Origin of the sequence: Klebsiella sp. HMSC16A12 (genome assembly GCF_001808265.1) — a bacterium.
Classification (GTDB): Bacteria; Pseudomonadota; Gammaproteobacteria; order Enterobacterales; family Enterobacteriaceae; genus Klebsiella; species Klebsiella pneumoniae.
This window is the reverse complement of record NZ_KV792611.1, coordinates 138,121-194,711: the sequence shown is the minus strand read 5'-3', so window position 1 is coordinate 194,711 and position 56,591 is coordinate 138,121. Positions and strand designations below refer to the sequence as shown.

Below are 56,591 nucleotides of genomic sequence, written 5' to 3'. Positions count from 1 at the left end.
CGGTGATCCCGGTCCCAATGGAGCCCCGTCCGTATGATGGTCGCGACCGCAACGCCCCGGCGGTGAAACCGCTGGAGATAACCGAACCGGAAGGCAAAAACTACACCATTACCGGCGATACCATTCACTGGCAGAACTGGGATTTTCATCTGCGCCTGAACTCGCGCGTCGGGCCAATCCTCTCAACGGTGACTTACAACGATAACGGCACAAAACGCCAGGTGATGTATGAAGGTTCCCTGGGCGGGATGATCGTCCCCTACGGCGACCCGGACGTCGGCTGGTATTTCAAAGCCTATCTGGACTCCGGCGATTACGGCATGGGCACCCTGACCTCGCCGATTGTACGCGGTAAAGATGCGCCGTCAAATGCGGTACTGCTGGACGAAACTATCGCCGATTACACCGGCAAACCAACCACTATTCCAGGTGCGGTGGCCATATTCGAACGCTATGCCGGGCCTGAGTATAAGCACCTGGAAATGGGCAAACCCAACGTCAGCACCGAACGCCGGGAACTGGTGGTACGCTGGATCAGCACCGTCGGCAACTACGACTATATCTTTGACTGGGTGTTCCACGACAACGGCACCATCGGTATCGATGCCGGCGCCACCGGGATTGAAGCGGTGAAAGGCGTGCTGGCGAAGACCATGCATGATCCCAGCGCCAAAGAGGATACCCGCTACGGAACGCTGATCGACCATAATATTGTCGGCACCACTCACCAGCACATCTATAACTTCCGCCTCGACCTCGATGTGGACGGCGAGAACAACACCCTGGTGGCGATGGATCCTGAAGTGAAGCCAAACACCGCCGGCGGCCCGCGCACCAGCACCATGCAGGTGAATCAGTACACAATCGATAGCGAGCAGAAAGCGGCGCAGAAATTCGACCCTGGCACCATTCGCCTGCTGAGCAACACCAGCAAAGAGAACCGCATGGGCAACCCGGTCTCATACCAGATTATCCCTTACGCCGGCGGCACGCACCCGGCGGCGACCGGTGCCAAATTCGCCCCGGACGAGTGGATATATCATCGCCTGAGCTTTATGGATAAACAGCTGTGGGTGACGCGCTACCACCCGACAGAGCGATATCCGGAAGGGAAATACCCGAACCGTTCCGCCCACGATACCGGCCTGGGCCAGTACGCGAAGGATGATGAGTCGCTGACTAACCACGATGACGTCGTGTGGATCACCACCGGCACCACCCACGTGGCGCGCGCCGAAGAGTGGCCGATCATGCCGACCGAGTGGGCGCACGCGCTGCTCAAGCCGTGGAACTTCTTTGACGAAACCCCTACTCTGGGCGAAAAGAAAAAGTAATCTTAACCAGCGGTGAAATCCAGCAGGATCTTACCGCCTCTTCCCGGCTGGCCGGCGGCGGCAATCGCCGCCCGCCAGTCGTTCAACGCTATACGCTGGGCCGGCGGCTGGGAGGTCGTCGGCAGGCGCTGCCAGATTTCGTCGAACGCTGCCCGCCACGCCGCCACGCTGAGTGTCGGCAGCGCCTCCCGCAGATGAAACTTGCGCACCGTCGCGCTACCGCGCGTCTGGGTCAGCGGCCGCCCGGATAACAGCCCATAGGAGATCAGGGTCGACGACCCGGGCAGCACCGACAGCAGCGTATTCGCCAGTTCGCCGCCCACCGCGTCAAACACCAGATCGCTGTGCTGGCTGACCTTCTCCATCAGCGCCCGGTCGGTATCGAGGATCGGATAGATCCCGGCCTGTTCCAGGCGCGCCCGATGCTGCGGCGAGCGAATAATCCCGCTCACCGAGCGGGCGCCCATCGCCAGCGCCCACTGTCCCAGCAGACTGGCGCAGGAGGACGATGCCGCGGTCAGCACGAGGTGTTTTCCGGCAACCGGCCAGCGCTTGAGCATCAGCATAGCCGTCAGCGGATTGATATACCCGCGGGCGGCCAGCAGATCGTCAACTGCCGGCGGCACCGGCACCAGCCAGGTCTCATCCAGATCGATAAACCGCTGCCAGGTGCCGCCTCCGCGCAGGGGTAGCACCCGCTGGCCCACGCACAGCCGGCTGCCGTATGGCGCGGCGTGGCGCGCAACCAGACAGAGGCATCGGCATCGCGCTGCGCCGGGAACCAGACCACCGACGGCAGCACCGTCGCGCCGCCGGTCAAGGGGGCAAACTGCTGGCGCTGCTCAACGCCGTTTTGCAGCACGCACACCACGGTGTCAGGGGAACACAGGGCCGTCAGCCAGGGGGCGATGGCCTCCGTCTGGGTGGTTTTCACCGCGACAAAGACCAGGTCGAAGGGGGCGGCTATCGCCATCGGGTCGGTGTGCACCGGGCCGGGCACCACGATCTCACCCTCGTCAGTGCGCAGCACCAGCGCCGAATGGGCGGTACGCCCGCAGACCATCGGCGCCCTCCCCCTCTCAAACAGGGCGGCGGCAATCGTGGTGCCGATGGCGCCGGGACCAATTAGCGCAACCTTAGGAAATGCTGTCATGCCGAAGACCTCCTGATGATTCACCGCCCAGATTAGGCAAAGATTGCCCTCCACAGTAGCGAGAAAGACCGGAAGTCGGCAAGGGGCGCGTCGGGAAAAGCCTTTCGCCTTCCCCGACGGAGGGCTAGTAGCGCACGCAGACGGATTTGGTTTCGCACCAGCCGTCGAGCCAGTCAGGGCCGAAATCGCGGCCGGTTCCAGACTGCTTCATGCCGCCGAAAGGCAGGTTGGCGTCAATCAGGGTATGGCTGTTGACCCATACCGTTCCCGCCTGCAGACGGTCGGTGTAGTTCAGGGCCTGGGTCAGATCGCGGGTCCAGACGCTGGCGGTCAGACCAAAATCGCTGTCGTTGGCCAGGCGCAGCGCCTCCTCGCCATCGGCCACTCGCACCAGGTTCACCACCGGGCCAAAAACCTCCTCACGGCTGAGACGCAGTCCGGCGTCGGGGTTTACCACCAGCGTTGGCGGAATATAGTACCCTCCCGCGTCTGGTCCGGCGCTGCCGCTGATAAGCTCTGCCTTCTGCTGGCGAGCCTCTTCGAGGTAGGCCGCCACCTTGTCGCAGTGGGCCCGGGAGACCACCGGGTTGATCTGCGCCGTCTCCTGCATCCCCGGCCCCACCTGCAGCGATTTCACCGCCTGCTCGAAGCCGCTGACCAGGGTGTCAAACAGCGGCGCTTCGATGTAGATCCGCGAGCTGGCGGCGCAGACCTGCCCCTGATTGAGGAAGCTTCCGGTCATCAGCCCCTCAATAACCCACTGGGGGTCGGCGTCTTTGAGCACAATCGCCGGATTCTTGCCACCCAGCTCCAGCGTCACGCGGGTCAGGCGGTCGGCAGCCACGCGGGCAATCTGTTTCCCGGTCGCCGTCGAGCCGGTAAAGCTAACCTTCGCCACCTGCGGATGGGCGGTCAGCGCCGCGCCGCAGCCGGCGCCGCTGCCGGTGACCACGTTGAACACCCCGTCAGGAATGCCCGCCTGGGTCGCCAGCTCCGCCACCCGCAGCAGGGTCAGCGGGGTGGTTTCCGAGGGTTTAATGACGATCGAACAGCCCGCCGCCAGGGCCGGCATGACCTTCCACATGCCGATCATCAGCGGGAAATTCCACGGGACAATGCCCGCCACCACCCCGACCGGCTCTTTTTTGGTCCACGCCTGGTAACGCGCCCCTTGCGGGAACGGGATCGAAACGTCCAGCGTCCGGCCGCTGATCTTGGTGGTCAGCCCCGCGGTGTAGCGCATCCAGTTCAGGGTGCAGCCGACCTCAAAGGCGCGGGAGATGGCAATGGATTTCCCCTGCTCGAGGGTTTCCAGTTGCGCCAGCTCCTCGCCGTGCTGCTCCACCAGATCGGCAAAACGCAGCAGGATGCGTTCACGGTCAGCCGGGGTGCGCCCGGCCCAGCGGCGATCGACAAAAGCGCGCCAGGCGGACATCACCGCCCGGTCGACATCCGCCGGGCTGGCGTCGGCGGTGGTGGCAATCGCCTGCCCGGTGGCCGGATCCCAGACGGTTAACCGGTTATCGCTCTGCGCGGCGCAGGGGGCGCCGTCGATGTACAGGCCATGCTGACGGTCTAAAAACTGCTGGACGCTGGCAAGCAGCGCTATCTGTGAGGTGGACATACCCTTTCCTTATTCTTCGCGGATAGTGCTTTCAGTCTATGTCTGGTTGGCGGTTGGCGCTTTTTTCTCTGTGACATTCGTTTGCGCCGCTGTGACAGTCGCCGCAATTCCGTCGTCTGCCCTCGCAGAAATGTGCCGCGGGTAATAGTTCTTTCATATACCCGCCATCGCGCCCTTGCCTGAGGCGACACAAATGCAACAATGCAGAAACATTATTATTACAGGAGAAGGGCGAATGATGACCACGGCAGAGGGGGGGCTGGCGTACCAGCGCTGGCTGGCGACGATCAATCAGGTCTGCGGCCATTTCGCCGCCCGGCCGCTGGAGGGGCGCTTCCACGGCGAGATTGACACCCGCTACGCCGGTAACCTCAAGGTCAGCACGGTCACCGCCGCCGGCGTTAATCTCTACCGCACACACAATGAGATAAAACGCGATAACGACGCCTGGTTCTATACCGTGTTTCAGCTCGCCGGCGAAGCCATCATCGAACAGGACGATCGCCAGGTGACGCTGGCGGCAGGCGATATCACGTTAATCGACGCCGCCCGCCCCTGCTCGATTGTCTGGCAGCAGACCTCGCGTCAGGCCTCGCTGCTGCTGCCGCGCCAGCGGGTGGCGCCCACAGGGGACATCACTACCGCCTGCCGGCTGGACAAATCTCTGCCAATGGTCCAGCTCAGCCAGCGACTGCTGCTGGAAAGCATGGGCGGCACGACGCTCTCCGCCAGCGAGAGCGAAGCCGCGCTGGAGGCGATCGCCTGCCTGTTGCGCCCGGTGCTGCATCAGCGCGATCCTGCCCCTTCCCGGCGGGAAAAGCAGTTTCAGAAGATTATTGCGTTAATCGATGCGTCCATTCAGTCGGAGCATCTGCGTCCGGAGTGGCTGGCCAGCGAGACGGGCATGTCGGTACGCAGCCTGTACCGGCTGTTTGCCGACCAGGGGCTGGTGGTGGCGCAGTATATTAAGAACCGGCGGTTGGATCTGTGTGCCCAGGCGTTACAGAATGTCCATGACGATGAAAAGCTGGCGGGGATCGGCTACCGCTGGGGCTTCAGCGACCACAGCCATTTCTCCACCGCCTTTAAGCAGCGCTTTGGCGTCACCCCGGGGGAATACCGCAAGCGCTGTCGCTAATTATTTGCGCAGCCACTGGCCGTTCAATCCCTGGACGTACTCCCCGGGCTGCGCGCGGGCCACCAGCTTCTGCCCAGCCATTTTCGCCACTTCATCCACCGGCAGATTGTTGTCATCCGCCAGCTGCTGGTAGCTTTCGCTGCGCGCGGCGTTAATCTGCTTTACCAGCGCCAGCGTCTCTTTATCCTGACGCAGCGGCGCGAGATAGCCGTTCAGCGTCTCCCCCACTCGTCCCTGCTGGCGCGCTTCGCTCAGGGTCAACGCCAGCGCGGGCGCGCTGAGTAAAGCCAGCGTCAGCGCCGCGGTTAACAGTCGTTTTCTCATCGTCGCCTCAGAACAAATCGCTGCGGGATTTGAGCAGGTTTTCCACATCCTTATCGACCTTGATATGGATCTCATGCTCAATTTTGACATTCATATTGATGGTGATGGGCTCTTTCGACGCCGCGATTTCGATGCGCGGCGTACAGCCGGCGAGCAGCATCGACGCCACCATGGCCAGTAACAGCTTCTTCATTTAGGTTCCTTACATGTCTTACCGTCCGTACAGCGCCGTACGGGCAGCGTAGCATTCTGCTCGAGCCACGCCTGTAAATTGTCGCCGAAGCGCAAACTGCGCCACAGGTCGAAAATATTCTCTTCATGAGCGTAGTTTAAATGCACGGTACTGCTTTTCCCTTCCACCCGGCTGGTGCCGTTGATGCTGGCCTTAAGCGTCAACACGCCCAGATTATCGAGGTTAATCTGCGTCCACGAGCGGGAGATTTCCATATAGCGCAGCCAGTTAATCGCCGCCCCGGCGGAGACGTTATCCGCCACCAGCGCATCGGCGGTGTCTTTATCCAGCCGCAGGGTCATCGGTCCGTCATTGCGCAGCCAGCCGTCGTGGATGATCCATTGATTATTCTCCAGCCACAGCGGCAGCGCGCCGCTCACCGCGCCGGACATGGCGAACTGTTTCACCTTGACGGCGCTGGTCAGTTCGCTGCTGGAGATATGCTGCAGGCGGATCAACGCCGGGTCGCGCTGCGGCATACGCAGCTGCAGCAGCGTCAGTTTCCCGCCTAACAGATCGACGCTGACGTCGCTGAGCTGCAGCGGATTGGCCTCGCTCCACGGCCAGGTGCCCTGCAGGTCCGCCGTCAGATTACGCGCGGTGACCTGGTTGACGATTTCGCCAATGCGCAGGGAGACCGGGCGGCGGATGCCCAGCTGCCAGTGACCGTCGCTGAAGCGGAACGGCAGGACGAAATCGACGCCGTTGATCTGGTTATCCGGCATCCAGGCGCTGCCGCCCTTCAGGACGCCATGGCCGCCCGCCTCAAATCCCTGCCCGGCTGCCGCCGAGAAGGCCACCTGCGCGTAGAGACTGCCTTCGCGCAGGTTCATCTTCCAGTCCGGCGGCACCAGCGGCTGGAACACCGTTAGCGACTGTTTTGGCCACCACGCCTGGCCGCGCAGCCGTTCGCCATCCCAGCGCCCGGACAGACGCACCGGACCGATAGCCTCGGCATGCAGGGCGCCGGTGAACTGGAACCACGTCGGGTCCCGACCGTCGAGAGCGAATTTCAGCGTTGAGGCCGGGAGATAGCTGCCGCCGGAGAAGGTGGTTTTGGCGGCGTCCAGCGACAGCGCGCCGGTTAACCGCGGATGCTCAGCATCGCGCAGCCAGCGGATCGGCTGCTCGAGGGTCAGACGCGGGGTGCTGACCCGCATTGTGCCGTACTCAAGCTTATCGAAGCCGGTGGAAAGGCTGCTCAGGGTAATAGCATTGTCGCGCCACTCCCCGCTGCCCTTCACATCCCAGCGCGCCTGCATCGGGGTAAAATGTCCCTCGCCCCAGTAGCGCCACTGCCAGCGGCCGCTGTCGGGCAGAAAATCGCTCGCCTGACCGTCCAGATGCAGCGTAAAGTCGCCCATCTGCTGCTCATGGGCGCGAAGGATCGCCTGCAGGCGGCCATCGACGCCCTGCTGAGTGACCTTAACCCCGGCCAACGGCCAGCGGATTTCGTCAATATTCAGCGCGTCGATCACCCGCCCGCGCGAGCGCAGCAACGCACCGGGGTGAAAAGCCAGCTGCGGGCTGATCAGCGGCCCGCTGAGCTGAGCCGGCAGCGCCGCGTATAGTATCATCTCCCCCAGCTTGGCCTCACCGGTGAGCCGCAGCGGCAGATCGCTGTTATCCATGTTCAGCTTGCCCGGACCAATATTCAGTACCGCATTGCCCTTCCCGGCATGCCCCTCGGTGAGAACATTCAGGCGACCGCTGACGATCATCTGTTCGGTGCCCTGCTGCCAGTTACCCACCGACAGCGCCACCCGCCCGCGCAGCGGATACGCCTCGTAACGGGTGCGCCAACGGCCGTCGCTGATGGTGATCCGCTCCGGGGTGATCTCCCACGGCAGGTCCAGAATAGGCTCTACCTCACCCCGCGGGGTGACCAGCAGCTGGCCGCGATTGTGCTGCCACTCGAGCTCAGCATCGATCCATTCCGCAGTCTGCGGGAATTCGAAGGTGCCCTGCATCTGGCCGTCGACCGGCAGACCATCCGGCACCAGCGGCAGATGGAAGGTCCCCACCAGCTTCACCGGCGGCTGATCGTCAGTCAGCCGGGCGCTGAACTGGCTGACGGTGAGCGCCTGGCCGCGCAGGCGCGCCTGCAGACTCAGTTCCTTCCCGGCAAAGCCGATATCCTGCTGCGCAGGCGTTAATGACATTACCAGCCGCCCCTGCCATTTCTCCCACGGCGACAGCCGCAGATTGTCAATGGTTAACCAGCTATAGGGCAACATCGATTGCCATTCGGCAAGCGTGCGCGGTGAACCGGGAGAGGGATCGCTGGCCGGCAGTTTGCTCAGGCAGGCGCTGTTGATCTCCAGCTGGCCAATATGCAGCCGCCAGCGGCTGGGACGCGAGAGACGGGCATCGGTCACCCGGGCGATTTCACAGTCGCCCACCAGATAACGCAGATCGGGGATCAGCAGGGCCGACCGCGTCAGGCGCGGGCTCTCCTGCAAAGAGATACGCGTGCCCACGGGCAGCCAGATGCCCGCCAGCGTCGGCACCCAGTGGGTTAGCGTCAACAGCAGGGTTAGCGGCAATAACACCAGAACTAACACCAGCGCGATGGCGGCTTTATATTTACCCTTCATGGGCAGTTAATATCCTGATTCAACATAAGTAAAAGCCGAAAGGCGTCCATTGTGACACGTTCGACCAGTGAGTGAAAGTTTACGGCCTGTTAAAGCATAGTTGCCAGCCGGACTCGCGGCGCGACGTTCGGCCATTATCATTTAACTGTTGTTTAAGTCGCCCCTGCCACACTCCAGCCAGACGGGAATAGCTTGCGGGAGAGGCGGTGTCGTTAATTATCTCGCTCATAGAGAGCGCACAGGACCACTATCCATGGGTATTGCTGATTGTTTTTCTGCTTACCTTCACTAAATCCTGCGCATTGGTCTCGCTGGCAATCCCCGGCACCTCCGGCCTGCTGCTGCTGGGGACATTCGCTTCCGCCAGCCTCGGACATTTCCTGTTAATGTGGTCCAGCGCCAGCCTCGGCGCCATCGGCGGATTCTGGCTATCGTGGCGGCTGGGCATTCGCTACCGTCATCGCCTCACCCATCTACGCTGGCTGACCGCCGAGCGTCTGGCCCGCAGCCGCCTCTTCTTTCAGCGCTATGGCCCGTGGGCTATCTTTTTCAGCCGCTTTCTCTCTCCCCTGAGGGCTACGCTGCCCTTCGTTAGCGGCGCCAGCAGTCTGCCGCTGTGGTCGTTTCAGCTGGCTAACGTCAGCTCCGGTCTGCTGTGGCCGCTTCTGCTGCTCGCCCCCGGCGCTTTCAGCCTCAGTTTGTGGTGAAAAAACTTTGTCTTTCAAAGAGATTCCGCAAGTCCGCGATATGCTCTAGAATTAGGATTAGCACCCTCTCATTAAACTATTTTTTAATAATTGTACGATTATTTTAAATATGCTACCGTGACGGTATAATCACTGGAGAAAAGTCTTATGAAAATCGCGGTTTATAGTACGAAGCAGTACGATAAAAAGTACCTGCAGCACGTTAATGATGCATACGGCTTTGAACTGGAATTCTTCGATTTCCTGCTGACAGCGAAGACTGCCAAAACCGCCAACGGTTGCGAAGCGGTATGTATCTTCGTCAATGACGACGGCAGCCGCCCGGTGCTGGAAGAGCTGAAGGCCCACGGGGTGAAATATATCGCCCTGCGCTGCGCCGGGTTTAACAACGTCGACCTTGAGGCGGCAAAGGAGCTTGGCCTGCGCGTCGTGCGCGTTCCAGCTTACTCTCCGGAAGCGGTCGCTGAGCATGCGATCGGCATGATGATGTCGCTCAACCGCCGCATCCACCGCGCTTACCAGCGTACCCGCGATGCCAATTTCTCCCTCGAAGGCCTCACCGGCTTCACCATGTACGGCAAAACCGCCGGGGTGATCGGCACCGGGAAAATTGGCGTAGCGATGTTGCGGATCCTTAAAGGCTTCGGCATGCGCCTGCTGGCGTTCGACCCGTACCCAAGCGCCGCCGCGCTGGAGCTGGGTGTGGAATATGTTGACCTCGCCACGCTGTACAAGGAATCGGACGTGATCTCCCTGCACTGTCCGCTGACCGACGAAAACTACCACCTTCTCAATCGCGAAGCCTTCGATCAGATGAAAGACGGGGTGATGGTGATCAACACCAGCCGCGGCGCCCTGATCGACTCCCAGGCGGCCATCGACGCCCTGAAGCACCAAAAAATTGGCGCGCTGGGGCTGGACGTTTATGAGAACGAACGCGATCTGTTCTTTGAAGACAAATCCAACGACGTGATCCAGGACGATGTCTTCCGCCGCCTCTCCGCCTGCCATAACGTGCTGTTTACCGGCCATCAGGCGTTCCTCACCGCCGAGGCGCTGATCAGCATTTCGGAGACCACTCTGGGTAACCTGCAGCAGGTCGCCAACGGCGAAACCTGTCCAAACGCCATCGTCTGACGCCTTTCCCTTTTGTGCTCCTCTCCCGGGGGGAGCACATTCAGATAATCCCCACAGATCCCTGCTGCGATACCGTTACACTGGCTTGGTTTTATTAGTTATGTGAATGTTTTGGAGTGAAAATGAACAAATTTGCGGCGCTTCTGGCGGCAGGTATGCTGCTGTCCGGCTGTGTCTATAACAGTAAGGTGTCCACCGGTGCGGAACAGCTGCAGCATCATCGCTTCGTGCTGACCAGCGTCAACGGCCAGGCGGTCAACGCCAGCGACCGGCCGCTGGAGCTGAGCTTCGGTGAGAAGATGGCTATTACGGGCAAGATGTATGTATCCGGCAATATGTGCAACGGCTTTAGCGGGGAAGGTAAAGTGTCGGACGGCGAGCTGAAGGTCAAATCGCTGGCGATGACCCGGATGCTGTGCCACGACGCCCAGCTCAATACCCTGGATGCGACGATCGACAAGATGCTGCGCGAGGGTGCGCAGGTCGATCTGACGGAAAACCAGTTGACGCTGGCGACCGCCGACCAGACGCTGGTCTATAAGCTCGCCGACCTGATGCACTAGCCGGCGTTGAGGTGCCGCTGACGCTGCCCCGCGACGGGGCCGCTGTTAGTAGCCGCAGCTGCCGCCCGCCAGCGCCTGCTCGCTGCAGCGTTTGCCGTTCGGCAGCGCGCACATGCCAATCGCCGAACCATCGAGCTGACGAGCCACCGATAACGAGCCGCCTATCATGGCGCAGTTGGCCTGACCGGCGTCGCTCATCGCCGCCCGCATTCCCGGCGTGACGTGCGCCGCCGTGGCCTGCTGAACGGGTTCACTACTGCACGCGGACAGCAACAGCGCCGCACATCCTACTAACATCGCAGCTCGCATTCTCTCTCCCCTCGGAAACATCTTAAAAAAGCAAACCCCAGAATAATAGGCAGCGTGGCGGGCGGCGTCGAGAGGGGAAGTACGTATTTATGCGCCTCATTAACATTTTCTAGCAAATTTTCGCCAAAAGCTTGATCTGCCTCGGCCATGTCGCCCGGCGCAGGTGGTTCCTCTCCCGGCAGGCAGCCATTTTCTCCGCGAACCACGCAAAATATTGATCTGGTCACGGGTACCCGGCGCATTGAGGACACAAATGCAAAAATGGCGGGGTCAGCGGTTTGCTAAACTACCCCTTATATAATTACAGGGCGCGTCGCGGTTTCACGCGTCCATTCTTTTGCGCAATGTAAGGGTGTCTTCATATGATTACGATTGATGGTAATGGCGCGGTCGCTTCCGTCGCGTTTCGCACCAGTGAAGTTATCGCCATCTACCCGATCACGCCCAGTTCAACGATGGCGGAACAGGCTGACGCCTGGGCCGGCAATGGGCTGAAAAACGTCTGGGGCGATGTTCCCCGCGTGGTCGAAATGCAGTCGGAGGCGGGCGCCATTGGCGCCGTACATGGCGCGCTGCAGACCGGCGCCCTCTCCACCTCCTTTACCTCATCGCAGGGCCTGCTGCTGATGATCCCCACGCTGTACAAACTGGCCGGCCAGCTGATGCCGTTTGTGCTGCACGTCGCCGCCCGCACTGTCGCTACCCATGCGTTGTCGATCTTCGGCGACCATTCCGATGTCATGGCCGTCCGCCAGACCGGGTGCGCCATGCTGTGCGCCAGCAGCGTCCAGGAAGCGCAGGATTTCGCGCTGATCTCGCATATCGCCACCCTGCAAAGCCGGGTGCCGTTTATTCATTTCTTTGATGGTTTCCGTACTTCGCACGAAATCAACAAAATCGCCCCGCTGGCGGATGACACTATTCGCGCCCTGCTGCCGCAGGATAAGATCGCTGAGCATCGCCAGCGCGCGCTCAACCCGGAACACCCGGTGATCCGCGGAACCTCGGCCAACCCCGACACTTACTTCCAGTCCCGGGAAGCTACCAATCCGTGGTACGACGCGGTGTATGACCATGTCGAGAAAGCGATGGACGACTTCGCTGCCGCCACCGGCCGTCAGTACAAACCGTTTGAGTTTTACGGCCACCCGCAGGCAGAGCGCGTGATCGTCATTATGGGCTCGGCCATCGGCACCTGCGAAGAGGTGGTCGATGAGTTGCTGAGTCGCGGCGAGAAAGTCGGCGTGCTAAAAGTCCGCCTCTATCGCCCGTTCTCCGCCGCCCACCTGCTGGCGGCACTGCCGGAGAGCGCCCGCGCGGTTGCCGTACTGGATCGCACCAAAGAACCCGGCGCGCTTGCCGAACCGCTTTACCTCGACGTGATGACCGCCCTGGCGGAAGCCTTTAACCGCGGCGAGCGCGAGACGCTACCGCGCACTATCGGCGGCCGCTACGGTCTCTCCTCCAAGGAGTTTGGTCCGGAATGCGTGCTGGCGATATTCAGTGAACTGCAGGCCGCCCAGCCGAAGCCGCGCTTTACCGTCGGGATCTATGATGACGTGACCAACCTGTCGCTGCCGTTGGGCGAAAATACCCTGCCGGCAGAGGCCAAGCTCGAGGCCCTGTTCTACGGCCTCGGCAGCGACGGCAGCGTGTCAGCCACCAAAAACAACATCAAAATCATCGGCAACTCGACCCCATGGTTCTCCCAGGGCTATTTTGTCTATGACTCGAAGAAAGCGGGCGGCCTCACCGTCTCGCATCTGCGGGTCAGCGAAAAACCGATTCGTTCATCGTATCTGATTTCGCAGGCTGATTTCGTCGGCTGCCACCAGCTGCAGTTTATCGATAAATACCAGATGGTCGAGCGGCTGAAGCCCGGCGGCATTTTCCTGCTCAACACGCCGTACAGCGCCGATGAGGTCTGGTCCCGCCTGCCCCAGGAAGTCCAGGCCACACTGAATCAGAAAAAAGCGCGTTTTTACGTGGTCAACGCGGCAAAGATCGCCCGCGAATGCAGCCTCGGGGCGCGCATTAATACCGTGATGCAGATGGCCTTTTTCCATTTAACCCAGATCCTGCCGGGTGATAGCGCGCTGGCGGAACTGCAGGCAGCCATCGCCAAAAGCTACAGCAGTAAAGGTCAGGAGCTGGTGGAGCGCAACTGGCAGGCGCTGGCCCTGGCCCGTGAATCACTGGCGGAAGTACCGCTCCAGCCGGTGAACGCCAGCAGTCCGAACCGCCCGCCGGTGGTCTCCGACGCCGCGCCGGATTTCGTCAAAACGGTCACCGCCGCGATGCTGGCCGGACTCGGCGATGCGCTGCCGGTCTCTGCCCTGCCGCCGGACGGCACCTGGCCCATGGGGACCACCCGCTGGGAGAAACGCAACATCGCCGAAGAGATCCCCATCTGGAAGGAAGCGCTGTGTACTCAGTGCAACCACTGCGTCGCCGCCTGCCCGCACTCGGCGATCCGCGCCAAAGTGGTCGCCCCGGAAGAGATGGAGAACGCCCCTGCCAGCCTGCATTCGCTGGATGTGAAATCCCGCGATATGCGCGGGCAGAAATACGTTCTGCAGGTCGCCCCGGAAGACTGCACCGGCTGCAACCTGTGCGTCGAAGTGTGCCCGGCAAAAGACCGCCAGAACCCGGAGATCAAGGCCATCAATATGATGTCCCGCCTGGAGCATGTGGAAGAGGAGAAGGTCAATTACGAGTACTTCCTCAACCTGCCGGAAATCGACCGCAGCAAACTGGAGCGCATTGATATTCGCACCTCGCAGCTGATTAGCCCGCTGTTTGAATACTCCGGCGCCTGCTCGGGCTGTGGCGAAACGCCGTATATCAAACTGCTGACCCAGCTCTACGGCGACCGAATGCTGATTGCCAACGCCACCGGCTGCTCCTCCATTTACGGCGGCAACCTGCCCTCGACACCGTACACTACCGACGCCAACGGCCGCGGCCCGGCGTGGGCCAACTCGCTGTTTGAGGATAACGCCGAATTCGGGCTCGGCTTCCGCTTGACCGTCGACCAGCATCGCCAGCGCGTGATGCGCCTGCTGAGCGAATTCGCCGACAAACTGCCGGTAGAGCTGAACGCGGCGCTGCACGCCGAGGCGACGCCGGAAGTTCGCCGCGAACAGGTGGCGGCCCTGCGTCAGGCGCTGGCCGGCGTGGCGGGAGCTGAAGAGCTGCTGACCGATGCCGACGCACTGGTGGAGAAATCCGTCTGGCTGATCGGCGGCGACGGCTGGGCTTACGATATCGGCTTCGGCGGCCTGGACCATGTACTGAGCCTGACGGAAAACGTCAATATTCTGGTGCTGGACACCCAGTGTTACTCCAACACCGGCGGGCAGGCGTCAAAAGCCACCCCGCTGGGAGCAGTGACTAAGTTTGGCGAGCATGGCAAACGCAAGGCGCGTAAAGATCTGGGCGTCAGCATGATGATGTACGGTCATGTTTATGTGGCGCAAATTTCGCTGGGCGCGCAGCTGAACCAGACGGTAAAAGCGATTCAGGAAGCGGAAGCCTATCCGGGGCCATCGCTGATCATCGCCTATAGCCCTTGCGAAGAGCATGGCTACGATCTGGCGCTCAGCCACGACCAGATGCGTCAGCTGACCGCCACCGGCTTCTGGCCGCTCTACCGCTTCGACCCGCGTCGGGCAGATGAAGGCAAGATCCCGCTGGCGCTAGATTCCCGTCCGCCATCAGACGCGCTGGCCGAGACGCTGCTTAATGAGCAACGTTTCCGCCGCCTGAACCCCCAGCAGCCTGAAGTGGCGGAGCAGCTATGGAAAGACGCCGCCGCCGATCTGCAGAAGCGCTATGACTTCCTCGCCCAGCTGGCTGGCAAAGCGGAGAAATCGCCAAGCGAAGGTTAACCGCCCCGTCACCTTTGTCCATAAAAAAAGCCCGAACACAACGTTCGGGCTTGTCGTTTTACCGATAAACAACATCATTCCGCAGAATGAGACGGCAACAATAAATTATTGGCATGACAATAAAGGCATATAACGCGCAAATAATACGTGATTAGCCCGGGCATGTATAATTTTTATTTTGTATATTATCTATAAATGCATTCAGCATAATTATCACCATTTCATTGGTATTATTTATTTTAGATTTTACTTATATCGTAACAATTGAGTCTTACCGGATCTCAGACCGCTCCTTTAGCATGAGTTCACTTCCCACCCGGAAGTTAAAACATAAAAACAGTTAAAGGAATTTCTTCATGAAAAGAAAAGTACTGGCCCTCGTTATTCCGGCTTTATTAGCCGCCGGTGCCGCGCATGCGGCGGAAATTTATAATAAAGACGGGAATAAATTAGATCTCTATGGCAAGGTAGATGGTCTGCATTATTTCTCCAGCGACTCGAAAAAAGACGGCGATCAGACTTATTTACGTTTTGGCTTTAAAGGCGAAACCCAGATCAACGATATGCTTACCGGCTATGGCCAGTGGGAATATAACGTTCAGGCCAACAACACCGAGACCTCCAGCGATCAGGCGTGGACCCGTCTGGCATTCGCCGGTATCAAAGTGGGCGATTACGGCTCCTTCGACTACGGTCGTAACTACGGCGTGCTGTACGACGTTGAAGGCTGGACCGATATGCTGCCGGAGTTCGGCGGCGACTCCTACACCTATGCGGATAACTTTATGGCAGGCCGCGCCAACGGCGTCGCAACCTACCGCAACAGCGATTTCTTCGGTCTGGTGGAGGGTCTGAACTTCGCCCTGCAGTATCAGGGTAAAAACGAAGGCCAGAACGCGCAGGATATCAACGTCGGCACCAATAACCGCAGCAGCGACAGCGATGTTCGCTTCGACAATGGCGATGGTTTCGGCCTCTCCACTTCCTACGACTTCGGCATGGGCATCAGCGCGGCGGCAGCTTACACCTCGTCTGACAGTACAGGCGACCAGCAACACTATACTCACACCGAACGATACGCCAAAGGCGACAAAGCGGACGCCTGGACCGCCGGCCTGAAGTACGACGCCAACGATATTTACCTGGCGACCATGTACTCTGAAACCCGCAATATGACGCCATACGGCTCTACCAGCAGTACCAACGGTGGCGGTATCGCCAATAAAACGCAAAACTTCGAAGTCACCGCGCAGTACCAGTTCGACTTCGGCCTGCGTCCGGCCATCTCCTACCTGCAGTCCAAAGGCAAAGATCTGTACAATAACGGCCGCTATGCCGATAAAGATCTGGTCAAATATATGGACGTTGGCGCGACCTATTACTTCAACCGTAATATGTCCACCTATGTTGATTACAAAATCAACCTGCTGGATGGTAACGACAAATTCTACGAAGACAACGGTATCTCTACCGATAACATCGTCGCCCTGGGCCTGGTTTACCAGTTCTGATGCGCCTGCCCGCCGGTTCCGGCGGGCTTTCCCCCTCCCGCCTCGCTGCAGATAAAACAAAACGCTATATCTCGCGGGCTAAAATAGCCGTCCGTTTAATGATATAGTCATGGCCAGTCAGTGCTTGCCCGAGGACGTCCATCATGCACCACCATCCGGTAAAATCTTCCCGAATTATCTCCGTCGCCTACGATGACGCCTCCGCCACACTGGAAATCTATTTCTATCACCAGCCGCCATTACAATATACCGGGGTCCCACCGCGTATTTTTCATGATTTTTTACAGGTGGTGTCAAAAGGCCGGTATTATGACGGGGTGATCAAAGGAAAATTTCCCGAACGCAAGCTACGTTAATGTCAAAGTGTGACTGCGGTCATGATACAAAACGTGCCCTAATACCGTACAATATGAAGGGATACTTAAACAGGAGGTTTTATGAGCAGAATGATTCTTGTCCCTATCGATATCTCTGATAAAGAATTTACTGAACGCATTATCAGTCACGTTGAATCGGAAGCGCGGATTGACGACGCCGAGGTGCATTTCCTCACCGTGATCCCTTCTCTGCCCTATTATGCCTCACTGGGAATGGCCTATACCGCTGAGCTTCCCGGCATGGATGAGCTGCGTGAGGGTTCTGAAACGCAATTGAAAGAGATCGCGAAGCAGTTCTCCATCCCGGAAGACCGGATGCATTTTCACGTCGCGGAAGGATCGCCAAAAGATAAAATCCTTGCGCTGGCCAAGTCGCTGCCAGCCGACCTGGTGATCATCGCTTCGCACCGACCGGATATCACAACTTATCTGCTGGGCTCCAACGCCGCCGCGGTGGTTCGTCACGCCGAGTGCTCGGTACTGGTGGTCCGCTAACGCCGCAGCCCGCCGCCCGGCGGGCTTTTTATTTCCGCATCAGCCGCCCCCGCCTGGCTGCTCGCTGCCGAAAGTGCCGGAAAGATGCTGACATTCCGCCCCTGAATCCGTACCATACACGCCACGGTTGCCTGTCAAACCTCAATAATTGCTACGCGCCAGCGCCACGTTGTTCAGCGGCTGGCAGAATGCGTGCTCTTCTGATGCCACACTATGAATTGAGCCACTATTACATGCTGCAAAACCAAGAAATCAGTAAAAAAGAAAAGTACAACATCGATAAGCTGCAGAAACGTCTGCGCCGCAACGTCGGTGAGGCGATTGCCGACTTCAATATGATTGAAGAGGGCGACCGCATTATGGTTTGTCTTTCAGGCGGCAAGGACAGCTATACCATGCTGGAGATTCTGCGCAATCTGCAGAAAAGCGCGCCCATCTCCTTCTCGCTGGTGGCGGTGAACCTCGATCAGAAGCAGCCAGGGTTCCCGGAGCATATTCTGCCGGCGTATCTGGAGCAGCTGGGGGTTGAATACAAGATTGTCGAAGAGAACACCTACGGCATCGTCAAAGAGAAGATCCCGGAAGGAAAAACCACCTGCTCGCTGTGCTCTCGCCTGCGTCGCGGCATCCTCTATCGTACCGCCACCGAGCTCGGGGCGACCAAGATCGCCCTCGGCCATCATCGCGACGATATCCTGCAGACGCTGTTTTTGAATATGTTCTACGGCGGCAAAATGAAAGGGATGCCGCCGAAGCTGATGAGCGACGACGGCAAACACATCGTCATCCGCCCGCTGGCCTACTGCCGCGAAAAGGACATCGAGCGCTTCTCCCAGGCCAAAGGCTTCCCGATTATTCCGTGCAACCTATGCGGTTCGCAGCCAAACCTGCAGCGCCAGGTGATCGCCGATATGCTCCGCGACTGGGATAAGCGTTATCCTGGGCGCATTGAAACCATGTTCAGCGCGATGCAGAACGTGGTGCCTTCGCACCTGAGCGACGTCAATCTGTTTGATTTTAAAGGTATCACCCACGGCTCAGAGGTGGTGGATGGTGGCGATCTGGCGTTTGACAGGGAAGATATTCCCCTGCAGCCCGCCGGCTGGCAGCCGGAAGAAGAAGACGCCCGTCTCGATGAGCTGCGTCTGAACGTGGTGGAAGTGAAATAACCCTCACGCGTCTCAGGCAGCCGCCTGAGACGCACTCTCCTGCCCTTACTTCAGCAGTCGTACGCGGCAGGATTTACCTTTGATCTTGCCATTTTGTAACTGCTTATACGCCTTCTGCGCCATATTCTGGCGGATCGCCACATAGACGTGGGCCGGGTGGACGGTAATTTTGCCGATATCGGCACCATCAAAGCCCATATCCCCGGTCAGGGCTCCCAGCACATCTCCCGGGCGCATTTTCGCCTTTTTCCCGCCGTCGATACACAGCGTCGCCATCTCCGCCGTCAGCGGCGCGATGGTGTTGCCCGTCGGCGCCGGCAGCCAGTTCAGGGAAAGCTGCAGCATGTCGGCCAGAATAGTGGCGCGCTGCGCCTCTTCCGGCGCACAGAAGCTGATGGCCAGCCCTTGTTCACCGGCGCGGGCGGTACGGCCGATGCGGTGAACATGCACCTCCGGATCCCAGGCCAGCTCGAAATTCACCACCAGCGCCAGGGATTTGATGTCCAGACCGCGGGCAGCGACGTCGGTCGCCACCAGAACCCGGACGCTGCCGTTAGCGAAGCGCACCAGCGTCTGATCGCGATCGCGCTGCTCAAGGTCACCATGCAGCGACAAGGCGCTCTGCCCGGCGGCGTTGAGCGCATCGCAGACCGCCTGGCAATCGCGTTTGGTATTGCAGAACACCACGCAGGATGCGGGCTGATGCTGGCTGAGCAGGCGCTGCAGCAGGGCAATCTTACCGTGGCGGGAAATTTCAAAGAACTGCTGCTCAATCGCCGGGAGCGCATCGACAGTGTCGATCTCAATGGTCTGCGGATTGCGCTGCACCCGGCCGCTGATCGCCGCGATTGCCGCCGGCCAGGTAGCAGAAAACAGCAGCGTCTGCCGGTCAGCCGGTGCGAAGCGGATCACCTCATCAATGGCATCGCTAAAGCCCATATCGAGCATGCGGTCCGCTTCGTCCATCACCAGGGTCTGCAGCGCGTCAAGGGAGACCGTTCCCTTCTGCAGATGATCGAGCAGACGGCCCGGGGTGGCGACGATAATATGCGGGGCATGCTGCAGGGAATCTCGCTGGGCGCCAAAGGGCTGCCCGCCGCAGAGCATCAGAATCTTGATGTTCGGCAGGCAGCGCGCCAGGCGGCGCAGCTCGCCGGCGACCTGATCGGCCAGCTCGCGGGTCGGGCATAACACCAGCGACTGGGTCTCGAAGCGCGCCGGATCGATATGCTGCAGCAGACCCAGCCCAAATGCGGCCGTTTTTCCGCTGCCGGTTTTTGCCTGCACGCGCACATCTTTCCCCGCGAGGATCGCCGGCAGGGCGGCGGCCTGAACCGGGGTCATCGACAGATAACCCAGCTCGTTAAGGTTGGCTAATTGGGCGGCAGGTAAAACAGTCAGGGTAGAAAAAGCGGTCACAATGTATTCTCGTATTAAAAGGCAGACAATCTGCAGGCGCGTATCCTCGCAGATCTCCGCGCCTGATGCGACAATTTAATCGGCTCTTCGTCAGGCGGCGGATCGGGCTGGGGCTGCGGACGCGGTCGTGGGTCGGGTAAAGGAGCCGGATCGTTCGGCTCGGGCGAGATAGGGATAGACTGGGCTGTCAGCTCTGAAGCGTAATACATAGAGGCCTCCCGGAGAGTGATACGGGCGTACCCGCAGGCGTCAACGGCCAGAAACCGTCGGGTGTCTTAGTAAGGGTAGAAGCTGGTCCGGAGAGCGCAAAAAAAAAGCCGACTCAACAAAGCCGGCGTCGTACGAATCAATTGTGCTATGCAGTAATTCAAAAAAGGAAGTAAGACAATATGGAGCGCAACGCCCATCGCTTGACGTTGCATTCACCTGCGAGAGAGATATTGCCCTGAATGGGTAGATGGTTTATTGATTTCGCTCAAACATTGCCGGGTTTTCCCGGCACTACAGCCGCTAAAAGGCGATTCTTTACAGCCATTTACTGCGATGTAACCACCACGCAACACCACCGATGACAACGACTAACATCAAGCAGAAAAGGCTAAACCCCAGATGCCAGCTGTTGCCAGGGATCCCGCCGAGGTTGACGCCGAACAGGCCGGTTAAAAAGGTGCTGGGTAGAAACACCATCGCCATCAATGACATGGTATAGGTCCGCCGCGCCAGCGACTCCTGCATAATCTGGGCGATCTCGTCGCTCATGATCGCCGTCCGCGCGATACAGCTGTCGATCTCATCCAGACCGCGCCCCAGCCGCTCGGCGATATCCTGCATTCGCCGCCGCTGATCGTCACTCATCCACGGCAGCCGCTCGCTGGCCAGCCGGGCATAAACGTCGCGCTGCGGCGCCATATAGCGGCGCATCACAATCAGCTGCTTACGCAGCAGCGCGAGAAATCCGCGCGGCGGCACCTGCTGATCGAGCAGGTCGTCTTCCAGGTCGATAATGCGATCGTGCAGTTGTTCGATAAACTCGCTGGCATGATCGGTCAACGCATCGCAGACCTCCACCAACCAGCTGCCGCCGTCCGTCGGGCCATTACCTTCCTTCAGGTCGCCCAGCACATCGTCCAGCGCCAGCACTTTGCGCTGACGAGTGGAGACGATCAGCCGCTCATCCATATACAGGCGCATCGCCACCAGCTGGTCGGGCCGCTCATCGGTACTGCCGTTGATACAGCGCAGGGTGATCAGCGCCCCGTCACCGATCCGCGTCACCCGCGGCCGGGTGCTCTCCCCCGCCAGGGCATCGCGTACGTTATTGGGCAGCAACGGGGTGGCCGCCAGCCAGTCGGCGCTGTCGCTATGGGTATAGTTGAGATGCAGCCAGCAAGGCTTGTCTTTGTCGATAATATCGTCATCGGCGAGCGGCTTAACGCCCCCCTGCCCGTCGAGCACCCACGCGAAGATCGCGTCCGGTATCTGCAACTCCGAGCCTTTAATCGCGTCCACTCAACCTCCGTTAATCCATATCTGCTAAATTACGCGCCTTCTCTATAAGGTACGCGAAAGCGCGCATTCTTGCTTTTAATGACCCGGAAATACAGGCCTAGTCGCTTCATTGAAAAGCGCTTTCGCCCCGGTCGCGGCGCTCCCCTCATTTAACGTTAAAACTTAGTGAAATCAAGTTCTTCACGATTCAACACATACAGAGCGACGTTTTGCCGTTTATTTTGCAACTTCTTGCTGTATTATGCTGTTTATTGCGTTAATTTGCGGAGTCAATAGCCATGCATAAGCTCGCCAGGCAAAAACATATTCTCGACAGGCTTAGCGAAACCGGTCAGCTGAGCATCAGCGAACTGGTTGCAGAGCTGCAGGTGTCGGCCGATACCATTCGCCGCGATCTGAGCGACCTGGAACAACAGGGCGTGCTGCAGAAAAGCCACGGCGGGGCCATCGCCCTTAACGTCCCGGCCATGACGCGCCAGGGCAGAAACGCTCTTCTCACCCAGACCAAGCAGCGCCTGGGTCAGCAGGTCGCCGCGCGCATTCCCTCTGGCTCGACGCTGTTTCTCGACGCCGGAAGCACGCTGTTGGCGGTGGCAGCCCAGCTGAAAGGGCCGTTGACCGTGATCACGGCATCTCTGGATATCGCTCAGCTGTTCAGCGACCGTGCCGATATCCAGCTGATCCTGCTTGGCGGCCAGTGGGATAGTAAACAACGGCTGTTCGCCGGCAGCGCCACCCTGGCGCTGGTCACCCGCTACCGGGCCGATATCGCCATTCTCGGCGCCTGCGCGCTCCATGCCGGGCTGGGGCTGAGCGCCAGCCAGGAAGCTGATGCCGACGTTAAACGCGCCATGCTGGCCGCCAGCGCCGAGCACTGGCTGGTGGCGGACCATACCAAACTCAACCGCTGCGAACCGTGGCGGGTGGCCGGGCTCAGCGACATTCACCATCTTTTTCTTGATCGTCCCTGGGCTGAGCTGGGGGATGACCCCGCCCTCTCTGTACATATTGCTGACGCTTAACAACGTGGAGAACCTGATGAGTAACAACACGATAAATATCGCCCTGATTGGCTACGGATTCGTCGGTAAGACCTTCCACGCGCCGCTTATCCGTTCGGTGCCGGGGCTGAACCTGGCGTTCGTCGCTTCCCGCGATGAAGAGAAGGTCAAACGCGACCTGCCGGACGTCACGGTGATCGCCTCCCCGGAAGCTGCGGTCCAGCATCCGGACGTTGACCTGGTGGTCATCGCCTCTCCTAACGCCACGCACGCCCCGCTGGCCCGCCTGGCGCTGAACGCCGGCAAACATGTGGTGGTGGATAAGCCCTTTACCCTCGATATGCAGGAGGCCCGGGAGCTGATCGCCCTGGCGGAGGAGAAACAGCGTCTGCTCTCCGTCTTCCATAACCGCCGCTGGGACAGCGACTATCTCGGGATCCGTCAGGTGATTGAGCAAGGCACCCTCGGCGCGGTGAAACATTTCGAGTCGCATTTCGACCGCTTCCGCCCGGAAGTCCGCGTCCGCTGGCGCGAGCAGAACGTCCCGGGCAGCGGCTTGTGGTTCGACCTGGGGCCGCACCTGATCGACCAGGCGCTGCAGCTATTTGGTTTGCCGCAGTCGGTGCAAGGTAACATAGCCACCCTGCGCGACGGGGCGGAGATCAACGACTGGGCGCATGTGGTATTAAACTACCCGGCGCATAAAGTGATCCTGCACTGCAGCATGCTGGTCGCGGGCGGCTCGTCGCGCTTCACCGTGCACGGCGATAAAGGTAGCGTTATCAAAGCGCGGGCCGACCAACAGGAGAGCCAGCTGCTGGCGGGCGTGGTACCGGGCAGCGCCGGCTGGGGCCAGGATGACGACCCGCTGGTTATCTATGATGCCTCGCTGCAGGCCCACGCGCAGGCTACCCCGCAGGGCGATCAGCGCCAGTACTATATGCTGATCCGCGATGCGCTGAAGGGCCAGATCGCCAATCCGGTGCCGCCGGTGGAAGCGCTGGCGGTGATGGCCGTTCTGGAAGCGGCGGTGCGCTCTGCTGAAAGTGGTATGGTGCAGACCCTGGACCTGTCCGACGACGAGCGCAACACGCTGCGCTAATCCGCCCTGTTCTCCGGTTACCTGCGCGGCCCGCAGGTAACCGCTACTTTTGCGCCACCTTAGAAAAAATCACTATCTATCCGCAGATTAACATTGCTTTATCCTGCTCCATGGTGCAAAGCACCGCTGGAAATTTCAGCCAATTGGGAGGAGGATAGAATGCAGATCGATCGTAATGAGAAAGAGGTTGCTGACGCTGTGGACGCGGCAACCGTACTACCGGACAGGAGAAGCGCATGTATTACACGTTAGGAGATACCACTCTCCATTTTTATCGCTATCAGTGCAAATTTTACGTCGCCCACTGGGAAGGGGGTAACGTGATGAGCGAAAAATTTAAATCGTTTATCGAACAGATCACTGAGAAGACCGGGCTGGATGCGAAACGCGTCGAGACCGCCGCGCGCGATTATTTTACTAACGTGGATTAACAGGCAGTGCTGTTCGTAAGAGACAAGCTGGTGCGGTAGCCGCGCAGGCTAACCCCACCTTTCACCGCCAGGACGCCTCGCGCCGCCTGGCGGCTTCTCTATTCTGCCAGCATTAAACGGTAGTCAGTTTTGCCAGAATGGCGGCGAAGGCGTCATTAACCTTATCGCCGGCGAGCAGTTTTTTACGCAACGTGAAGCTTCTGCCGCTGGAACGGATCAGCAGCCGGACTTTCGCATCATTATTGCTGCGTTCAACTACGGCAACATCCCGCAAGGGAATAACGTAGGTATCGGCATAAAGCCCCGGCGTAAATATCATCGACTCGCCGCTCACGCCAATCACCACCCGATTTTGCAGACGATAGCCATTGCACAGCGCAACAATACCGGCGGCAATAAATACTCCGCCTATCCCCATGCCAATCATTAAAATAATGATCCCGGCGATGAGCGCCAGCGCCCCTTGGGGATAAAAGCCTGAGGCATTAAAGGTTAATAGCTGCTGGTTATCAGCCTCGCCCACTGCCGTGGTTGATCGCCAGGGCGTAAATCCGGCGTTAATCCGCGTTTGCAAGCTGAACAGACTACCCACCAGAAAGATCACGCTGGCGGGCACCATCACGATGCCGCCAACAAACGCCAGGACGATGGCCAGATAAGGGTAGCGGCCTGACAGCATTATGCTGATCGCCTGAACCACCACGGCAATAAACAGGGCCAGCACCAGCCAGGACCATACGCCGTCCGCCCGACTATGGAAGTTCAGCTGTCCTTCATCAAGTAATAAATTTCGCGCGACAAAACAGATAATAATATTGACGAACAGGCCTATCCAGGCCAGCTTGTGCACATGCTTCATACCCTACTCCATTATGGTTTTTACTATTCCATTTCCAGGCATTATTAAATACAGTCTCAATGCCGGCTGGATAGTAGCAAAGCGGTACGCAAGATCAATAAAAAGCGCGCGGTCTCCTCACATTCTAATTTATATTCAGCGTGATATTGTTAGTTATCATTTATCGTAATTATATAAACCATCCTATATATTGGCGCTATATATTTTCAGCGCAATAATATCGCCCTGCCGCCAGGCAGGGCGTCGCAGATTAACGCTCCTCAAGCGCCGCCACCGGCGCCGGCGCGCTTTTCCTGCGCAGCAGATAGCCTGCAGCAAGGATCAGCAGCCATACCGGGATCAGGCAGACGGAGATGCGGATGTCCGGGGTCAGATACATCACCCCGAGGATCGCGGCGAGAAACAGCAGACACAGCCAGTTTGTCAGGGGATAGGCGAAACTCTGGAAAGCCGTTACCTTCCCCGCCCGCTGCATGGCGCGGCGGAACTTAAGATGAGTGATGCAGATCATCGCCCAGTTGATGACCAGGGCGGCCACCACCAGGGCCATCAGCAGGGCAAAGGCTTTCCCGGGCATCACATAGTTAATCACCACGCAAAGCGCCGTGGCGACGGCGGATACCGCCAGGGCGGTCAATGGGATCCCGCGGTGGTTCACCCGCAGCAGCGCACGCGGGGCGTTGCCCTGCTGAGCCAGGCCGAACAGCATCCGGCTGTTGCAGTAGACGCAGCTGTTGTAGACCGACAGCGCGGCGGTGAGCACCACCAGATTGAGGGCGTTGGCCACAATATTGCTGTCAATGGCGTGAAAGATCAGCACAAAGGGGCTTCCCCCTTCCACGACGTTCCGCCACGGGTAGAGTGACAGCAGGACCGCCAGCGACCCCACGTAAAACAGCAGAATACGGTAGATCACCTGGTTGGTGGCTTTGGGAATGGTTTTATGCGGTTCGTCGGCTTCCGCCGCGGTGATCCCCACCAGCTCAAGCCCGCCGAAGGAGAACATGATCACCGCCATGGCCATCACCAAGCCCGTGATGCCGTTAGGGAAAAATCCCCCGTCCTGCCACAGGTTGGCCACCGTCGCCGCCGGGCCGCCGTGACCGCTAAATAACAGATAGCAGCCAAAGGCGATCATGCTGATGATGGCGGCCACTTTGACAATCGAGAACCAGAACTCCAGCTCGCCATACACTTTGACGTGCGTCAGGTTGATGGCGTTGATCGCCACGAAGAAGATCGCCGCCGACAGCCAGGTGGGTACCTCCGGCCACCAGTACTGAATATAGATCCCCACCGCCGTCAGCTCCGCCATGCTTACCAGCACGTACAACACCCAGTAATTCCAGCCGGACATAAACCCGGCGAAGGGCCCCCAGTAGCGGTTGGCGAAATGGCTGAACGACCCCGCCACCGGCTCCTCTACCACCATTTCGCCAAGCTGACGCATGATAAAGAAAGCGATAACCCCGGCGATGGCGTACCCCAGCAGGACCGACGGGCCTGCCATACGGATCGTTTGCGCGATACCTAAAAACAGTCCGGTGCCGACCGCCCCCCCGAGGGCGATCAACTGGATGTGGCGGTTTTTTAACCCGCGTTTTAACTGATGCTCTTGCTGCGTTGTCATCTCTGACCTGCCCCTGTCTGTAAAAAGTCACGTTCGCCGGTAGCAACTTTCAGGCCAGCGGAGCGTCTTGCAGCGTCAGACAAAAATTAATTAATTGAAATATATTCAAATATTCTTTTCAAATCAGTTCCGGTAGCTGGTCATGTCGGCGCCGACCTGGCGCATCACACGCGAAAACTGGCCAGATAACGCACAGATCATGAGAAAAAGAGCGGATTAATGCATGAACCTGACCCGTTTTGGTGCACCCGGTTTGCCGCCGTCCGCTCAGGCTTCACGCCAGGCAAAAAACTGTTAGGCTGGTAGCCACTTTTACGTTCCGCTAGTGGCCACTATGTACAACATCGACGACTATGATCTGAAAATACTTACCCTGCTGCAGGCCAATGGCCGTTTAACCAATCAGGAGCTGAGCGAGCTTATCGGCCTGTCCGCTTCCCAGTGTTCGCGCCGCCGTATCGCCCTTGAACAGGCACAGCTTATCCTCGGCTACCATGCGCGTCTGGCGCCGGATGCCGCCGGGCAGGAGATGCTTGGCCTGATTGAGGTGCGTCTGCTGAATCACACCCCGCAATGCGTGGAGAGCTTTCATCAGATGCTCAGTGAAGTGGACGCCATTCTGGACGCCTGGAAAACCACCGGCGACGCCGATTATCTGCTGCGGGTAACGGTCCCGGACCTGCCCGGTCTGAGCCATTTGATCAGCCATATTCTGGCGCAAAACAAAGGGGTGGCCCATCTGAAAACCGCCGTCGTGCTCAACCGCCTTAAAGAGAACGGCCAGCTGATGCCGGGCACGACCCCGCTGCGCTGAACCGGGGCACAGTGCCCTGCGCTGGTGCAGACGCGGGGCCAGACAATGCGCGACAAGCGGCAAATTCGCACAATTCACGCATTCGGAAACCATAAAGCGCACGACCCGTGCAATTTCCTCTTCCTGTCAGAACAACAGGTTAGGCTAAACCACGGCTATTTTTTCCGCAAACGCTCGCCAGGGCACGCTCCTCTGGTGCGATTTTTGCAAACAAGAGCTTATCCTTGTTAACGAAAAGATAGTGCTTATTTATGGATAACGTCCTTTCCCCTGAAAAACTGACCCACACCTGGCTGGAGGATGCCCTGGCGCTGCTGTTCGGCACGCTGATGATCTCCTTTGGCATTATCCTCTTTCGCCAGGTTGGCGCCCTGACCGGCGGGACGGCGGGCATGGCCTTTCTGATCCACTACGCCACCCACTTGCCGTTCGGCGTGGTTTTCTTCGCCATTAATCTGCCCTTCTACTGGCTCTCCGTCCGGCGGATGGGCGCCGCCTTCACGCTGAAAACCTTCTGCGCGGTCGGACTGGTGTCGCTGTTCTCCGACCTGCACGGCTACTTTATCCATGTCGATCGCCTGAACCCCTATTACGCCACCCTCTTCGGCAACATCATGGTCGGCATCGGCTTTGTGGTGCTGTTCCGCCATAAAGCGAGTCTCGGCGGCGTCAATATTCTGGCCCTCTATCTGCAGGATAAAAGCGGCATCAGCGCCGGTAAATTCCAGATGGTAGTGGACGCCTGCATCGTCACCGCCTCGCTGTGGGTGGTTAGCCTGCCGATGCTGCTGGTCTCTGTCCTCGGCGCCGTGATTTTGAATTCGATTATCGCCATGAACCACCGCCCCGGACGCTATGCGGTGTAATGGCTTCACCTTTAACGGTCATTTCAGGAGTAACCACTGTGTTCCAGAACGTTGACGCCTACGCGGGCGATCCTATCCTGTCCCTGATGGAAGCCTTTCAACAGGATCCCCGGGCAGACAAAGTTAACCTCAGCATCGGGCTGTACTATAACGAGCAGGCCATCATTCCTCAGCTGGAGGCGGTCCGTCAGGCCGCTGACCGGCTGCAGAGCCAGTTGCAAAAGGCCAGCCTCTATCTGCCGATGGAGGGACTGGCGCCCTATCGCCGCGCCGTCCAGACCCTACTGTTTGGCGAACATCATCCGGCGTTGCGTGCCGGACGCATCGCCACCATCCAGACGCTGGGCGGCTCCGGCGCGCTGAAGGTGGGCGCAGATTTCCTCAAGCGCTACTTCCCCGACTCCGCGGTCTGGGTCAGCGATCCGACCTGGGAGAACCATGTGGCCATCTTTGCCGGGGCGGGCTTCGAGGTGCATACCTATCCCTGGTTCGACAGGGCCACCCGCGGGGTCAATTTCCCCGCTATGCTTGCCGCCCTCCAGCAGCTCCCGCCGCGCAGCATCGTGCTGCTCCATCCTTGCTGCCATAATCCGACGGGGGCCGATCTCACCCCCGAGCAGTGGGATCGGGTGATTGAGGTGGTGATCGCCCGGGAGCTGATCCCGTTCCTCGATATTGCCTACCAGGGCTTTGGCCGCGGGCTGGATGAAGATGCCTATGCCATTCGCGCCATCGCCAGCGCCGGGCTGACGGCGCTGGTCAGCAACTCGTTCTCGAAGATTTTTTCGCTGTACGGCGAGCGCGTCGGCGGCCTGTCGGTGGTCTGTGACAACGCCGATGCCGCCGGGCGCGTGCTGGGCCAGTTGAAAGCCACCGTGCGCCGCAACTACTCCAGCCCGCCGGGGTTTGGCGCCCAGGTGGTGTCGCAGGTGCTCAACGATCCCGAGCTGAATGCCCTGTGGCAGGAAGAAGTGGAGGCCATGCGCACCCGCATCAGCGCCATGCGCGTCGCGCTGGTGAAGGCCCTGCAGGAAGCCCTGCCGGCGGGGGATTTTTCCTATCTGCTGACCCAGCGCGGCATGTTCAGTTACACCGGCTTTAGCGCCGATCAGGTAGACGTTCTGCGTCAAGAGCATGGCATCTATCTGATCGCCAGCGGTCGGGTCTGCGTGGCCGGGCTCAACCACGGCAATATTGCGCGGGTAGCCAGCGCCTTCGCCGCGGTCTGCGCACGCTAGCCGGGTCAACCCCGGCGCGGTAGAGCGATTAATCGCGACGCAGCCGGCGAGCCAGGCGGGTCCCCAGCGTCTGAATAAGCTGGACAATAACAATCAGCACCAGGGCGGTAGTGAGGGTGGCGAAAGCGTCGAAGCGCTGATAGCCATAGGTAATAGCCAGATCCCCGATTCCCCCGCCGCCCACTGTACCCGCCATGGCTGTGGCGCCGAGCAGACCGATGGTCGCCGTGGTGAGGGCCAGAATCAGCGATGCCGCCGCCTCCGGCAGCATAAAGTGCCAGACAGTCTGCAGCGGGGTTGCGCCCATGGCGTCCGCGGCCTCGAGGATCCCCTCATCCACCTCCAGCAACGAGCTCTCCACTAATCGGGCAATGTAGGGGGCGACAAAGACGATCAGCGGCACGATGGCTCCCGCGGTGCCGATAGTGGTGCCCACCAGCAGTCTGGTAAAGGGCAGGATCACAATCAGCAAAATGATAAACGGCAGCGAGCGCAGCACGTTAATCAGCGGATTCAGCGCCTGATGCACCACCGGGTTGGCCACGATGCCGCCGGGACGGCAAACCACCAGCACAATCCCCAGTGGGACGCCGATCAGCGCGCCAAAGCCCAGCGAGACGGCGACCATAATCAGCGTGTCATGCAGCGCCAGCAGAAACTGATCCCCGGTGATGGCGGTATCAATAAGATCAAACATGGGTGATTTTCACTCCTGCATCGACCAGATGGGTGATGGCGCGGTCGGTTTCGTCAGGCTCGCCGAGAAGCTGCACAATCATAAATCCCAGAATCCGGCCCTGAACTTCAGACATGCTGGCAAACAGGATATTCACCTCGACAGCATACTCGCGGATCAGGTGGTTAATAATCGGCTGCTGCGCCGTCGCGCCGACAAATTCGAGGCGTAAAGCCCGGGCGCCGTTATCGCGCTGCAGGAACGACGCCACCCGCTGCGGCAGGCGGTCGTGCACCACCGACTGCACGAAACTGGCAGTGACCGGATGCTGCGGCTGAGCAAAGAGATCAAAAACCGCCCCCTGTTCAACGATACGGCCCGCCTGCATCACCGCCACCTTGTGACAGATTTTCTGGATCACCGACATCTCATGGGTGATCAGTACGATGGTGATACCATACCGACGATTAATCTCCTGCAAAAGCAGTAAGATCTGCACCGTAGTGTGGGGGTCGAGCGCCGAGGTGGCTTCATCGCACAGAAGGACCGACGGGTTGGTGGCCAGCGCCCGGGCAATACCGACCCGCTGCTTTTGTCCGCCCGACAGCTCATTAGGGTAGCTGTGGATTTTGTCGCTCAGATCGACGAACGCCAGCAGTTCCGCCACCCGCGCATGGATAAAGGCCTTGTCGCGCCCCTGTAAAATAAGCGGGATGGCGATGTTATGAAAAACGGTTTTCGAATTCAGCAGATTAAAATTCTGAAAGATCATGCCGATATCTTTTTTGATGGCCTGCAGGCGCTGGCCGCTGCAGGCCTGTAGCGGCTCGCCGTTTAACAGTACCTCGCCCTCGCCAGGCGTTTCCAGACGATTAATCAGCCGTAATAAGGTGCTTTTTCCTGCCCCGCTGTAGCCAATAATGCCAAAAATATCGCCTCGCTCAATGCTGAGATTAATATCCTGCAAGGCCAGAACCGGATGTCCTTTCCTGGAAAAGCTTTTACTGACGTGGCGAAATTCTATCATCGCGTTATTCATTTTAAATAGTCAGGCAGCAGGTAACCATCATACTGCGGATGGCTGAGAATATATTTTTTGAACTCGGCCGAGTGGTAGCCATCGATAATATCTTTGGCAAACTGCGCCTTCTGATTTTTACCGGCGACGGTCACGACATTAATAAAATGGCTGGTGGCTGCTTCCAGCTTTAATGCCGAGGTCAGGGACATACCGCTGGAGACGGCAAAATTGCCCTGAATCAGGCCATAGTCGACGTCCGGCAGAGCGCGAACCTGCTGGGCATTATCCATCTCTTTTAGGACAATTTTGTAAGGATTATCTACGATGTTACGCTGCGAAAAAGTGGCCGGATCGCTGTCTGGTTTAATTTTCACCCAGCCAAGGCTCTCCAGCACCAGTACCGCGCGATATTCATTTGACGGCTGGTTTGGTACCGACACGACGGTGCCCGCCGCCGGGGTCCCCAGGGTGGTCAGTTTCCCACCATACAGCCCCATCGGCGGCGTGGGGACCTGCACAATGCCCACGTTATCGATCCCCAGCCGCTCATTAATTGCTTTCAGATATACCGGATGCTGCATAATATTCGCTTCGATATCGCCGCGGGCTACCGCGTCATTCACCTGAATACCGTCGCTGAAATCCTTATATTCGATTTTATACCCTTTACTCAATAAATAGGGCGCGACGCCTTTCTCAAATTGTTCTTTATACGGCCCGGGGTTAAAGCCGACGCGGATAAGATGAGCGTCGGCGGCGGCATAAAAAGAGGTGGCCGACAACAGGGCGAGAGCGATCCCGCGGGCAACTGACTTGTTCATAAGGTATTTTCCTGGAGGGTTGGCGATATTGAACGATTAAATCACAGCCGATTGTGGGTTGTAAGCCAGAACGCCGAATTTCCTTTTGCTAATTCCTCATTAACTTTTGCTATACCGACATATCTTAAAAACAAGAATCTTTTGCGTATATTGTTATTTAGCCAGCCGCTATAAATCCCTTAAAGATGGTCAATTATTCGTGATTTAAACCGGGAATGTTATGCCTGATTTTACTGCTTCGCCGCTGGTGGACGCCCTTGAAGAGAATCTGTTCAGCCTGCTGGAAAAACTGGCCGCGGAGGTCAACACCGAAGCGCTGCCGCTGATCGATCTTTCCAGCGGCAGTCCGGATCAACCCACCCCGCCGGAAGTGATTGACTCGCTGCAGAGCGCTATTCATCGTCGTGAAAACCATGGCTACCCGTCGTTCTGGGGCAAACCACAGGTCCGCGAGGCGATCGCCCGGTTCTATCGCCGGCAGTATGATGTGGAACTCGATCCGCACAGCGAAGTCGCCGTGTTTCAGGGGTCGCATATCGGTATAGGCGGCATCCCGCGGGCGCTGCTCAGCCCCGGGCAATACCTCATCTCCACCGATCCCTGCTATCCGATTTACCGCTCGGCGGCGCTGCAGTCCCAGGCGGCGTTTTATGGCCTGCCGCTCAGGGCGGAGAACCATTTCCTGCCGGATTTTAACGATCTTCCCCGGGAAGTCGCTGACAAGGCCGGGCTGGTGGTGCTTAACTATCCGCATAATCCAACCGGCGCCCTCGCCACGCCGGCGCTGTTCGCCAGCGCGCTGCAGTTTGCTCGTCGTCACCAGGTGCCGATCCTCCATGATTTTGCCTATGCGGCCATCGGCAGCGCGGCCAGCGATGCGCCGCTGAGCCTCTTCTCCCAGCCCGACGCGAAAGCATGGGGAGTGGAAACCTATACTTTTTCCAAGACCTTTAATATGGCCGGCTGGCGCTTCGGCTTCGCGGTCGGCAACGCCTCGATTATCCGGGCGTTTAAAAAGCTGCACACCCATAGCTACAGTACGGTGTTTGGCGCGATTCAGGATGCGGCGATCGCCGCGCTCAACCTGCCGGCCGAACGGATTGCGCAGCTGACGGCGGTCTATCATCAACGTCGGGAGTGGGTTCTGCGTCGACTGGCTGCGCTGCGCTGGCCGGCGCGTGACGCACAAGGCACTTTCTTCCTCTGGCTCGGCGTACCGCCCGGCTACCGTTCGCAGGAGTTTGCCCGTCTGCTGCTGCAGGAAGCGCATATTCTGGTGGCGCCGGGCACTGGTTTTGGCGCAGGGGGGGAAGGATTTATTCGCATCAGCCTGACCGCAGGGGACGAGGCGCTGAGCAACGCGCTGGACCGTCTTGCCCGGCTGGCGCTGTTTTAGTCCGCCGCCGGGAGAAGCAAAAACGCAACCCTGGCCGTCGGGGATTACCCGGCTGACGAGTCCATCACCGACAGCACGATTTTGCCCTCAAGATGCCCCTGCGCTGCTCGCTCATGCGCCATCTGCGCCTGCGCAAGGGGGAAAACGCTGTCAATTGCAACCTGGATGACCCCGGCGTCCAGCAGGTCGGCAAGCCGGGCGAGCTGCGCGCCGCTGGAGCGTACCTGGGTGGTTGAGACCGTCACTCCGCGCTGTCGCGCCTCTTCCGCCCCGGCAAAGCCGAGCGGAAAGATCGGGTACAGCGCGCCGCCGGGTCGCAGGGTACGCAAAAAACGGCCGCTGGCCGGCCCGCCCGGCGCATCAATGACCAGGTCCAGGTCACGCACCGTCTCTTCCACTGCGGTGGTTGTATAGTCGATAACGCTATCCGCGCCGAGCTGACGTAAGAAGGCTTCATGGCGGCCCGCGGCGACGGCAATCACCTCGGCACCCTGCCACTTTGCCAGCTGCACGGCGAAATGACCGACTCCCCCTGCCGCACCGTTGACCAGGACGCGTTTACCCGCCAGCGGCACCGGCCGATGCGGCCCCGGCTGCAGCGGATTCGCCACCTCATGCCCGGGATCGATCATGAACTGCCAGGCTGTGAGGAGCGACATCGGCACCGCGGCGGCCTGCTGATGGCTCAGGGTTAGGGGTTTGCGAGCGAGGTCGCTGACCGGCACGCTAACGTACTCGGCGTAAGCGCGGCTGCCCCCTGCCGCCCCTTCGGGAAAACGCGCCATAGCATACACTTCGTCGCCGACCGCCACCTCCCGGACGTCATCCGCCCGCGCCACCACCACCCCGGAGAGATCGGTCCCGAGGATCAAGGGAAAGCGGACCTCGGGCCGCCACTCCGGGGGCAGCTGTTGATAGCCATCGCGCAGATAGCTGTCCGGCGGGTTCACGCCCACCGCGTGCACCTGTACCAGTACTTCACCGGCCTGCAGGACCGGCATGGGCGCATCCTCATAGCTCAGGACTTCCGGCCCGCCAAAGGCGTGCTGTTGAACGGCCTTCATCATCTGCGTCGACATCGCTTTCTCCTCATATGGAAATGCGTTATATTTAACGGAGCACCGCTCCGAATATATGGAGCAGTGCTCCGATTGTCAAGGAACGCCAATGAGAGCTGATGCCAGAAAAAATTATGACCTGTTGATCGAGGTGGCCCGGGACGTCTTTGTGGAGCAAGGCGCTGAGGCCTCGCTGCGCGATATCGCCCGCCGGGCGGGCGTCGGAATGGGAACCCTCTACCGCCACTTTCCCAACCGCGACAGCCTGCTGGAAGCCCTGCTCCGCAGCCGCTTTGCGGCGCTAACCGCCCGGGCTGAGTCGCTTCTGCTCGCCGCCGATCCTGCCGCGGCGCTGCTGGAGTGGCTGGCCGAGAGCGTGGCGTTTACCCATCAGCATCGCGGGATCATCGCCCCGCTGATGAGCGCCATCGACGATCCTGAGTCCGCCCTGCACAGCGCCTGCGTTGCCCTGCGCGCCGCCGGTACGTCGCTGCTGACCCGCGCGCAGCAGGCCGGGCTGGCACGGCCAGATCTCAGCGGAGAGGAGCTGTTCGATCTGATCGCCGCGCTTGCCTGGCTGCGGGAGCAACCGTCCCATGCCCCGCGCGCAGAGCGGATTTTAGCGGTGCTGGCCGACGCGATCCTGACTGCCGGCTAGCGGCGGCCGGTCACCGACGAGACAGCGCGCCTGGCGCTAACGAAACGCCCGCCTTTAACGATCAAACGCCCAGCTGGCCGCGCTGGTCAGCGCCCGCTCGAAGGCGGGACGGCCGGGGCCGGCCAGCCAGCCGGCGAAGGTGTGCAGCTGCGGGTGCAGCTGGCGCATGGCGTCGAGGTCGGCGTGCCCGGCCAGCCGCCCGTCGTCCACCAGCCCGGTCAGCTTGTGCAGAAAAGGACTGGCGGCCAGCACCTCGTCGGAAAATCGCGAATAGGGGATCGGCCGTCCCGCCGCCGCGGAGAATAACCCCTCCAGCTGACAACCGGTCACGCTGTCGCTGGCGATCTCGAACGTCTTGCCGGCAAACCGCGCCGGCGCGGCAAAAACCGCCGCGACAAGATGGCCGATATCCTCCACCGCCAGCACCTGCATTCTCCCCTCCGGCAGCATAAAAAATTGAAAACGACCTTCATCAAGGCCAAAACCAGGCATCACCAGCAGCTCCATAAAGGTGGCGGGCCGCACGATGGTCGCCGCCAGCGGCAGGCGGCGAATATGCCGTTCAATTTCCGCTTTGGTGTCATAATGCGCTACGCCGGTCGGCGTCTCCCCCGTCGCGCTGCCGGAGCTGTACACCAGATGCTTCACCGCGCACTCGACGGCGAGATCGGCGATGGTTATCCCGTAGCGTACCTCCTGCTCATCGGTCACCGTCCCTCCCGGCGAACTGGGCTGGACGCTGAAGACGCCGTCGACCCCGGCCATCGCCGACCGCATTGCCGCCCGGTCTTCAAAGGTACCCACCACCAGCTCGGCTCCCCGCGCCGCCAGCGCAGCGGCCCCGGCGGAGAAAGGATCCCTGACCAGCGCCCGAACCCGCCAGCCGCGGTGCAGCAGCGCCCGCGCCACCGAGCCGCCCTGCTGACCGGTGGCGCCAAAAACCAACACGGTTTGCGCATTATTCATCACTGTTCCCCTTATCTGCAGCCTGTTTCCCGGCCTCTCGCCAGCGATAGTCACCTTGCTTATCCTTCTCCAGCCAGCCGCAGGAAGGCCCGGCAAAATGCCCGGTGAACCATTGAGCATGATGGCTTGCCCCCCACGCCATCATCTCCCGTCGCGAGACTTCCGCCTGCCGGGGATCGCCGCAGAACGCTGAATTCCACTGCGGATGGGCAAACTGGATCGGGGAATGCAGAAGATCGCCGGAGAAACAGGCGTAGTCATCTCCAGCGGCGAGGACCAGCGCGGCATGGTCCGGACTGTGGCCGGGGGTGGGAATAAAGTCGATCCGTCCGCCGACCCGCGGCCGGGTCGCCACATCGACGGTCTCCAGCTGGCCGGCCTCAATCACCGGCAGCAGGCTGTCAAGCCACAGCGCCCGGTAGCGTTCGCTGTTTTTCACCCGCGACAGCTCTTTTGCCGAGCACAGATAGCGGGCGTTGGGAAACAGCGGCACCCAGCGATCGTCCTGCCAGACGGTATTCCATCCGACATGGTCGGTATGCAGGTGAGTCAGTAGCACCAGGGTCACGTCCTCCGGGTTCACCCCCGCGGCGCGGAGATTCTCCAGATACGGCGTGTTAAGTTGATGATAGAGCGGATTGCCGCCGCGCTCCCGACCATTGCCGGTGGCGGTATCGATAACAATCAGATCGTGGGGGGTCTGCACCACCCAGCTGTGGATTGACAGCGCAATCGGCTGAATAACGGCCTCCGCCTCCGCTACCGGGAACGCCTCTGGATAGAGCGCCGCCGGCTGCAGGGAAATCTCGCGCTCCGGCACTTTGAAAATCAGGCTATCGCCTGTCTGGTAAGTTTGCATCACTCCCTCCGCGCGCATTGCGCTGATTGATTTATCGGGGTGATATTCACTATGCTGCCGGGATAACCCACATTCAAATTGATTATCATAATGAACAAAATCATTGAAAATGATTTTAGTCGTATCGATCTGAATCTGTTGACAGTCTTGATGGTGCTGTACCGCGAAGGGAGCGTCACCCGCACCGCAGAGGTACTCCATCTTGGCCAGCCGGCTATCAGCGGGGCGCTGAAACGGCTGCGCGAGATGTTTGACGACCCGCTGTTCGTCCGCAGCGCCAGAGGCATGCTGCCGACGCCGCGGGCGCAAGCGCTGATGACCGACCTGCAGCCGCTGATGGAAAACCTGCATTCGGCGATGTTTGGCGCCGGAGAGTTCGTCCCGGCGCGCGCGCAGCAGCTTTTTCGCATCGGCCTCAGCGACTGGAGCGAACACTGGCTGATGCCCCCGCTGTTACCCGGGCTGATGCAGGAGGCGCCCGGAGTCTCACTGCAGTCGATAGCCGCCGACCCCTTCCAGGTTCGCCAGTTGCTGGAGGAGGAGCGCATTGATGTCGCGGTGTCTGTCAACAAACAGAGCCGTGGGGAGGTGGTCAGCGAGCCGGTGATGTCCATGGGAGTCACCACCCTGTGGTCGCCGCAGCAGATCCCCTGCCGCGGTCCGCTGTCGGTGAGCGACTTTGTCGCCTGGGAACATGTGATGGTGGCCTATCGCGAAACCGGCCACGGTGAAATTGACCGCCAGCTCGCCAGCCAGGGGCTCGCGCGGCGCGTGCGCTTTGCCACGCAGAATTTCTCCACCTTTCCCCTGCTGCTGACCACCCTGCCGCTGTTCGCCACCGTCCCGCAGGGGCTGGCGCAGCGCTGGCAGGCGCAGTATGCGCTGCGCGCGGACGCTCCGCCGGTAGCGTATCCGGAATTTACGCTGTGCATTTTGCGGCACAAACGGCGGGCGCAGGATCCGGCGCTGAACTGGCTGGTGACGAAGTTAAAACAGGCCATGCACGGCCAATAACCGGGCCGATGCCCCGGCATCAGGCCTCGCTGTGCGGGGGTTGCAGCACGCGCCTGCTCCAGTCATAAAACGCGCGCACCGCCGGCGGCAGATAGCGGTTTTGCGGATAGACCAGCGACAAGGGAAGATCAGAAACGGCCTGCTCCAGACAGGCGACCAGCGCCCCGCTCTGCAGATAAGGTTGCGCCAGATAGCTGGCGACGCGGATCAGGCCCAGCCCCTGAATGCCGGCCTGAATGTAGGCATCGGTATCGTCGACCACCAGCGTCTCCCGCATGCGGATCGCGCAGTCGCCTTCATCGATGGAGAAAAGCCAGTCGATGGTCCGCCCGGTACGGTGATTCAGGTAGCCCACCGCCCGATGCTGGTGCAGTTCGTCGATGCTCTGCGGCCGGCCGTGGGCCGCGAGCCAGGCCGGCGAGGCGAGGACCATCCAGCGGTAGCGGGCCAGAGGACGCGCCACCAGGGTGGTGGAATCTTCGATCCGCCCGGTACGGATCACGCAGTCGAATCCCTCCTGAATAATATCTTCAACGTTGTCGCTTGAGCAGAGGATCAGCTCCAGGTCGGGATACTGCTGCAAAAACTCGCCGATCCTCGGCAGAATGCAGTGGCGGGCAAGGGATTGCGGCATCCCTACCTTGAACCGCCCGGCGGGCTGAGCCGAGCGCCCGGGAAAGGAGGCTTCCATCGCCGCCATCTCGGCCAGCAGCCTTTTACACTCCTCATAATACCGGCGACCCTCCGCCGTCACGCTGAGCTTGCGGGTGGTGCGCTGGAGAAGCTGCGCCCCGAGCCAGGCTTCCAGCTCCTTCACCACCCGCGATACCGTGGAGCGCGGCTGCCCGAGCACCTCCGCCGCGCGGGCGAAGCTGTGGGCATCCACGACCGCAACATAGACCTGCATGGCATCCAGTTTGTCCATTTCGTTACCTCCCCCCCCGGCGCTCATTATCCCAATATTACGAACAGTCTAACCCGAAACGCTGTACTTATCGAATGTCGACCGTCCCCCTACACTGAGCCTGTAGCCCGTCAACACAAGGCTTAACTGAGCAAGGAGTTAAAATGAAAACTGATAATTTTAATCATGCGGAAAAGGTATTGGTGCTGGGAGCGGGACAACTGGGCGCCGCCGTTCTTGATGCGCTGGTGCCTGCGGTAATCGAGCGCCAGGGCACGGTCTCGGTCATCGTCTCGCCGGCGGCCTGGGATGAAGCCGGCCAGCTGCGGTCGGCAAACCATCAGGCGCTGGCCGACGCCGGAGCCACCTTCCTCGCCGTCGACATCGCCGGTAGCGCCATGGAGACGCTGGCCGATCAGTTTCGCGGATTCACCACCGTGATTAACTGCATGGGGTTTGTCGCCGGTCCGGGGACACAGCTGAAAATTACCCGCGCGGTGCTGGCGGCCGGGGTACCCCGCTATTTTCCCTGGCAGTTTGGCGTCAATTACGATGTGGTAGGCAAAGGCAGCGGTCAGCCGGTCTGGGACGAGCAGTACGATGTCCGGACCCTGCTGCGCGCGCAGCGGGCCACGGAGTGGGTCATTGTCTCCACCGGGATGTTTACCAGCTTTCTCTTCGAAGCAGACTTCGATGTAGTGAATTTATCCAACCGAACCCTTCACGCCCTTGGCAGCTGGGATACCCAGGTGACCGTCACCTCACCGGCGGATATTGGCCGCCTGACCACGGCGATTTATCTGCATCAGCCGCGGATCGTCAACGAGGTGGTGTTTGTTGCCGGCGAAACGACCTCTTACCGGCAGTTGGCGGATACCGTGGAGCGCGTAACGCAGCAGACGTTCAGCAAAGCCGTCCACACCCTGCCCGCCCTGCTGGAGCAGCTGCGGACAAACCCGGATGACGCCATGCTGCGCTATCGCGCCGCCTTCGCCCGGGGGGATGGCGTGTGGTGGCCGATGGGCGACACCTGGAATGCCCGCCACCAGCTGCCGACCCAGGACATTGCCGGCTGGCTGCAGACCGCGCGCTGATTTTCTCTCACAGGACAGAATGACGATGAACAAGTTAATTCCACTGATCGTATTGAGTTGTCTGCTGCCCCTGGCGGCAAATGCCAGAGCCATCACCGCCACCGGCGATACCCTGGACCACGCGGAGAGCAAAATCCGCCAGCATGCCGCCCGCGAGGGCGTGACTACCTATCGCATCACTGAAGCGCGAATGGGCAACAAAGTGCATATCACAGCGAAAATCGCGGACTAAACCACCGGCGTCAGGCTCAGGGATGAGCTGCCGGCAGCCCGCGCGCCAGGTCAGGCGCTCATTTTTTCCCGTCGACGATCGCGGCCCGGCGGCGCGCCATACAGGCGAGCGTATTCCCGGGTGAACTGCGACACGCTGATATAGCCCACCTCCCCGGCAGCCTGTGCAATACTCATCCCTTCCGCCAGCATCAGGCGGCGGGCGTGGATCAGGCGTAACTGCTTCTGAAACTGCAGCGGCGACAGCGTGGTCATGGCGCGGAAATGACGGTGAAAGACAGAGACGCTCATCCCGGCGGCGTCGGCCAGCGCGTCGACGCTGACTGGCTGCATAAAATCCCGGCGCAGCATCGCCACCGCCCGACGGATCCGCGCCGAATGGCTGTCTACGGCGCCCAGCGCCCGGATGGCCGGCCCATGGACACTCTGCAACAGCCAGTAATGCAGCTCCCGCCGCAGACCTTCCCCCAGCACCGCCAGCGCCCCCGGTTGATCAAACAGCCTTGCCAGCCGGTAAGCGGCATCCGTCACATCGGCGTTCATCGGTTCGATACCAACGCGGGGCGCCTCATCCGGCCCTGACGGCCCGGCCTCCTGCAGCTCGCGCAGGATAGCCAGGTCCAGCTCCAGCACCAGCGCGTAATAGGGAAAACGCTGACTGGCCTCGGTGATCTGGCTGGTAGTGGGAACATCCGCGGCAATCACCATCGCCTCGCCCGGACCATAGTCAAAGCTGGCCAGGCCGGTGGTCACGCTCTTACGCCCCTGGAGCAGCATGGCCACCAGCGGCCTGGCGATAGCCGCCTGCAGGTCACCAGGATGCAGGGCCCGCACCAGAGTAATACCGGGAACCGGGGTAACTGCCACCCCGCTGCTATCGACATGAGCATCGGCAAACCGGCGGCAGAGATCGAACAGAGCGTCGCGCATAAGATCCTTTCAGGCAAGTTTTAAAGCCTGAGTATGCGCTATTTCCCGGCAAAAGGGAGTGAACGGAGAGAAATGGGCAAAAAATAACAAGGATTGGGCAACCCGGCCCGGTGAGCCTCTCCTATTGTAAGGACTCCACATACCAGAGAGGACCGAACATGACTAAGATTGCACTTATTACCGGCGCCAACCGCGGCCTTGGCCGTCAGACCGCACTGGATATCGCCCGCCAGGGTGGGGATGTCATCGTCACCTACCGCGGCAGTCTCGAACAGGCGGAAGCGGTGGTCGCCGACATCCGCGCCCTGGGCCGCAAGGCCATCGCCCTGCCGCTGGATATGGCGCAAACCGCCAGCTTCCCGGCCTTCGCCGACAGCCTCGGCAGCGCGCTGGCCAGCGTCTGGGGGCGGGCCACTTTCGACCACCTGATCAATAACGCAGGGCACGGCGAATTCGCCCCGCTGGCCGAAACGCGCGAAGCGCAGTTCGACGGGCTGTTTAACGTCCACGTTAAGGGGGTATTTTTTCTCGTACAAACCCTGCTGCCGCTGCTGGCAGACGGCGGGCGGATCGTTAACTTTTCCTCCGGGCTGACCCGCGTCTCCTATCCTGGCTTCTCCGCCTACGCCGCCGCCAAAGCGGCTGTGGAGATGCTGAGCGTGTACATGGCCCGCGAGCTGGGCGGGCGCGGCATCACCGTCAATACCATCGCCCCCGGCGCTATCGCCACCGATTTTGGCGGTGGGCTGGTGCGGGACGACGCAGAGGTAAACGCGCAGTTTGCCGCCATGACGGCGCTGGGACGGGTGGGCGTTCCCGAGGATATTGGGCCGATGATCGCCAGCCTGCTACGCGACGATAACCGCTGGGTGACCGCCCAGCGGATCGAGGTGTCGGGCGGACAAACCATCTGACGACTCAGGCTGGCAGGATGCGCTCCAGCGCCAGGCCTGCCAGCCGCACGGTCTCCAGAAGACGCGGCAGACTATCCCCTTCCCGCGCTTTCGCCGACAGGCCAAGCATCAGCGTATCCATATAGTCAGTCACCCGCAGCGCGTCCTGCGGGCGATGGCGGGCGATATACTGCTGGATTTTGGCTCTTGCCGCAGCATGCCATTCGCCTGCCGCCACCCGGGCATCAGCATCCTGACAATGTACCCCCTCCAGCACCAGGCAGCCGGCGGCGGCCGGATCGGCCACATAGCGGCGAGCCGCCTCCTGCAGTACGGCGATGAGCGACGCCGCCACCGGCTGGTCGTCTCGCAGCAGGGCATCGATGGGAATGGCCCCGATCTGGCTGTAGCGCTGCAGGACGCGGGTATACAGCCCGAGCTTGCTGCCGAAAGCGGCATAAAAGCTCGGGGGATTGATGCCGAAAGCGTGGGTCAGATCGGCCACGCTCACCGCGTCGTAGCCTCGCGCGTGGAAGAGGCGTTGCGCCGTTTCAATGGCCTGTTCCGCATCAAACTGGCGGGGACGTCCTGGAGTACGCCCTTGTTTTGTAGTGGTCACTATATTAATCCTTGACAGCTTGTTTAGCCGCAGCATATTGTAATCATCACTACAATATCATGAGGTGCGGGATATGACAGCGTTTCACAACAAATCAGTGCTGGTTTTAGGCGGGAGTCGGGGAATTGGCGCGGCGATCGTCAGGCGTTTTGTCGCCGATGGCGCGTCGGTGGTGTTTAGCTATTCCGGTTCGCCGCAAGCGGCCGAGCGGCTGGCGGCAGAGACCGGCAGCACGGCGGTGCAGGCGAACAGCGCCGATCGCGATGCGGTGATAAGCCTGGTCCGCGACAGCGGCCCGCTGGACGTGTTAGTGGTCAATGCCGGGATCGCGCTTTTCGGTGACGCTCTCGAGCAGGACAGCGATGCCATCGATCGCCTGTTCCGCATCAATATTCACGCCCCCTACCATGCCTCCGTCGAAGCGGCGCGCCGCATGCCGGAAGGCGGGCGCATTATTGTCATCGGCTCAGTCAATGGCGATCGCATGCCGTTGCCGGGAATGGCGGCCTATGCGCTCAGCAAATCGGCCCTGCAGGGGCTGGCGCGCGGCCTGGCGCGGGATTTTGGCCCGCGCGGCATCACGGTCAACGTCGTCCAGCCCGGCCCAATTGATACCGACGCCAACCCGGAGAACGGCCCGATGAAAGAGCTGATGCACAGCTTTATGGCCATTAAGCGCCATGGCCGTCCGGAAGAGGTGGCGGGAATGGTGGCGTGGCTGGCCGGTCCGGAGGCATCGTTTGTCACTGGCGCCATGCACACCATCGACGGAGCGTTTGGCGCCTGATACCTCAGGGCGGCGATGCGCGCTTTGCACCGCCGCCGCGGGAACGTCATCGCCTGTCAAGGATCTTCAGGCCAGGCTGTCGACCGCCATAAAAAAGCGATCTTCGGTAAGCATAAGCCGCGCTTCCGGGGACTGGTGCGCCTTGCGGATCATCCAGCCCTCCTCCGGGGCCAGGCTCAGATAAAACACCTCCCGGGAGCCCGCGCCGTCGGGCGCCTCAAGACTCAGGGTCACGATCCCCTTTTCCACGCCATCCAACAGCTGCTGCGGCACGATATTGACGCTGCGCTCGCCGTTTTGCAGACGAATGGCCGGGATATCGTAGCGGCAGATGCCGCTGTTGAGGCTGTAGCCAAGGGTACTTAGGTCGTGGAGATGGCGGGTCGAAATCACCACCTCAATACCGGTTCCATCAAACCACTGACTTATCTGCTGAGCCAGCGCCGCCATCTGCTGACGAAACCTGGCGATATCCGCGGCGGCCGACCCGTCGAGGGCCGCTGTCCGCCGCGGATTTTGCTGTTGCTGCAGTTTCTTAAAAAAACGTTCCCTCGCTGTCACGTTATCTCCCTGTGCTGTGATGAAACCGGTTGGGCTGGATGAAGATGGTTATCGCCCGTTCGCTGGTTACGAAGGTTGAGGGCGAACTGGCGCGATGGCCCCGCCGCAAATGTTTGTTTTTTTACGTTACTTCGCCGCTTCAGGCCTGAGCCGTAGCTGGTTGTGTTCGGCGGTGAAAATGCGCGGCTTGTCCGGATCCAATTCCTCACGCGCCAGCACCTGCTTCCAGGTATTTCTTTGTGTGTCCGGATGGCGGAACAGGCCGACAACCGCCACGAACGTCGCCTCCGCTTCCAGCGGCATATTGAGACTGGCGTCCCCTCCGGGACCGATCACCACATCGCGACTGGCGAGGAGATCGGCGGCGAGCAGAATATCCCCCTCCTCCAGCAGCTGCTGGTAAACCAGCCGGTCAAAGGTCTGGCGATCTTTAAGCTGATAGATGCGCACCACCACCGGTTCAGAGAGCGAGTGATTCTCTCTGGCATCGGTGTTGAGCGCTTCGCGCGCGGTAAAGTCCAGATGCAGCGTATTAATTTTCTTATAAAAAACGGCGTTGAAGGCAGACTTTGTTCCCTCCGAGACGCGCTGGGTGAGTCCGCATCCGCTCAGGCAAAGCGCAAGCAGGGGCAGCAGACAGGCGGTTTTAGTCAAACTTATACGTAACACGTCGGTTTCCTTGTAGAAAGGTGGCAGGCTGCAGGCCCGTATAGGTACCCAGCTCGGTGGTAAAGGTCTGAGGAATATCGTCCTCACTCTCGCCCTCACCCACGCCCAGCACGCCGTTCATACCGAGCCAGAACGGCTCGTCCCCCAGCGGCGGGACAGCCAGCAGTCGGGTCGGCACGGTCAGGGTGATGTTGGCCCGGAATCGCCAGCCGAGGTATACCCGCAGCAGGATGAGAAAGTCCCGAAACAGCGGGCCGTCAGGCTTCCAGCCCTGCGCCTCCGCGGGATTGTCGGTGGTAAGGGCAACGAGGAGCTGGCTGCTGGCATCCATCGCTTCGTCACCCAGCGGCGTATTGCCGTCCAGGAAGAAGTCGTCATCGCCGTAAAACCCCAGCGGCTGGCTGATCGCCACCGGACGCAGGCTGTACGGGCTCACCCTGACGGTGGTCTCCGGGGCCAGCAGGGTGACCAGGGCCTGGATCCCCTGCTGGGTTTTGCCCGGCTGACGCAGCACGCCGGTTAGCGCCAGAAAGCGCGACGCCGGCGAGGCGATATGCTGCGTCGTGCCGGGGATGCCCAGCCCCGCCAGGCCCAGTAGCGACTGCGAGAGACGATCGGTGCCGCCGGGCTCAAAGGTGGCGGGCCAGGAGTATTTCCGCCAGATGCGGTAAAACTGCGTCATGATCCGGTGGCTGAAGATATCCAGTAAGCCCTGCAGCGCTTCATGCCCTTCCCTGTGCTGGGCGATATCATCGAGATATGCCGTCGGGAGCGGCGAATCGACACCGTACAACCCCATAAAGGTGGTGCGAATGACCGGAGGCCTGCTGTCATCGGCCTCATCGTATTCCACGGCTTTCAGTTCGCTGGCGGGAAATCCCATTCCCGGATGCGGGTAAAAACGCACCGGATCGTCAGCCGGATGGCTGGTTCCCCCCATCAGCGGTTGGCCGGGACGCCGTTTTTCCAGAAGCTGGCAGAAGCGGTAAAAATTGATCCGCGGCAGGTCGGCCTCCAGTCGCGGGGTCAGCCGGGAATGCGGCGGCTGTGCTTCTCTTCCCATTCCAGTCGTTCTCCGGTTGGTTGCAGAATGATAATCAGGCGGTTGAACAAGTAGATGTCGGTGTAGAGCGCGAAGAAGCGGCTAAGCATCTCGCCAAACAGGCATATATCGCCACGTCCGGCAAAGCCGTGACTGTCGAGGGTGACTTCAATCTGCACGCCGCGCACCAGATGGCCCTGTGCAAAGCGCTCTGTTGCGCGGTGCTTCACGTCGAGGATGGCTTCCAGACGCCGACGATTCATCTCGCTGTCGGTCCATTCATACAGCGCCAGGGTGCCGCGCAGGACCTCCGCGTTATCCATCAGGGAAAGAAAACTGCTGCCCAGATGGCTCAGCACCCGCCAGTGAAAACGGTCCTGGGCGGGGGGATAGCACGGCAGCGTCGGCGCGCAGAGGTTCCGCACTGCAATACTGGCGGAAGTGGTTTTCATCACCGTATCGAGCACGGTGCTCTGCAGCGCGCGACGCGGCAGCTGGCCGTTGGTTCCGGTGAGGGTCAGCGACAGGCTTTCATCTTCCGGTACGGTATGATTATCAAAGGCTTCTCCGCCGACGATAAGCCAGGTGTTGTACAGCCCGGAGGGGCCACGGCGCACCCGGGTATGATAGTAATAGTCCGCCGCGTCATGACGCATCATGCCGCCTTTGTGGCGAAAACTTGAGAACGGCGCGTAAACCTGCTGGTGTGAGGAGATCACGGAATCGACGGTGTAAATTTCGGTGTGGCCGTCCTGCACGCGCATCGGGCGCAGCGGGTATTCGGTCTGCAGGGAATTGATGGTCAGCGGATCGGATTCCAGCGGAAACAGGTTGATCACTGGCACGCAGTGCAGGCGCAGCTGCTTTTCGCTGAAGCGGAAGTCATGTTCCCAGCGTTCCGCCAGCACGACGTCGATTTCAAACCACGCCAGTCCGGCCGGAAAAGCCACCGTCTCCAGCCCGCGCAGATCGATGAACATGAACTTTTCGCGGAAGGTAAAATACTCCAGCAGCAGCTGGTAACCGCGAAAACTGCGGCCATCTTCAGGCCAGAGGCCGTCATCCTCGCCAAATCCCAGCGCGCTGAAATACCCGTCCAGCGGCCTTCTGTCCACCTCATCGGGCATGCGCAGCCACATCCGGGCCACATTGAGGGTAAAGGCCTCGTGCATGGCGCAGGCCAGCGGCGCATCGGCGTTGCAGTACAGCGGGATATGACTGAGATCGACCCGGCGCCAGTCCGTCAGCTGGCTGCAGGTAAAGCGCAGCGTGATCACCGAACGGCCATCCGTATCGGTGGCCAGCTGGACGCGTTCCAGGGATAACGGCTGCAGAGCGATCGCTTTGGTGGTGGTGTACCGGCAGCGCGTGCCCTTTTCACCGATCGGCCGGGAAAGCACTTCAAAGCCTTTGGCCATCGTCATCGGCTCTTTCATTTCCGACCAGTCGGGGGTGAACTCCACGACCGACATCGAGGGAATGGTACGTAAATAATGTGGCCACAGCAGACTGACCACGCCTTCGGTCAGCTCAGGCAGATCGTCATCGAGTTTCTCGCGCATGCGGCCCATCAGGAAGGCAAAACCTTCAAACAGACGCTCGACAAAGGGGTCGCGAGCGCCCGCTTTGTCGAGATTGAGCATTGCCGCCTGCTCAGGATGAGCGCGGGCAAACTCTTCACCCGCTTCCAGCAGGTAGCGCATTTCAGCGTCGTAATAACGCAAGGTTAAATCGTCCATAAATCACCAGAATGAGTAATAGCTTTCAGATATGCAGAGAACCGCAGGTGCAGGGAATGCAATGTGAATGATGCGTGAATTATGCGCACAGCACCGCGGCGCGAGCAGGATCCAGAGCGATGAGCCCGGCAAGCAATGACTCCATTTCTGGCAGCAAGCGATTTTTTTCTGCCTCACTGCGCCCGGCCTTGCCTCTGAGCAGCCGGAGTCGGCGGGCTTTGACCTCAAAGATAAGCTCCGGCTTCCATTGTTCGAGCGTCATTTCCCGGGCGCGGCTGTCGAGTTCCGCCAGCAGATGCAGCGCCATTTCATTTTTTCCGTACTGCTCGCTGACCCGCGCCATCAGTAAGCGCATCAGCCACCGATTGCGGCTGGTGGTATAGCCCGGCTGCGCCTGTAACCAGTTCAGCGCCGACTCAATACCTTCATCGTCCGCGCGGGTGAGCACTTCTGGCTCCAGCGACAGCACCTCATCAGCGCTGGTCGCCGCCATTACCGGCTCATCTTGCCATCCGGCCATCTCATCCAGGACACGTTCGTTAAGCCAGTTGAGCGTCACTTCATCGGCGAATGGTGTACCATCGTTAAACGCCAGGGTTTCCAGCCCCGGCAGACGAGCCAGCAGCCCTTTCATATCCCGGCACAGGATATCGGCCCGTACACTGTCAGCATCCAGTTTCAGCAACGCCTGCCAGGCGTACCACTGCACATCCAGCCACAGATGGTTGACGCCTTGCGCCAACAGCGTGTCCGTATGCTCCAGCAGTTCCGACCAGCTTTTCTGTAAATACAACCGCTTAAGATGGGCTTTACTCTCAGGCTTGGGAGGCAATAGCCGTGTCCGGCCGGAGGCATCCAGCGGCGGTAACTCCGTTAACGTATCCCAACGCACACTCTTCATCAGATGATGACCTGCCAGCCATCCGCCGGGACACTCACGCAGATATTTCGCCAGCACCTTAGCCTGATCGAGCAAATCACGACCTGACGTGACGGTATGCATTACCGGTGCGGTGTCCGTATGTTGGGGTAGCAGATCGTGTTCTTCGCGGCTGGTCTGCGGCACCAGACTGTGGGCTCCGCCGCTTTGCACCAGGCGGTTCTCCAGTATCTGATATAGCCCGGAAAGATCGGGGCGAGATGCTTCAGCCAAGCCGGAAAAAGTGGCTTCCGCCAGCAATAACGCCCCGATAATGACCTGCATAGTGGTCATGTCGACTTCCGGATAAAGAGACAGGCTATCCGACATCCGGCGACTGCCAAGCCATTCCAGCGCTGATTTACAGCTACGTTCACGCTGGGGATGGAGCATAGCCCCAAACCGCTCAAGCATTGCCGCCAGTAGCGTAACGCCCTCCGCCAGACCGGTTTCACCATCCCGCTGCAGACGCGCCCACACGTAAAAGGTGATCACGCGCAGATCCTTGCAGGTCTGAGTCAGCAGTTTTTCTGCCAGCTGGCAAATCAGTTCGGTATCGACACCGGAGATCTTATTGACCTCCTCGCGGATACGCTGAAAATCATCGTCATAGCCCGGATCGTCCCCGGTTGGTTGGGCGTCACTGATTGGCGCAAGCCAGGACTGCCACTGCGCCTGGCGTGACCGGGCCTGCTGGCGCAGTACGCTTTCATCCAACTGACTGGCGGCAACCAAATTTTGTAAAATGCTCATTATTCCATCTCATCCATGTCACTATTCCCTACCCCCGTCGTCAGGTCCTGTGCGCTCTCAGCCGCATCGACAGTGAAAATCTGATCCGGCAGGGTCAATCCGCGCAGCGCCAGAAGCGCCAGCGGGCCGCTCCCAAGCTGGGAGCGCAATACCCACTGCAGGGTGCGGCCATCCGGAGCGGAGAAGCTCATCATCCACTGGCTGCGATCCAGCGGATGGCGTTTACCCTGCTCCAGCCAGCGAATAAAACCCCAGGTACCGCTGTAGTCACCGAACAGGCGCGTGCCCGCATTGACGGTGGTCCAGGTAAGCAGAGTGCCGGGTTTATACGTCTCCCCCGGCCAGCGGAAAGTCTGCCAGTCGGCCATCTGATTGAAATAGCGCAACTTTTGGCCGTCTATCGTCAGCTGTGTCTCGACAACCTCCGGGGCAGGCCTGGCCTGTAACTCAAAGCTGATCCCCTGGCTGCCGTCGGTGAAAAGAATGTCGGACAGCTGGCTTAGCTGGTTGATCGCGCGCAGAAAGGCCGGATTAAAGACCAGGCCGTGACTGTTGACCTTATCCGGCACCCATTGACTGCCTTCTTTATGCAGGACACCGTTCAGCTCCGTCGTGAGAAAACGTTCGATTCGCCCGCTGTCTTTGCGCACAAACTCAGCCAGCATCGGCAGGGAGGCATCGCTTTTGCTGGCGGCAAACGGAAAGCGTCCGTCAAAGGCGGTGTGCCAGTTGGCGACCACCGAGCGGCGCCATTTATCATTCAGACTGGCCGCCGACGGCAGAAGCACGGTTTCCCAGGCCTGAGTCAGCGGCTGCACAAACAGAGTGTTGCCGAAGCCACTCCACTCTTCGCCAAGGCTTGCCGAAATCAGGCTACCGTACTGTTGCGTGTCGGTCAGGTCGACGCTTTTCCCCTGGAAGACGGTCTGCGCCAGGACCTGCATCATTTCCTGCGGATCGGAAGCATTCGCAACCTGCTGCAGGCGCAGGCGCACGCGGGTGATACGGGTCAGATAGGTTTGCAGGCTCAGGGTGCTATCGGCCGACATGACGTTGCTGCCCGTGTTTTTCCCCATCAGCTGGAGCAGTGGGCCGAACGTGTCATCCAGAGGCCCCTGCGGGCCGGCTGCCGACTGGTCGATGACCGGCTTGTCTTTCCCGCCCACCAGATCTTTGGCCGATTTAATAAGGCTGTCCGACAGCCCCTCCCTTTGTTGCCCCGCCTGCCCCTGCCAGGCAAGGGTATTCATCAGGGCAATCAGCGGCGACTGGCGGACATCGCTTATCAGCGTGAGCTGGTCGGTAACATCGGCAATGGTGGTCGCCGGATTAAGTCGCAGACTGTTGAGAAAATTCAGCCAGCTGCCGGCGAAATCGGTGAAGTAGCGTCGGGTCAGACGCGCTTTCAGCGCCTCCGGCGACAGGTCTGTCGACATCGTTTTGCGCGAATCGCTCAGCACCCAGTCGATTTCCTCCCGGCGCGAGCTGGCTGCCTTATCAATGGCCTGCTGAATGCCACCTTCCCATGCCTGGCGGGTAAACATCCCCGGGACCACTTCATCGGTGGTAAACAGGCGGCGCGCGTCGGTGCCACTGGTCATGTCTTCCAGCGACACATCGGCAAAATTACGACGCACGGATTTGAGCATGTTCTCATATAAGGTGCTTTCGGCATTGCGGCGACCTAGCTGCTGCAACAGAACCTGACGGCTCTGACTCACCCGTTGCGCATCCGGGATGATCTTCCACTCTGGCCGCTCGGGCAGCAGGGAGAGATAAAAGGCCCACAAATCCGGCGCCAGACTTTGCCACAGACCGGTCGAGATCCCCATTCGCGTCGGCTGGACCGTTTTCATGGTCTGCGCAAAAAATGCGCCATCGGCTTTATCCGGACGAGCCATCATCAGCCAGGCTTTCAGCTGGTCATAGCCCGGTTTCGCCAGCCTGGCTCGTTGGTCGCTATTGGGGGCGGAGTTGACCAGCGCGCTGAGCGCCTGCTGCAACGCGGCATTGGCCGGGTCACGTATCAGGCGATGATTTGCCACACCGTACCAGGGTAGGACGGCGTTTAATAGTTGCTGATGATGGTCCAGACCAAAGCGCCGATACCAGGGCGCTCCCTTCTGCCCATCGTGCACGAGACGGCCGGCCTCATTGCGCAGGGCATGGAGGGCCGTCAGTTGATAGTCAGAAACGGAGGGGTGGGCCACCAGGTCGCGGGCTTTTCCCGCTACCGAAGCAATCTGACTGTAATTGAGGGCAAAGGAGAGCAGCAGTCCCGCCGCCCACAGGCCGAGGATGGCCAGCAGACCGCACGCCAGGCCCCGCTCCCATGCCATTCCCACGTGATGCCCGCGTAAACGGCGGCAGTCATCGACGATCCCCTGCCAGGTCGCGGGCAGCGTCAGGAGATGAGGCTGGTTCGCAGGCAGGGCATCAGCTTCCTGATACGGATCTACGGTACGAGGCTCTGGCAGGCTAAACATCAGGCCACGCAGCGCAAGCCGCTGCCGCGAGGCGGTCAGCCACGGCGCCAGCTGCCAGCGCCATTGCGCGATCCCCCCGTCGATAAGCCGCTGCCCCAGACGCAGCAGAAAGTCGTGGCGGGTCTCCTCCGCGATCTGGCGCATCCCCTGCTCCCGCAGCATGGGCAGCATCTGCGCAAGCTGACGGGCGACATCGTCCTCAGTGGCGCGCAACGGGAAGCTAACGCCTACCGCCTGCACCGCGCGGTCAGCCTGCGGCCACTCACTATCGCATAGTTTCCACAACCAGACCGGGGCGGCATAGCCCAGCAGTTCACTGATTTTTTCCAGCCCGTGCAGGTCGCTCTCGCTTATCTGCGGCGTCAGGGTGAGAGACGACGGCATTACCCGCACAATTCCGTCCAGAGGACGGCCGCGGCGCAGCTTGCGCAGCGCGGCGTATTGTTGGCGATCGGGTTCGGAGAGCAGACTGCCGCCGTAAATCAGAACGGTACGCTGGCCCTCCAGCCAGCGCTGCTGACGCAGGCCAGGCACCAGTTGTTCGATTGCCGCCTCGTCGCCGGTGACTAAAAGCAGGCGGACTTTGCGGCGCCAGCGCAGGCGGTAACGTGCGTGAAGGTGCTTTTTCAGCGGGGCATAAAGGGCTTCGCGCCCGGCGGGCCTGGTGGGTTGCCGCACAGGCGTTGCTGAAGGCTTAACCTTATCTTTTATCAGCAGTCGAAAGGCCATAAACCCCAGTACCAGCAGGCTGAGTGCCATCCCCCAGATAATAAAGCCCGTGGCGATAAGCGGGCGCAGCGTTTCCCACTGCGTGGCACGATCCATCGCCCACAGCCACCATGCCAGCCCGCCCAGGAGCACCAGAAGCGTGACCGCAGCAATACAGACGATAACCGTAGCCGCCACAGAGATAGCGGCAGGTTTATTGACGTTGTCCATCAGGTTTTACAATTCCAATTGCGAGGGTATTCAAGGGATCGCGGGCTAGCCAGCCACACGGTTGTTGGTAGTGCGCGGCGTAGATCGCCGCCAGCGACAGAACGGTCAAGCCTTCCATCTCGCCGATGTCTCCCCAACAGGCATCCTGGCGATACAGGTTAATATCCCATCCGCTGTGCGCCAGCGCTTCCAGTCCCGGCTGAAAAAACAGCGCACAGGCTTCCGGGGGGCCGCTCAGTTCGTTCTGCTCCAGCACACGAGCGGCTACAGCAGTCAGGGCCTCCCCTTTTTCTGCGCAATAGGTTTCCCCCCTGGTCAGGTGCACCGGACCGTCCCGTCCGGCGAGCCACAGTACCGCAGACTCTCCGGCGGGTTGCACGGCCCCCGGCTGGGCGACAACCACCTGACATCCGGCGATAAGCACAGTGTCATGGGGGTCAGCTTCCGCCAGAGCGTGTGCTATCTCCGCGAGGCTGGCCTCCCCACGCCAGGCATCCGGGCGTGAGGGTAGTGTCATCTGCGCAACAGTGAGGGTCATCTGTGCACGAAACGCCTGCCAGGCGAGCTCCGTTCCCTGCCAGTAGCAACGCAGCGGCGGCGTAAGCGTTCTTTCACTGCGCTGTCGTTGCCATTCCATCACCAGTAGTTCCGCCAGCCGTTTTTCGCGGGCGATAGCCTCAGAAACTGAAAGGTATGGCGCTCGCAGCGCCCTGCCGCCGCCCTCGTTCTCTTCCTCTGGCGGACGCTGGTGACGGCTTAGCACCCGCAGCCAGTCAGTGGTCGTTTTGCCCATGGGCCCCAGTAACAGACCTTCCTGTAACCCGATCGGCTGCCGATGCTCCGCCCACCATTGCTGTTGTTCGTATGCCACCAGTTGGTCATAGAACCTGGCGTTATGCACGCTCATGCGGTAGTACAGCAGCCGGATCAACCAGCCGGTACCTGCCAGCACCAGAGCCAACAGGATCCCGGTGGCGGCCAGGGCGCTTTTCCCTTCTGACGAGGGAAGTAAAGCGCTGACCCCGCCGCTAAGCAGGACCAGCAGGGCCGAAGCCGATAGCCACCTGGCCGTACCAGGCGGTCGCGCGTCTCTGTACGGGGGATACTCCGGTACCGGCCTCACTGATCAACCCCGCAGTCTGGGTTAGAGCTGACCAGCGTGCAGCCGCAGGCGCAGCGATGACCGTGCAGCGCAACCGGCTGGCCATCAATCGTGGTTCGTGCGCTGCCTTCAGCAATGGTCGTCATACCGTGTTTGTTACACTTGACCGGGTCGCCCTTGCAGGCGAACCCCAGACCAAAACACTGATAATGCCCCATCAGCACCCTGCCCCCATACTCCCGCAGGGTATCGCCTTTGCGAATGACTTTATTCATCGGATCCTCCTTATCCGCGTTCAGACCGTTGTCGTCAGAACGTCCTCCAGCCAGCTGGCCGGCAGCGCGGCTTGCCCCCGCGCCAGCTGCTCGTCCGCTTTCCGCGCCTTTTGCTGTGCGACAACGGTTCCCGGCTCGTGGGTAAATGCCCGCAGCTGCTCCCCTCCGGGCAGCTCCGGCAGCGCTTCCCCGGTTATCTGGTCCAGCACCGCCACCTCCAGCGAGCGCACGGCGCCTGTCGCAGCCAGCCCGGCCAGATTGCCGGTCAGGCGCTTTTGCCGGAAACTGAGCACGACACCCGCGGTCACGGTCGCAAAACCCACCAGGTCTCCGGCGAGCACCAGCGGCGAGAGTGGTTTACTGCAGCGCTCGCTGAAGTAAATCATCCGGTAGCGGAAGTAACCGGTCCACATCTCGCGCGTGCCGAGCGCGGCATACATAAACCAGGCGCGTGAGTCATGCACCTGATCATCAAACAGCGCCCTCACCAGACCGGCAGGCTGCTCCGCGTTGCTGGCCTCCCCGGCATCGGGAAAGAGGACGGCCACCCGGGCCTCTCCGTCACGCTTCATGCGCCGGTATTCCTGCGCTTCATCATCGGTATTCAGAATGAAAATCACCGGCTGCAGCACGGTATCCAGCACCAGCTGCGCCAGGTTATCCGGGATACGGTAACCGTCGTGGTAATCCTTTCCGAACTCCTTCGCCGCGTCGAACAGCTGGGTTTGATCCATCTTTGGGTCAAAATCCTTCACGCCCGGCTGCAGAACCAGCTCATCCATCCTGTCAGGAGGCTGGTTTGCTATCTGGTTCTGGCGAGCACTGAGCACCTTCTCCTGTTCTTTATCACGAATCACTTCTGCCGCCTTCCGCGCGGCAGGCAGCGCTTCGGTATTCGTGGCGCGCTGATAGAAGGGCATTTTCAGCATCGAGCCTCTGGCATAGCGGTCGATGCGCCAGGCGGTGATCCAGGCCATCTGCTCAGCAATGACGGTTTCCAGACTGCCGCCGGCGGCAGGTGGTTCGTAGTGAGAGGCTGCTTCTGGATCGAACGTTTTCGGCGTGGTTTGGCCCAGAGTTAGTTCGCGCCAGGCATTGAAGCGTGCACTTAAAACTTCAGATACAAAGAACTGAGAATCTAGATCAAGAGGAATGACTCTCCAACTTTGTGACTTAAATTTTTCAGGCAACGCCTGTTTAGGAACCTTTAACGGAGCGCCACAGTTAAACGCTGCTGAATACATGTCATGTAACACTATTTGAGACAACAAATGCCCATCATGTTCAGCATTCCCCTTCCCCTGGTCCCCCGGCGGATATCCTCCACCGATATCCGAGTGCATCCCCGGGTAAACCACCTCAGTGGCACAGGGCGGGTATTTGCCGTTTGCCCGGCGCACAGAGTCCAGCGGAAAGCAGAGACGCTGCTCATGCCCGGAGACCAGATGAACACATTTTTTTATCAGCCCGCCATAGGTTTCATCATCCGGCAGCTCCATCGTGCCGTCTGCCCAGGACATATGCCCGTCGGCAACCGGCACCACATGCGCCACCCCGACGGAGGCCACCGTATCCAGCAGCCCGAGAAACTCCACGCTGACGGGCAGCCGCATCCCGCCTGTCTGCAGGCACTGCGGCGGTTTTTCCCCCTCCGCTGCCGGCGGGGGCAGCAGTTCGCTCAGCCAGCGCACAAAGGTGCGCGCCGCTGCCGCGCCGCGGGAAAAACCTTAGACATACAGCTTGATGCCTGTCAGTTTCGGCTTGCCCGGCTCAGGCTGAATAATCAGGGGCTTCAAATCAGAGGCCAAATCATTCAGCAAACGAGTGAACTCTTCATAGCGGTTATGGCTGCCGCCAAACCACAGCCGGTTCCAGCTGGTGCTCATTTCTTTCAGTGAACGACGACTCTCTGTGGTGGTCAGCCATTTTTTGGTGGCACTAAACATCAGCACATCGATTATCCGCAGCAGCGCCCAGTTAATCAGATCCTCCCCCTTAACTGCCCCCACCAGACCCATGGTGGAATAGTCCGGGTCATTCACTTCCGGGAAGGGGGTGCCAACGCCAGGCATATAGAATTTAAAATATTTCCCGTCCCCCTCGGCGTCATCATCAAACAGCTCACTCTGACCGTCAGACGGCACCCCGCCAGCCGTACCCGTTCCAATAGTCGCCCGAAACAGCCGGGCGATATTGGTCGGATGTTTCGGGTTCGCGATAAAAAAGTCATGATTTAAGTTATTGCCGGTACCATCGAAAAACAGACTGATATGCAGCGTCTTGCAGCACGGCGGATCCACGCGCCGTCCGGCAGCCAGGCACAGTTCCTGATGATAGCGCCGCTCGTCGCTGTTCTGCTGATGGCAGTTCTGCCCAACCTGCAGCGCCCGGCCCGGCAGACGTCCCTGCGGCGGAAACGGCGGCGGGACCCAGGCGGCATGGGTTTCGGTTATTTCGGACATACGGCGGGCTCCTTCATCCTGACGGGCTCTTTTATCGGATAGTTCGCATTTCTCGGTGACCAGCAGCTGGTGGTCACCTTCACGTCATCGCAGGGTAAAAAGTGCACCGTAATGCCGCACACATCCTGGCCGTTATAGTCGGGCAGCGGGACAGTTTTGCTGTGCTGCCGATGACTGGCTTTTATTTTCTTTTCCCATTCAAGATATTTATTCCAGTTTTCATATCCCGGGAAATCATCAGTTGAAGCTTCCCCACTTTCCCAGTCAACGCGCACCGTCATACCCGGC

Annotated in this window: 51 protein-coding genes and 3 pseudogenes (1 of these 54 running past the window's edge); 23 read left to right on the top strand and 31 right to left on the bottom strand. The window is 60.1% G+C overall.

What is annotated here, in order from left to right:
• Nucleotides 1–1,334, top strand: partial view of a primary-amine oxidase gene (tynA, locus tag HMPREF3140_RS14160; protein ID WP_004190410.1) — the 3' portion only. The gene continues 934 nt to the left of window position 1, outside the view; only the last 1,334 of its 2,268 coding nucleotides appear in the window; its start codon lies off the left edge, out of view; its stop codon occupies nucleotides 1,332–1,334.
• 2 nt (nucleotides 1,335–1,336) lie between these two features.
• Here tynA and HMPREF3140_RS14155 read toward each other — a convergent pair.
• The 3 genes and pseudogenes from HMPREF3140_RS14155 to HMPREF3140_RS14145 form a co-directional block, all read right to left on the bottom strand.
• A pseudogene (locus HMPREF3140_RS14155) lies at nucleotides 1,337–2,068 on the bottom strand (zinc-dependent alcohol dehydrogenase family protein); the annotation flags it as partial.
• A pseudogene (locus HMPREF3140_RS14150) lies at nucleotides 2,056–2,487 on the bottom strand (2-dehydropantoate 2-reductase N-terminal domain-containing protein); the annotation flags it as partial. The pseudogenes HMPREF3140_RS14155 and HMPREF3140_RS14150, both read right to left, overlap by 13 nt.
• Before the next feature lie 124 nt (nucleotides 2,488–2,611).
• Nucleotides 2,612–4,111, bottom strand: a complete 1,500-nt coding sequence (locus HMPREF3140_RS14145; protein WP_032411418.1) for an aldehyde dehydrogenase family protein — start codon at nucleotides 4,109–4,111, stop codon at nucleotides 2,612–2,614.
• Nucleotides 4,112–4,346: 235 nt separating this feature from the next.
• Between HMPREF3140_RS14145 and feaR the strand changes: the two genes are divergently transcribed.
• Complete coding sequence (feaR, locus tag HMPREF3140_RS14140) at nucleotides 4,347–5,249, top strand: transcriptional regulator FeaR (RefSeq protein ID WP_023302010.1); 903 nt, start codon at nucleotides 4,347–4,349, stop codon at nucleotides 5,247–5,249.
• Here the strand turns inward: feaR and HMPREF3140_RS14135 are convergent, their stop codons facing one another.
• From HMPREF3140_RS14135 to HMPREF3140_RS14125, 3 genes are read right to left on the bottom strand one after another with little or no spacing between them, the layout of a single operon-like run.
• Nucleotides 5,250–5,573 carry a YdbL family probable chaperone protein gene (locus HMPREF3140_RS14135; protein WP_002902522.1) on the bottom strand — a complete coding sequence of 108 codons (324 nt, stop codon included), beginning with the start codon at nucleotides 5,571–5,573 and terminating at the stop codon, nucleotides 5,250–5,252.
• A gap of 7 nt (nucleotides 5,574–5,580) precedes the next feature.
• Nucleotides 5,581–5,766 (bottom strand): YnbE family lipoprotein, encoded by a 186-nt coding sequence (locus HMPREF3140_RS14130; RefSeq protein WP_004140145.1) that lies wholly within the window; start codon nucleotides 5,764–5,766, stop codon nucleotides 5,581–5,583.
• The gene (locus HMPREF3140_RS14125; protein ID WP_064145593.1) at nucleotides 5,763–8,402 is read right to left on the bottom strand and encodes a YdbH family protein; all 2,640 of its coding nucleotides are present in this window, start codon (nucleotides 8,400–8,402) and stop codon (nucleotides 5,763–5,765) included. Before HMPREF3140_RS14125 ends, HMPREF3140_RS14130 begins: the two co-directional genes overlap by 4 nt.
• A 206-nt stretch (nucleotides 8,403–8,608) precedes the next feature.
• Here HMPREF3140_RS14125 and HMPREF3140_RS14120 point away from each other — a divergent pair, with 206 nt between their 5' ends.
• From HMPREF3140_RS14120 to hslJ, 3 genes are all read left to right on the top strand, one after another.
• Nucleotides 8,609–9,109 carry a DedA family protein gene (locus HMPREF3140_RS14120; RefSeq protein ID WP_002902516.1) on the top strand — a complete coding sequence of 167 codons (501 nt, stop codon included), beginning with the start codon at nucleotides 8,609–8,611 and terminating at the stop codon, nucleotides 9,107–9,109.
• A 147-nt stretch (nucleotides 9,110–9,256) separates the two neighbouring features.
• Nucleotides 9,257–10,246, top strand: a complete 990-nt coding sequence (locus tag HMPREF3140_RS14115; protein WP_002902515.1) for a 2-hydroxyacid dehydrogenase — start codon at nucleotides 9,257–9,259, stop codon at nucleotides 10,244–10,246.
• A 122-nt stretch (nucleotides 10,247–10,368) separates the two neighbouring features.
• A complete protein-coding gene (gene hslJ / locus HMPREF3140_RS14110; protein ID WP_002902513.1) occupies nucleotides 10,369–10,809 on the top strand; it encodes a heat shock protein HslJ in 441 nt (146 codons plus the stop codon).
• Nucleotides 10,810–10,854: 45 nt separating this feature from the next.
• Here hslJ and HMPREF3140_RS14105 read toward each other — a convergent pair whose 3' ends face one another.
• Entirely contained in the window at nucleotides 10,855–11,118 is a 264-nt protein-coding gene (locus tag HMPREF3140_RS14105) for a putative hemolysin (RefSeq protein WP_004140155.1), read from the bottom strand.
• A 362-nt stretch (nucleotides 11,119–11,480) separates the two neighbouring features.
• Here HMPREF3140_RS14105 and nifJ point away from each other — a divergent pair, with 362 nt between their 5' ends.
• The 5 genes from nifJ (at nucleotide 11,481) to ttcA (ending at nucleotide 18,560) form a co-directional block, all read left to right on the top strand.
• Nucleotides 11,481–15,008: a pyruvate:ferredoxin (flavodoxin) oxidoreductase gene (gene nifJ, locus HMPREF3140_RS14100; RefSeq protein WP_070553014.1), complete on the top strand. Its 3,528-nt coding sequence runs from the start codon at nucleotides 11,481–11,483 to the stop codon at nucleotides 15,006–15,008.
• A gap of 356 nt (nucleotides 15,009–15,364) precedes the next feature.
• Nucleotides 15,365–16,519 carry a porin OmpK37 gene (gene ompK37, locus HMPREF3140_RS14095; protein WP_070553013.1) on the top strand — a complete coding sequence of 385 codons (1,155 nt, stop codon included), beginning with the start codon at nucleotides 15,365–15,367 and terminating at the stop codon, nucleotides 16,517–16,519.
• Nucleotides 16,520–16,662: 143 nt separating this feature from the next.
• Nucleotides 16,663–16,875, top strand: coding sequence for a KTSC domain-containing protein (locus HMPREF3140_RS14090; RefSeq protein ID WP_002902432.1), 213 nt, complete (start codon nucleotides 16,663–16,665; stop codon nucleotides 16,873–16,875).
• Nucleotides 16,876–16,956: 81 nt separating this feature from the next.
• A complete protein-coding gene (gene uspF, locus HMPREF3140_RS14085; protein ID WP_004140161.1) occupies nucleotides 16,957–17,391 on the top strand; it encodes a universal stress protein UspF in 435 nt (144 codons plus the stop codon).
• Nucleotides 17,392–17,624: 233 nt separating this feature from the next.
• Nucleotides 17,625–18,560, top strand: a complete 936-nt coding sequence (gene ttcA, locus HMPREF3140_RS14080) for a tRNA 2-thiocytidine(32) synthetase TtcA (RefSeq protein ID WP_002902422.1) — start codon at nucleotides 17,625–17,627, stop codon at nucleotides 18,558–18,560.
• A gap of 45 nt (nucleotides 18,561–18,605) precedes the next feature.
• On the opposite strand, the gene dbpA is transcribed toward ttcA, so the two are convergent.
• The 3 genes from dbpA to zntB all read right to left on the bottom strand — a co-directional run bounded on the left by dbpA (nucleotide 18,606) and on the right by zntB (nucleotide 21,488).
• Nucleotides 18,606–19,979: an ATP-dependent RNA helicase DbpA gene (gene dbpA, locus HMPREF3140_RS14075; RefSeq protein WP_021313168.1), complete on the bottom strand. Its 1,374-nt coding sequence runs from the start codon at nucleotides 19,977–19,979 to the stop codon at nucleotides 18,606–18,608.
• 14 nt (nucleotides 19,980–19,993) lie between these two features.
• A complete protein-coding gene (locus HMPREF3140_RS29555) occupies nucleotides 19,994–20,170 on the bottom strand; it encodes a proline-rich small protein YnaL (protein ID WP_303632692.1) in 177 nt (58 codons plus the stop codon).
• Nucleotides 20,171–20,504: 334 nt separating this feature from the next.
• On the bottom strand, nucleotides 20,505–21,488 hold the full coding sequence (gene zntB / locus HMPREF3140_RS14070) for a zinc transporter ZntB (RefSeq protein ID WP_004148192.1): 984 nt from the start codon (nucleotides 21,486–21,488) through the stop codon (nucleotides 20,505–20,507).
• 278 nt (nucleotides 21,489–21,766) lie between these two features.
• Here zntB and HMPREF3140_RS14065 point away from each other — a divergent pair, with 278 nt between their 5' ends.
• From HMPREF3140_RS14065 to HMPREF3140_RS14055, 3 genes are all read left to right on the top strand, one after another.
• Nucleotides 21,767–22,510 carry a DeoR/GlpR family DNA-binding transcription regulator gene (locus HMPREF3140_RS14065; protein ID WP_004213984.1) on the top strand — a complete coding sequence of 248 codons (744 nt, stop codon included), beginning with the start codon at nucleotides 21,767–21,769 and terminating at the stop codon, nucleotides 22,508–22,510.
• The gene (locus tag HMPREF3140_RS14060) at nucleotides 22,473–23,591 is read left to right on the top strand and encodes an oxidoreductase (RefSeq protein WP_020324627.1); all 1,119 of its coding nucleotides are present in this window, start codon (nucleotides 22,473–22,475) and stop codon (nucleotides 23,589–23,591) included. Before HMPREF3140_RS14065 ends, HMPREF3140_RS14060 begins: the two co-directional genes overlap by 38 nt.
• A gap of 236 nt (nucleotides 23,592–23,827) precedes the next feature.
• Nucleotides 23,828–24,022 (top strand): hypothetical protein, encoded by a 195-nt coding sequence (locus tag HMPREF3140_RS14055; protein WP_004176404.1) that lies wholly within the window; start codon nucleotides 23,828–23,830, stop codon nucleotides 24,020–24,022.
• A gap of 112 nt (nucleotides 24,023–24,134) precedes the next feature.
• Here the strand turns inward: HMPREF3140_RS14055 and HMPREF3140_RS14050 are convergent, their stop codons facing one another.
• Both HMPREF3140_RS14050 and HMPREF3140_RS14045 read right to left on the bottom strand, forming a co-directional pair.
• Entirely contained in the window at nucleotides 24,135–24,881 is a 747-nt protein-coding gene (locus HMPREF3140_RS14050; protein WP_002902411.1) for a hypothetical protein, read from the bottom strand.
• A gap of 250 nt (nucleotides 24,882–25,131) precedes the next feature.
• A complete protein-coding gene (locus tag HMPREF3140_RS14045; protein ID WP_002902408.1) occupies nucleotides 25,132–26,511 on the bottom strand; it encodes an amino acid permease in 1,380 nt (459 codons plus the stop codon).
• Between the two features lie 334 nt (nucleotides 26,512–26,845).
• On the opposite strand from HMPREF3140_RS14045, the gene HMPREF3140_RS14040 reads away from it, so the two are divergent.
• From HMPREF3140_RS14040 to HMPREF3140_RS14030, 3 genes are all read left to right on the top strand, one after another.
• Nucleotides 26,846–27,325: an Lrp/AsnC family transcriptional regulator gene (locus HMPREF3140_RS14040; RefSeq protein WP_002902405.1), complete on the top strand. Its 480-nt coding sequence runs from the start codon at nucleotides 26,846–26,848 to the stop codon at nucleotides 27,323–27,325.
• 251 nt (nucleotides 27,326–27,576) lie between these two features.
• Nucleotides 27,577–28,191, top strand: coding sequence for a YitT family protein (locus tag HMPREF3140_RS14035; protein WP_032411412.1), 615 nt, complete (start codon nucleotides 27,577–27,579; stop codon nucleotides 28,189–28,191).
• Between the two features lie 38 nt (nucleotides 28,192–28,229).
• On the top strand, nucleotides 28,230–29,429 hold the full coding sequence (locus HMPREF3140_RS14030) for an amino acid aminotransferase (RefSeq protein WP_021313166.1): 1,200 nt from the start codon (nucleotides 28,230–28,232) through the stop codon (nucleotides 29,427–29,429).
• A gap of 28 nt (nucleotides 29,430–29,457) precedes the next feature.
• Here the strand turns inward: HMPREF3140_RS14030 and HMPREF3140_RS14025 are convergent, their stop codons facing one another.
• Genes HMPREF3140_RS14025 through HMPREF3140_RS14015 form a run of 3 tightly spaced genes read right to left on the bottom strand, consistent with a single transcriptional unit; the run spans nucleotide 29,458 to nucleotide 31,947 of the window.
• Nucleotides 29,458–30,126, bottom strand: coding sequence for a methionine ABC transporter permease (locus HMPREF3140_RS14025; RefSeq protein WP_002902397.1), 669 nt, complete (start codon nucleotides 30,124–30,126; stop codon nucleotides 29,458–29,460).
• Complete coding sequence (locus HMPREF3140_RS14020; RefSeq protein ID WP_032102808.1) at nucleotides 30,119–31,132, bottom strand: methionine ABC transporter ATP-binding protein; 1,014 nt, start codon at nucleotides 31,130–31,132, stop codon at nucleotides 30,119–30,121. Before HMPREF3140_RS14020 ends, HMPREF3140_RS14025 begins: the two co-directional genes overlap by 8 nt.
• Before the next feature lie 8 nt (nucleotides 31,133–31,140).
• Nucleotides 31,141–31,947, bottom strand: coding sequence for a MetQ/NlpA family ABC transporter substrate-binding protein (locus tag HMPREF3140_RS14015; RefSeq protein ID WP_002902393.1), 807 nt, complete (start codon nucleotides 31,945–31,947; stop codon nucleotides 31,141–31,143).
• Between the two features lie 220 nt (nucleotides 31,948–32,167).
• Between HMPREF3140_RS14015 and HMPREF3140_RS14010 the strand changes: the two genes are divergently transcribed.
• Complete coding sequence (locus HMPREF3140_RS14010) at nucleotides 32,168–33,343, top strand: aminotransferase class I/II-fold pyridoxal phosphate-dependent enzyme (protein ID WP_004148182.1); 1,176 nt, start codon at nucleotides 32,168–32,170, stop codon at nucleotides 33,341–33,343.
• A 44-nt stretch (nucleotides 33,344–33,387) separates the two neighbouring features.
• On the opposite strand, the gene HMPREF3140_RS14005 is transcribed toward HMPREF3140_RS14010, so the two are convergent.
• Nucleotides 33,388–34,422, bottom strand: a complete 1,035-nt coding sequence (locus HMPREF3140_RS14005; RefSeq protein WP_020804016.1) for an NADP-dependent oxidoreductase — start codon at nucleotides 34,420–34,422, stop codon at nucleotides 33,388–33,390.
• Nucleotides 34,423–34,510: 88 nt separating this feature from the next.
• Here HMPREF3140_RS14005 and HMPREF3140_RS14000 point away from each other — a divergent pair, with 88 nt between their 5' ends.
• A complete protein-coding gene (locus tag HMPREF3140_RS14000; RefSeq protein ID WP_004179582.1) occupies nucleotides 34,511–35,059 on the top strand; it encodes a TetR/AcrR family transcriptional regulator in 549 nt (182 codons plus the stop codon).
• Between the two features lie 54 nt (nucleotides 35,060–35,113).
• Here the strand turns inward: HMPREF3140_RS14000 and HMPREF3140_RS13995 are convergent, their stop codons facing one another.
• Together HMPREF3140_RS13995 and HMPREF3140_RS13990 are read right to left on the bottom strand one after the other, a co-directional pair.
• Nucleotides 35,114–36,025, bottom strand: coding sequence for an NmrA/HSCARG family protein (locus tag HMPREF3140_RS13995; RefSeq protein ID WP_070553012.1), 912 nt, complete (start codon nucleotides 36,023–36,025; stop codon nucleotides 35,114–35,116).
• Nucleotides 36,018–36,887, bottom strand: coding sequence for an MBL fold metallo-hydrolase (locus HMPREF3140_RS13990; protein WP_020324664.1), 870 nt, complete (start codon nucleotides 36,885–36,887; stop codon nucleotides 36,018–36,020). Before HMPREF3140_RS13990 ends, HMPREF3140_RS13995 begins: the two co-directional genes overlap by 8 nt.
• A gap of 87 nt (nucleotides 36,888–36,974) precedes the next feature.
• On the opposite strand from HMPREF3140_RS13990, the gene HMPREF3140_RS13985 reads away from it, so the two are divergent.
• Nucleotides 36,975–37,898 (top strand): LysR family transcriptional regulator, encoded by a 924-nt coding sequence (locus tag HMPREF3140_RS13985; RefSeq protein WP_032411407.1) that lies wholly within the window; start codon nucleotides 36,975–36,977, stop codon nucleotides 37,896–37,898.
• Between the two features lie 19 nt (nucleotides 37,899–37,917).
• Here the strand turns inward: HMPREF3140_RS13985 and HMPREF3140_RS13980 are convergent, their stop codons facing one another.
• Nucleotides 37,918–38,823, bottom strand: coding sequence for a LysR family transcriptional regulator (locus tag HMPREF3140_RS13980; protein ID WP_032411405.1), 906 nt, complete (start codon nucleotides 38,821–38,823; stop codon nucleotides 37,918–37,920).
• A gap of 143 nt (nucleotides 38,824–38,966) precedes the next feature.
• Here HMPREF3140_RS13980 and HMPREF3140_RS13975 point away from each other — a divergent pair, with 143 nt between their 5' ends.
• Nucleotides 38,967–39,896: an aromatic alcohol reductase gene (locus tag HMPREF3140_RS13975; protein ID WP_032411403.1), complete on the top strand. Its 930-nt coding sequence runs from the start codon at nucleotides 38,967–38,969 to the stop codon at nucleotides 39,894–39,896.
• Between the two features lie 25 nt (nucleotides 39,897–39,921).
• Nucleotides 39,922–40,128, top strand: coding sequence for a YdgH/BhsA/McbA-like domain containing protein (locus HMPREF3140_RS13970; RefSeq protein WP_070553011.1), 207 nt, complete (start codon nucleotides 39,922–39,924; stop codon nucleotides 40,126–40,128).
• 50 nt (nucleotides 40,129–40,178) lie between these two features.
• On the opposite strand, the gene HMPREF3140_RS13965 is transcribed toward HMPREF3140_RS13970, so the two are convergent.
• On the bottom strand, nucleotides 40,179–41,057 hold the full coding sequence (locus tag HMPREF3140_RS13965; RefSeq protein WP_004151595.1) for an AraC family transcriptional regulator: 879 nt from the start codon (nucleotides 41,055–41,057) through the stop codon (nucleotides 40,179–40,181).
• A 158-nt stretch (nucleotides 41,058–41,215) separates the two neighbouring features.
• Between HMPREF3140_RS13965 and HMPREF3140_RS13960 the strand changes: the two genes are divergently transcribed.
• Nucleotides 41,216–41,971 (top strand): SDR family NAD(P)-dependent oxidoreductase, encoded by a 756-nt coding sequence (locus HMPREF3140_RS13960; protein WP_004151596.1) that lies wholly within the window; start codon nucleotides 41,216–41,218, stop codon nucleotides 41,969–41,971.
• Nucleotides 41,972–41,975: 4 nt separating this feature from the next.
• On the opposite strand, the gene HMPREF3140_RS13955 is transcribed toward HMPREF3140_RS13960, so the two are convergent.
• Complete coding sequence (locus tag HMPREF3140_RS13955; protein ID WP_004212337.1) at nucleotides 41,976–42,569, bottom strand: TetR/AcrR family transcriptional regulator; 594 nt, start codon at nucleotides 42,567–42,569, stop codon at nucleotides 41,976–41,978.
• 73 nt (nucleotides 42,570–42,642) lie between these two features.
• On the opposite strand from HMPREF3140_RS13955, the gene bdcA reads away from it, so the two are divergent.
• On the top strand, nucleotides 42,643–43,356 hold the full coding sequence (gene bdcA, locus HMPREF3140_RS13950; RefSeq protein WP_032411401.1) for an SDR family oxidoreductase: 714 nt from the start codon (nucleotides 42,643–42,645) through the stop codon (nucleotides 43,354–43,356).
• Between the two features lie 66 nt (nucleotides 43,357–43,422).
• On the opposite strand, the gene HMPREF3140_RS13945 is transcribed toward bdcA, so the two are convergent.
• The 10 genes and pseudogenes from HMPREF3140_RS13945 to HMPREF3140_RS13900 all read right to left on the bottom strand — a co-directional run.
• Nucleotides 43,423–43,917 carry a hypothetical protein gene (locus tag HMPREF3140_RS13945; RefSeq protein ID WP_004179572.1) on the bottom strand — a complete coding sequence of 165 codons (495 nt, stop codon included), beginning with the start codon at nucleotides 43,915–43,917 and terminating at the stop codon, nucleotides 43,423–43,425.
• A 126-nt stretch (nucleotides 43,918–44,043) separates the two neighbouring features.
• Entirely contained in the window at nucleotides 44,044–44,586 is a 543-nt protein-coding gene (tssJ, locus tag HMPREF3140_RS13940; RefSeq protein ID WP_004176417.1) for a type VI secretion system lipoprotein TssJ, read from the bottom strand.
• Entirely contained in the window at nucleotides 44,564–45,649 is a 1,086-nt protein-coding gene (gene tssG / locus HMPREF3140_RS13935) for a type VI secretion system baseplate subunit TssG (RefSeq protein ID WP_023283613.1), read from the bottom strand. The genes tssJ and tssG overlap by 23 nt, the downstream gene beginning before the upstream one ends.
• Nucleotides 45,613–47,367, bottom strand: a complete 1,755-nt coding sequence (gene tssF, locus HMPREF3140_RS13930; RefSeq protein WP_032411399.1) for a type VI secretion system baseplate subunit TssF — start codon at nucleotides 47,365–47,367, stop codon at nucleotides 45,613–45,615. Before tssF ends, tssG begins: the two co-directional genes overlap by 37 nt.
• Before the next feature lie 79 nt (nucleotides 47,368–47,446).
• A complete protein-coding gene (gene tssA, locus HMPREF3140_RS13925; RefSeq protein WP_019705250.1) occupies nucleotides 47,447–49,039 on the bottom strand; it encodes a type VI secretion system protein TssA in 1,593 nt (530 codons plus the stop codon).
• Nucleotides 49,039–52,464: an ImcF-related family protein gene (locus HMPREF3140_RS13920; RefSeq protein ID WP_064186020.1), complete on the bottom strand. Its 3,426-nt coding sequence runs from the start codon at nucleotides 52,462–52,464 to the stop codon at nucleotides 49,039–49,041. Before HMPREF3140_RS13920 ends, tssA begins: the two co-directional genes overlap by 1 nt.
• Entirely contained in the window at nucleotides 52,448–53,587 is a 1,140-nt protein-coding gene (locus HMPREF3140_RS13915) for a hypothetical protein (RefSeq protein ID WP_023285044.1), read from the bottom strand. The genes HMPREF3140_RS13920 and HMPREF3140_RS13915 overlap by 17 nt, the downstream gene beginning before the upstream one ends.
• Nucleotides 53,584–53,841 (bottom strand): PAAR domain-containing protein, encoded by a 258-nt coding sequence (locus tag HMPREF3140_RS13910; RefSeq protein WP_002902252.1) that lies wholly within the window; start codon nucleotides 53,839–53,841, stop codon nucleotides 53,584–53,586. The genes HMPREF3140_RS13915 and HMPREF3140_RS13910 overlap by 4 nt, the downstream gene beginning before the upstream one ends.
• A 20-nt stretch (nucleotides 53,842–53,861) precedes the next feature.
• Nucleotides 53,862–56,303 (bottom strand): annotated as a pseudogene (locus tag HMPREF3140_RS13905) (T6SS phospholipase effector Tle1-like catalytic domain-containing protein).
• Nucleotides 56,291–56,591 (bottom strand): DUF3304 domain-containing protein (locus tag HMPREF3140_RS13900; protein ID WP_139146165.1); only part of this gene is annotated, 301 nt, incomplete at its 5' end. The gene HMPREF3140_RS13900 and the pseudogene HMPREF3140_RS13905, both read right to left, overlap by 13 nt.

Bases quoted from the DNA above. Each gene is read 5' to 3' on its own strand.
- HMPREF3140_RS14145 (WP_032411418.1), bottom strand. From the start codon at position 4,111: ATGTCCACCTCACAGATAGCGCTGCTTGCCAGCGTCCAGCAGTTTTTA.
- feaR (WP_023302010.1), top strand. From the start codon at position 4,347: ATGATGACCACGGCAGAGGGGGGGCTGGCGTACCAGCGCTGGCTGGCG.
- HMPREF3140_RS14135 (WP_002902522.1), bottom strand. From the start codon at position 5,573: ATGAGAAAACGACTGTTAACCGCGGCGCTGACGCTGGCTTTACTCAGC.
- HMPREF3140_RS14130 (WP_004140145.1), bottom strand. From the start codon at position 5,766: ATGAAGAAGCTGTTACTGGCCATGGTGGCGTCGATGCTGCTCGCCGGC.
- HMPREF3140_RS14125 (WP_064145593.1), bottom strand. From the start codon at position 8,402: ATGAAGGGTAAATATAAAGCCGCCATCGCGCTGGTGTTAGTTCTGGTG.
- HMPREF3140_RS14115 (WP_002902515.1), top strand. From the start codon at position 9,257: ATGAAAATCGCGGTTTATAGTACGAAGCAGTACGATAAAAAGTACCTG.
- hslJ (WP_002902513.1), top strand. From the start codon at position 10,369: ATGAACAAATTTGCGGCGCTTCTGGCGGCAGGTATGCTGCTGTCCGGC.
- HMPREF3140_RS14105 (WP_004140155.1), bottom strand. From the start codon at position 11,118: ATGCGAGCTGCGATGTTAGTAGGATGTGCGGCGCTGTTGCTGTCCGCG.
- nifJ (WP_070553014.1), top strand. From the start codon at position 11,481: ATGATTACGATTGATGGTAATGGCGCGGTCGCTTCCGTCGCGTTTCGC.
- ompK37 (WP_070553013.1), top strand. From the start codon at position 15,365: ATGAAAAGAAAAGTACTGGCCCTCGTTATTCCGGCTTTATTAGCCGCC.
- HMPREF3140_RS14090 (WP_002902432.1), top strand. From the start codon at position 16,663: ATGCACCACCATCCGGTAAAATCTTCCCGAATTATCTCCGTCGCCTAC.
- uspF (WP_004140161.1), top strand. From the start codon at position 16,957: ATGAGCAGAATGATTCTTGTCCCTATCGATATCTCTGATAAAGAATTT.
- ttcA (WP_002902422.1), top strand. From the start codon at position 17,625: ATGCTGCAAAACCAAGAAATCAGTAAAAAAGAAAAGTACAACATCGAT.
- HMPREF3140_RS14065 (WP_004213984.1), top strand. From the start codon at position 21,767: ATGCATAAGCTCGCCAGGCAAAAACATATTCTCGACAGGCTTAGCGAA.
- HMPREF3140_RS14060 (WP_020324627.1), top strand. From the start codon at position 22,473: ATGACCCCGCCCTCTCTGTACATATTGCTGACGCTTAACAACGTGGAG.
- HMPREF3140_RS14055 (WP_004176404.1), top strand. From the start codon at position 23,828: ATGTATTACACGTTAGGAGATACCACTCTCCATTTTTATCGCTATCAG.
- HMPREF3140_RS14050 (WP_002902411.1), bottom strand. From the start codon at position 24,881: ATGAAGCATGTGCACAAGCTGGCCTGGATAGGCCTGTTCGTCAATATT.
- HMPREF3140_RS14045 (WP_002902408.1), bottom strand. From the start codon at position 26,511: ATGACAACGCAGCAAGAGCATCAGTTAAAACGCGGGTTAAAAAACCGC.
- HMPREF3140_RS14040 (WP_002902405.1), top strand. From the start codon at position 26,846: ATGTACAACATCGACGACTATGATCTGAAAATACTTACCCTGCTGCAG.
- HMPREF3140_RS14035 (WP_032411412.1), top strand. From the start codon at position 27,577: ATGGATAACGTCCTTTCCCCTGAAAAACTGACCCACACCTGGCTGGAG.
- HMPREF3140_RS14025 (WP_002902397.1), bottom strand. From the start codon at position 30,126: ATGTTTGATCTTATTGATACCGCCATCACCGGGGATCAGTTTCTGCTG.
- HMPREF3140_RS14020 (WP_032102808.1), bottom strand. From the start codon at position 31,132: ATGATAGAATTTCGCCACGTCAGTAAAAGCTTTTCCAGGAAAGGACAT.
- HMPREF3140_RS14015 (WP_002902393.1), bottom strand. From the start codon at position 31,947: ATGAACAAGTCAGTTGCCCGCGGGATCGCTCTCGCCCTGTTGTCGGCC.
- HMPREF3140_RS14010 (WP_004148182.1), top strand. From the start codon at position 32,168: ATGCCTGATTTTACTGCTTCGCCGCTGGTGGACGCCCTTGAAGAGAAT.
- HMPREF3140_RS14005 (WP_020804016.1), bottom strand. From the start codon at position 34,422: ATGTCGACGCAGATGATGAAGGCCGTTCAACAGCACGCCTTTGGCGGG.
- HMPREF3140_RS14000 (WP_004179582.1), top strand. From the start codon at position 34,511: ATGAGAGCTGATGCCAGAAAAAATTATGACCTGTTGATCGAGGTGGCC.
- HMPREF3140_RS13995 (WP_070553012.1), bottom strand. From the start codon at position 36,025: ATGAATAATGCGCAAACCGTGTTGGTTTTTGGCGCCACCGGTCAGCAG.
- HMPREF3140_RS13985 (WP_032411407.1), top strand. From the start codon at position 36,975: ATGAACAAAATCATTGAAAATGATTTTAGTCGTATCGATCTGAATCTG.
- HMPREF3140_RS13980 (WP_032411405.1), bottom strand. From the start codon at position 38,823: ATGGACAAACTGGATGCCATGCAGGTCTATGTTGCGGTCGTGGATGCC.
- HMPREF3140_RS13975 (WP_032411403.1), top strand. From the start codon at position 38,967: ATGAAAACTGATAATTTTAATCATGCGGAAAAGGTATTGGTGCTGGGA.
- HMPREF3140_RS13970 (WP_070553011.1), top strand. From the start codon at position 39,922: ATGAACAAGTTAATTCCACTGATCGTATTGAGTTGTCTGCTGCCCCTG.
- HMPREF3140_RS13965 (WP_004151595.1), bottom strand. From the start codon at position 41,057: ATGCGCGACGCTCTGTTCGATCTCTGCCGCCGGTTTGCCGATGCTCAT.
- HMPREF3140_RS13960 (WP_004151596.1), top strand. From the start codon at position 41,216: ATGACTAAGATTGCACTTATTACCGGCGCCAACCGCGGCCTTGGCCGT.
- bdcA (WP_032411401.1), top strand. From the start codon at position 42,643: ATGACAGCGTTTCACAACAAATCAGTGCTGGTTTTAGGCGGGAGTCGG.
- tssG (WP_023283613.1), bottom strand. From the start codon at position 45,649: ATGGGAAGAGAAGCACAGCCGCCGCATTCCCGGCTGACCCCGCGACTG.
- tssF (WP_032411399.1), bottom strand. From the start codon at position 47,367: ATGGACGATTTAACCTTGCGTTATTACGACGCTGAAATGCGCTACCTG.
- tssA (WP_019705250.1), bottom strand. From the start codon at position 49,039: ATGAGCATTTTACAAAATTTGGTTGCCGCCAGTCAGTTGGATGAAAGC.
- HMPREF3140_RS13920 (WP_064186020.1), bottom strand. From the start codon at position 52,464: ATGGACAACGTCAATAAACCTGCCGCTATCTCTGTGGCGGCTACGGTT.
- HMPREF3140_RS13910 (WP_002902252.1), bottom strand. From the start codon at position 53,841: ATGAATAAAGTCATTCGCAAAGGCGATACCCTGCGGGAGTATGGGGGC.